Origin of the sequence: Clavibacter nebraskensis NCPPB 2581, assembly GCF_000355695.1 — a bacterium.
Taxonomy (GTDB): Bacteria; Actinomycetota; Actinomycetes; order Actinomycetales; family Microbacteriaceae; genus Clavibacter; species Clavibacter nebraskensis.
Window position 1 is genome coordinate 1,183,070 of sequence record NC_020891.1, and the last position, 57,671, is coordinate 1,240,740.

Below are 57,671 nucleotides of genomic sequence, written 5' to 3' on the forward strand. Positions count from 1 at the left end.
CGGCCGGGCAGCCGACGATCGTCAGCGCGATGTCCACGTGCGCCACGCCGCCGTCCGCGATGCGGACGTCGGAGACCATGTCGAGCTCGGTAATGGGTCGGCGGATCTCGGGATCCACCACGCGGGCGAGCGCCCGCCGCACGTCATCCGCGGTCAACGGCCCCGGGCCCGCGGCCTCAGCGGGCATGCGTCCTGCGGCGGCCCTCGCCCTCGGCGTCGTCCCCCTCGGGGTCGTCGCGGCGGTCGAGCTCCTCGAGGAGCTGGCGGAGCTCAGCGCGGATGAAGTCCTTCGAGGCGACGTCCTTCATCTGCAGCCGGAGCGACACGACCTCGCGGGCGAGGTACTCGACGTCGGCCACGTTGCGCTCGGCGCGCTGGCGGTCCTGCTCGATCTGCACGCGGTCGCGGTCGTCCTGCCGGTTCTGCGCCAGCAGGATGAGCGGCGCGGCGTAGGAGGCCTGCAGCGACAGGATCAGCGTGAGCGCGGTGAAGCCGAGCGCCGCGGAGTCGAAGCGCGCGTTGTCCGGCCCGTAGGTGTTGTAGCCGATCCATGCGACGCAGAACGCGGTGAGACCCACGAGGAACCACGGCGTGCCCATGCCGCGGGCGATGGACTCGGTGAAGCGGCCGAACCGGTCGCGGCTCGCGCGGTTGCGCATCGGGAGGACGGTCGTACGGAGGCCCTTGGGCGCGTCCAGCCGGACGTCGCGGTTACTCTGCCGTGCCACGGGGGATCCTCCGTCCTCGTAAGGGTCCTGCGGTGGGGATGGCGGCCGTTGCCGTGCCGTGGAAGCGGGCGGTCGCCCGCTTGCGGGTCTCGCGTTCCGCGTCGGCGCTGCGCCAGTCGTCTGGCAGGAGATGGTCGAGCACGTCGTCGATGGTGACCACGCCGACCAGGCGGTGGTTCTCGTCCACCACAGGCACGGATACGAGGTTGTAGCTCGCCATGATGCGCGACACCTCGGCCGCGCTCGTGTCCGCGCGCACCGGTTCCAGGCCCTGGTCGAGCAGGGTGCCGAGGCGCTCGTGCGGCGGGTAGCGCAGCATCCGCTGGAAGTGCACCATGCCGAGGAAGCGGCCCGTGGGCGGCTCGTACGGCGGCAGCGTCACGCACACGGCGGCCCCCAGCGTGGGCGCGAGCTCGTGGCGGCGGATGAGCGCGAGGCCCTCGGCGACCGTCGCGTCTCCCGAGACGATGACGGGATCCGTGGTCATGAGGCCGCCCGCGGTGTCGGGCGCGTAGCTGAGGAGCATGCGGACGTCGTCCGCCTCCTCCGGCTGCATCAGCTCGAGGAGGGTCTCGCCGCGCTCGTCCGACAGCTGCGCGATGAGGTCGGCCGCGTCGTCGGGCTGCATCTGGTCGAGCACGTCGGCCGCGCGGTCGTCGTCGAGCGTGGCCATGATCTCGACCTGCTCGGCCTCGGGCATCTCCTCGAGCACGTCGGCGAGGCGCGCGTCCGGCAGCTCCTCGGCGACCTCCAGGCGACGCGCCTGGGGCAGGTCGAGGAGGGTGTTGGCGAGGTCGGCGGGCAGCAGGTCGGAGTAGGCGGCGAGGAACTGCGAGGCGGACTGGGCGACGCCGTCGTCCTGCAGCTCGGCGACCTCCTCCCACGTGGCGAAGATGGTGGCGCCCTTGGCGAAGGGGGAGGGGCTCGTGCGCGGGCGGCGGCAGAAGAGCTGCGACACCTCCCACTCGGCCTGGCCGGACTCCTCGATGGCGACGTCCTCGATGACGGCGGTGCCGGATCCGTCGCGCATGCTCACGCGACGACCGAGGATCTCGGCGATGACGCGCACCTCGCCGCCGCGCTGCTCGAAGCGGCGCAGGTTGATGAGGCCGGTGGTGATGATCTGCCCCGAGCCGATGCTCGTGACGCGTCCGATGGAGAGGAACACGCGGCGCTTGCCGGGGATCTCGACGATGAGGCCCACGACGCGCGGCGGATCGTCCTTGCGGTAGACGACGAGCACGTCGCGCACGCGTCCGACGCGGTCTCCTGCGGGGTCGAACACGCTGCACCCGGCGAGCCGGGCGACGAAGACTCGGGAGGCGCTCACAGAGTCAATCTAGTCGCTCGCCCAGCGCCCGCCCGGCACCCCGTGGAAGACTGACGACGTGACCAACCCCCTCCTCGGACGCTCCTCCCGTGCCCGCATGCCGAAGCTGCCGAAGGGGGAGCCCGTCGCCACCTACGACACGTACGACGAGGCGCAGAAGGCCGTCGTCACGCTGGCCGAGGCGGACTTCCCGGTCACGCAGGTGAGCATCGTGGGCAACGAGCTCACGAGCGTCGAGCGGGTCACCGGCAAGCTCACCTCCGCCCGGGCCGCGGTCGCGGGAGCGGCGAGCGGCGCGTGGCTCGGACTCTTCCTCGGGCTCGTGACCTTCCTCTTCTCGACCGTGCCGAACTTCTCGTTCGTCGTCGGCGCGGTCATCATCGGCGTCGGCTTCGGCGCCATCTACGGGATCGTCAGCTACAGCATCACGCGCCGCCGCCGGGACTTCACGTCGGTGATGCAGGTCACCGCCACGAGCTACTCCGTGGTCGTCGAGCCGGACTCGAGGCACCGCGCGCGGAACGTGCTCGGCATCGGCGGGGTCGGCACGTCGGTCTACGGCGAGCCCGTGGTCACCACGCCGCCGCCGGCCGCGTCGCCCGTCTCGCGGCCCGTCGGCCCGTACGGGGAGCGCGTACCCGAGCCGGGTGCGTCCGACGCCCCCGAGCCCACCGCGCCTCCGACGTCGGCCGACCGGCCCGTGGGCGAGCAGGGCGCGTCCGGGGCCTGAGCCCCGCGCGCCCCGCCCGCGTCGGCGGTCAGGCCCGCCCGGCCATCCAGGCCTCGACCTCGTCGGCCGTGCGTGGGATCCCCGCGGACAGGTTCTCGGCGCCGTCGCGCGTCACGAGGATGTCGTCCTCGATGCGGACGCCGATGCCGCGGAAGCGCTCCGGCACGGTGAGGTCGTCGGGCTGGAAGTACAGGCCCGGCTCGATCGTGAAGACCATGCCGGCCTCCACGATCCCGTCGATGTACATGTCGCGGCGCGCCTGCGCGCAGTCGTGCACGTCGAGGCCGAGGTGGTGGCTCGTGCCGTGGACCATGTAGCGGCGGTGGTGCTGGTTGTCGGCCTCGAGCGCCTCCTCGGCGGTGACCGGGAGCATGCCCCAGTCGGCGGCCTTCCGCGCGATGACCTGCATCGCGGCGGCGTGCACCTCGCGGAAGCGGATCCCGGGGCGCACGATCGCGAGTGCGGCGTCGGCGGCCTCGCGCACGGCCTCGTAGACCTCGCGCTGCACGTCGGTGAACGTGCCCGAGACGGGGAGCGTGCGGGTGATGTCGGCCGTGTAGAGGCTGTCGAGCTCGACGCCGGCGTCGATGAGGATCAGGTCGCCCGGCACCACGCGGCCGTCGTTGCGGGTCCAGTGCAGGATGCAGGCGTGCGGGCCGGACGCCGCGATGGTGTCGTAGCCGACCGCGTTGCCGTCGGCCCGGGCGCGCGCGTTGAAGACGCCCTCGACGACGCGCTCGCCGCGGGCGTGCGCGAGGACGGCGGGCATGTCGGCGATCACGTCGGAGAAGCCGCGGCCGGTGGTGTCGACCGCCTCGCGCATCTGGGCGATCTCGTAGTCGTCCTTGACGAGGCGCAGCTCGGAGGCGTCGCGGGCGAGGAGAGCGTCGCCGTCGGCGGTGTCCTGGTCGGACTCGTCGGCCACGGTGTCGGCGGCGCGGGCCTCGTCCACGCGTGCGGCGATCGCGGGGTCGGCCTCGCGGATCACGCGCGCGGGCCCTCCTGCGGCGATGGCGGCGTCGACGTCGGCCAGGGGCGCGGTGGCGATCCCGAGGTCGGCCGCCACCTGGCGGAGCGAGGGGCGCGGGCCGATCCAGAACTCGCCGATCTCGGCGTTGGCGTAGAACTCGTCGCTGTCGCGGCCGGCGCGCTCGCGGAAGTACAGGGTGGCGTCGTGCGCGGAGCCGTCGGCGGCGGATCCCGCGGCCACGGGCTCCAGCACGAGCACGGCGCCGGGCTCGCTGTCGGCGCCCCAGCCGGTGAGGTGCGCGAAGGCCGAGTGGGCGCGGAACGCGTAGTCGGTGTCGTTGCTGCGCTGCTTGAGGCGGCCCGCGGGGATCACGAGGCGCGTGCCGACGTGGAGCGCGGAGAGGCGGCGGCGACGGTCGGCGGCGTAGGGCGCCTGCGCGCGGGCCGCCGGGTCGATCTCCTCGCGGTCCGCCCAGTTCGTGGAGACGAAGTCGCTGAACGCGGTGCTCGCGGGCGTGGTGCTGCGGTTGGACGTGGCGCGGGGGACGGGGGCGTCGCCGGATCCGGGAGCGGAGGTCACGGGGGCCGCGGTCTCGGTCGTCGCCAGGGGCGCTGCCGGGTCGGCGGCGATCTCGGCGGGGGTGGTCTCGGACGCGGTGTCGGTGTTCTCGGCCATCCGACGATCATCCCACCTGCATGAAGCGCGGCGCCCGGGCGGGCGCGTCAGCGGAGGGGCGTGAGCTGCGCGATGATCGGCCGGTGGTCGCTCCCGGCGCCGTCGCGGTCCTCGACGACGCGGAAGCCCGTGACGGCCCAGCCGGGCGTCGCCATGATGTGGTCGATCGGGGTGCCGAGCAGCGCGGGAAGGCCCGTGGGCCACGTGCCGACCGCGCCGTTGCCCGAGGCGCGCGCCGCGTCGACGCACTGCCCGAGGTCGGTGACCTGGTCGCGCTCGGTGGGCGTGCCGCCGTACCGGCTCATGTGGTCGAGCGTCGCGTTGAAGTCGCCCGCGATGATCACGTTGCCCTCGTCGCAGCGCTTGCCGAGCCACGCGAGGTCGGCGCGCCAGTTGTCCATCTGCTCGGGGATGGGGGAGACGGGGTGCACGGCCATGATGACGGGGCCGTTCCCGTCGACCGGCTCCATGACGACCGTGGGCAGCACGCTCGTGGTGCCGCGCGACTCGTCCATCCGGTAGTCGCCGTACGCCGCGCTGATGAGGATCGTGGTGGAGCGGGCCGCGGCCACGTCGTCGAACGCGGCGGTGCGGACCCACATCGGCCGGCCCGCGTCGCGCATCAGGACGGCGATCTCCGCGCCGGTCTCCTCGCGCGTCTCGGGGAGCGTGATGACGTCGGCCCCGGACTCGATGGCGAGGTCGGCCACCGCGCGGGCGCCCGTCGCGCCGCCGAGCGTGTTCCACGACAGCACGGTGACGTCGTCGTCCTGCGCCTCCTGGAAGGCGGTGTCGCCGAGGCCGCGCGTCGCGAGCACGGCGGAGTTGGCGCCGATGAAGACCACGAGCAGCACGGCGATGCTGCCGAGCAGGCGGCGGCCGGGGCGGATCGCGAGGCAGAGGACGAGGGTCAGCACGAGCACGGCGGCCGCGGCGGCGACGAGGCCCCCGCGGATGGCGACGGCGTGGGCGACGAGGTACGTCTGCTCCAGGCCGAGCAGCTGCGGCCAGGTGACGACGAGGAGTCCTGCGGCCGTGATGAGGATGACTGCTGCTCCGACGACCCGACCCATGACGCCCATCACACTATGGCGGCTCTCTGGGAGAGCGCCGCCGCGGGTCCCGGCCGGCCGGGGCACCAGGGGCCGCCGCATAGGATGGCGGGATGCCGGAGGAGCAGCCAGGTCCCATCGACCTGCACACGCACAGCTCCGTCTCGGACGGCACGGAGACACCCGTCGAGCTCGTCGCGCAGGCCGCGTCGCAGGGCCTCTCGGCCGTGGCGCTCACCGACCACGACTCGACCGCCGGCTGGTCCGACGCCTCGGAAGCCGCGCTCGCGCACGGCATCACGCTCGTCCCCGGCATGGAGATGAGCACGCAGCTCGAGTACGCGAGCGTGCACGTGCTCGCCTACCTCTTCGATCCCGACGACGCGGACCTCGCGGCCATGACCGCGCGCGTCCGCTCGGAGCGCATGACCCGCGCCGAGGCGATGGTCGGCCGCATCTCCCGCGACTACGACCTCACGTGGGCGGACGTGCTCGCGCAGACCACGCCCGGCAGCACCATCGGCCGGCCGCACATCGCCGACGCGCTCGTCGCCCGCGGGCACGTGCCCACGCGCACGGCGGCGTTCGAGAGCATCCTGCACTGGCAGGGCGGCTACTACCGTCCGCACTACGCGCCGGATCCCATCCTCGGCGTCGAGCTCATCACCGCGGCGGGCGGCCTGGCCGTGCTCGCGCACCCGGGAGCCCGCGGGCCGGAGCGCGTGCTGTCGGACTCGCGCATGAGCGCGCTCGTCGCCGCCGGGCTCTTCGGCGTCGAGGTGCGGCACCGCGACAACCCGCCCGCGTCGCGCGCGCGCCTCACGGAGCTGGCGGAGCGGTTCGGGCTCGAGGTGACGGGATCCAGCGACTACCACGGCGCCGGCAAGCCGAACCGGCTCGCCGAGAACACCACCGAGCCCGCGGTGCTCGCGCGCATCGTCGAGCGCGCCACCGGCTGGGCACCCGTCGTGCCGGTGCCCGCGGCCTGATCCGCGACGCGGTCGACGCGCCACCCGACGCACGAGAGGGGCCGCATCCGATGGATGCGGCCCCTCTGTCGTGCACGATGCGCGGGGTGCTAGGACGTCGCCGTCGGGCGGTCGCCGCCGGAGCGACGGCGGCGGTTGCGCGAGCGCGGACGCGTCTGGCCGTCGGCGTGGGGCGCGTCGTGGCCGCCCGCCGTGTTCGGCTGCTCGCTGCCGATGGTCGTTGTCGCGTCCGCGGATGCGGTGGCCGACGCGGTCGACGTGCTGCGGCTGCGCGAGCGGTCGCGGTCACCGCCGGAGCGCTCGCCGCCGCCGGAGCGGCCGCCGTCCCGGCTGCCGCCGCGGCCGCCGTCACGCCCGCCGCGTCCGCCGTCGCGACCCGAGTCGGTGCCGCGGCTTCCCGGACGCTCCCGGGGGGTGCCGTCGGGGTTGACCGTCGGGGTCGCGCGGAGGCGGCCCTTGGAGCCGGCCGGGATGTCGAGGTCGGTGTAGAGGTGCGGCGAGGACGAGTACGTCTCCGTCGGCTCCGGCTGGCCGAACTCGAGGGCGCGGTTGATGAGCGCCCACTTGTGCAGGTCGTCCCAGTCGACGAACGTGACCGCTATGCCGGTCTTGCCCGCGCGGCCCGTGCGGCCGACGCGGTGCAGGTACGCCTTGTCGTCCTCGGGGATGGTGTGGTTGATCACGTGGGTGACGTCGAGCACGTCGATGCCGCGCGCCGCCACGTCGGTGGCGATGAGGATGTCCTTCTTGCCGGCCTTGAACGCGGCCATGGCGCGCTCGCGCTGCTCCTGGTTGAGGTCGCCGTGCACGGCGGCGGCGTTGAAGCCGCGGTCGTTGAGCTCCTCGACGAGGCGGGCGGCGGCGCGCTTGGTGCGCGTGAAGATCACGGTCTTGCCGCGGCCCTCGGCCTGGAGGATGCGGCCGATGACCTCGTCCTTGTCCATGTTGTGCGCCCGGTAGACGAGGTGGCGGATGTTCGCCTGCATGAGGCCCTCGTCGGGGTCCGTCGCGCGGATGTGGATCGGCTTCGTCATGAAGCGGCGGGCGAGCGCGACGATCGGGCCCGGCATGGTGGCCGAGAACAGCATGGTGTGGCGCACGGCCGGGGTCTGCGCGAACAGCTTCTCGATGTCCGAGAGGAAACCGAGGTCGAGCATCTTGTCGGCCTCGTCGAGCACCATCTCACGCACGCCCTGGAGCGAGAGCAGGCGCTGGCCCACGAGGTCGAGGAGGCGGCCCGGCGTGCCGACGACGATCTGCGCGCCGGCCTTGAGCTGCTCGATCTGGCCCTCGTACGCCTTGCCGCCGTAGATGGAGACGACGGTGGTGGCGCGGTGCGCGGTGGCGATCTGGAGGTCCTCGGTGACCTGGACGGCGAGCTCGCGCGTCGGCACGACCACGAGGGCCTGCACGCCGGGCTCGGGGGTGAGGCCGAGCCGCTGGATGAGCGGGAGGCCGAAGCCGAAGGTCTTGCCGGTGCCCGTCTTGGCCTGGCCGATGATGTCCTGGCCGGAGAGGGCCAGGGGGATGGTCTGCTCCTGGATGGGGAAGGGTTCGAGGATCCCGTGGTCGGCCAGCGCCTGCACCATGTCCTCGTCGATGTTCAGTTCGGTGAAAGTCACGTTGTGCCCTGTCTAGCGGTGCGGTCCACGCCCGGACTGCTTCTCTGCGGGCGCGATGGGGCCCTTCCGTTGAGGGACCACGGGTGAGTTTAGTGGGCCGGGGCCCGGGGACCGGCTCCGCCGCCCTTTACACTGGCCACGTGCTCAAGATGTTCGGACGCCGGTCGACGACGATCGAGGCGCCCCGGGTCCGGTCCCGCGGCGACGCGAAGCGGCGATCCGCGGCGACGACTGTGAGCGTGGACGACTTCTCGCCCGACACCCTCCGCTTCCTCGGCGCCGTCGCGTACCTGCAGCTGACGGCCTTCGAGACCCTTTCCCGCGCGGTCGCGGAGGCCCCCGACCTCGCCGGCAAGGAGGCCGTGTCGACGGCCGCCGGCATCGCGCTCGGCAAGCACCAGGCGCTCGCCGCGGAGATCAAGCGGCTGGACGGCGACCCGAGCGTCGTCATGGAGCCGCACCGCGCCGCGTTCGACCGGTTCACCGCCACCGTCGCCGGCGCCGACTGGTACGAGTGCCTGCTCTCCGCGCACATCACCACCGGGCTGCTCGACGACTTCTTTGTGCGCCTCGCCTCGGGGCTCCCGTCGGACCAGCGCCAGCGCGTCGTGGTCCTGCTCTCCTCGGGCGTCGGGCAGCAGGGCATCGTCGACGCGGTGCGCGCGGGGATCCGGCGTGACCCGCTGCTCGCCTCGCGCCTCGCCATGTGGGGTCGCCGTCTCGTCGGCGACACGCTGCTCGTCGCGGGCACGGCGATGCGCGCGTCCCTGGCGGACCCGGACGACGCCCGCGTGCACCTCGAGCCCGTGTTCGCCGGGATCATCACGGCGCACACCCGGCGGATGGACGCGCTGGGGCTCACGGCCTGAGGCGCGTCGCCGGCCCGTACCCGGCACACGACATGACGCCCGGCCCCCTGCGGGGACCGGGCGTCATGTCGTGCGGGTGCGGTCAGCCTCCGATGGCCGCGAGGTCGCGGGCGTCCGCGGAGGATCGCCAACGGCCGAGGAGCAGGTCGGTGCCCGCCGCGACGAGCGCCGATACGGCGAGCGTCGCGATCCAGATGACGCCCTGATCCCAGCGGAGGCCCGCCCAGGTGAGCGCGACCCACGCGACCATGGCGGCGATCGTGCCGACCGCCGGGATGAGCAGCGCGCCGTGCGTCGCGCGGTGGGGGAGCGCGTAGCGTGCGACGAGGCCGATGAGGGCGCCGAAGAGCGCGACGAACAGGAGCTCCACGGGCGTCGGGCTAGCGGACGAAGCCGATGCGCGGGGCGTCGGCGCTGCCGAGCTCCACGTAGGCGAGGTGGGCGGTGACGGCGAGGTGCGTGGCGCCCTTGTCGTCGGTGAAGGAGATGAAGGGCGAGGAGTCGCGGACGGCGTCCGTGACGGTCCGCTGGACCTCCTCGGGCGTCTGCTTGGTGCTGAAGGAGAGCTCGCGGGCGGTGTTGACGAGGCCGATACGGATTTCCACGGGAGGTGCCTTTCGATGCGTCGGATGCGACGGTGCCCCCTCAGGCTAGGGCACCCGCATGCGCGGCCCGGCGGCGTTCACTGAGGGCGGACGGGAGGGCGGACGGCGGCGGCCCTTCCGCGGATCCGCCGGCGTCGGGGGCCGCGGGTAGCGTGGCCGCGTGAACATCAGGGGATTCCGCCAGCCGCCCGCCTCCGTCGCCGACGCCGCGGCCCCCGCGGTGGAGCTGGACCCCGCGCAGCGCGCCGTCGTCGAGCTGCCGGTGGGCGTGAGCGCGGCCGTCCTCGGCGCGCCGGGCTCCGGGCGCACCACCACGCTGCGCGAGCTCGTGGCCGAGCGGATCCTCGTGCAGGGGCTCGACCCCGCCGAGGTGCTCGTGCTCGCGCCCTCGCGCGCGGCCGCCACGCGCCTGCGCGACGAGCTCGCGCTGCGGGTCGGGGTGGCCACGCTCGGGCCGCTCGCGCGCACCTCCACGTCCGTCGCGTTCGAGGTGCTCGCCCGGCGCGCCGCCGAGACGGGCACCGAGCCGCCCCGCCTGCTCACGGGCGCCGAGCAGGACCAGATCATCGCCGATCTCCTCGCCGGACACGAGGAGCTGGGCACCGGGCCCGCGTGGCCGGATCCGCTGGGCGTCGAGGTGCGGCGGCTGCGCGCCTTCCGCACGGAGCTCCGCGAGCTGCTCATGCGCGCCACCGAGGAGGGCGTGCGGCCGGACGCGCTCGCCGAGGCCGGCCGGGCGCACGACGTGACCGAGTGGATCGCCGCGGCGGAGTTTGCCCGCGAGTACGAGGACGTCGTCGACTCCTTCCGCGGCGACCACCTCGACAGCGCGGAGCTGCTCGCCGAGGCCGTGCTGCTCGTGTCGCGGGGGGAGGCGCTCACGGGGATCCGCCTGGTCGTCGCCGACGACCTGCACGAGGCGACCGTCGCGACGCTCTCCCTCCTCCGGGCGCTCGCGGCGCGCGGCGCGGACGTGGTCGCGTTCGGCGACCCGGACGTCGCGGCGGCCACCTTCCGCGGGGCCGAGGCATCCGCGCTCGGCCGCCTCTCCACCGTGCTCGGGCTGCCCGGGCTCCGCACGCTCGTGCTCGACCGGGTGCACCGGCAGCCGCCCGCGCTCCGGGCGCTCACGTCGGCCGTCACGGCCCGCATCGGCGCGGCCGGCGCGGGGCGGCAGCGGCAGGCGGGATCCGCGCCGGGGCTCGCCGACGACGCCGACCCGATCCAGGTCATCGAGGCGCCCACGCGCGCCCTCGAGCTCGCCCGCCTCGCGCGTCGGCTCCGCGAGGAGCACCTGCTGGGCGGCGTGCCCTGGGCGCGCATGGTCGTGCTCGTGCGCTCCGGGTCCCTCGTGGCCCAGGTCGCCCGCAGCCTCGCGACCGCGGAGGTCCCCACGCGCACGGCCGTGGCCGGGCGCGCGCTGCGCGACGACCTGGCCGCGCTCGCGCTCATCCGCGCGGTCGATGTCGTGCTCGGCCGCGTGCCGCTCACGCCGGACATCGCGGCGGAGCTCGCCACGGGTCCGCTCGGCGGCCTCGACGGGGTCCAGCTCCGCCGCCTCCGCCTCGCCATGCGCCAGGAGGAGCTCGCGGGCGACGGCCACCGGTCGAGCGACGAGCTGCTCGTAGAGGCCCTCGCCGCGACCGGCCGGCTCGAGACGCTCGACCTCGCGCCTGCGCGCCGCCTCGGCCGGCTCGCCCGCACGCTGCAGGGCGCCCGCGAGCTGGCCGCGTCCGACGGCACCATCGAGGAGCTGCTCTGGCGCCTGTGGGAGGGCTCGGGGCTGGCGACGCCGTGGTTCGAGCAGGCGCTGCAGAAGGGCATCGTCGCCGACCAGGCGAACCGCGACCTCGACGGCGTCGTCGCGCTCTTCACGGCCGCGCGCCGGTTCGTCGAGCGGAACCCGGGCCGCCCCGCGTCCGACTTCGTGGAGGAGCTGCTCGGCGCCGAGGTGCCCGAGGACACGCTCTCGCCGCAGCCGCTCGCCGACACCGTGCTCGTCGCCACGCCGTCCGCGGTCGTGGGCGCGGGGTACGAGGTCGTCGCGATCGCCGCGCTGCAGGAGGGCGTGTGGCCGAACCTGCGGCTGCGCGGATCCCTGCTGCACCCGCAGCGCCTCTCCGCCGTCGCGCGCGGGCTCGACCGGGCCGACGTCGACGAGCGCGCCGAGGTGCTCGGCGACGAGCTGCGGATGCTCGCGCTCGCCGTCTCGCGGGCGTCGCGTGTCGTGGTCCTCAGCGCCACCGCGAACGACGAGGAGGCGCCGTCGCCGTTCCTGCGCCTGGTCCCGCCCGCGCCGGGCCTCGCCGAGGAGGAGGCCGGCGCCGAGGCGGGGCGGGTGGCGAAGGACGCGCCGGCCGCGCTGCGGATCCGCCCGGATCACCCGCTCTCGCTCCGCGGGCTCGTCGGCGCGCTCCGGCGCGAGCTCGCGGTCGTGCACCGCGACGCCGCGCTCCTCGACGACGGCCGCGTCGTCTCGGGCGACCGCACCGCGCGCCGCCCCGCCGACGCCACCCGCGAGCGGGGCCTCGCCGCCGCGTCCGCGCTCGCGCGCCTCGCCGCGGAGGGCGTCACGGGCGCGGATCCGGCCGAGTGGTACGGCCTGCGCGAGCCCTCCACCACCGAGCCCGTCGTCGACCTCACCGATCCCGAGGCGCGCGTCCCCGTCTCGCCCTCGCGCCTGGAGGCCTTCGAGCGCTCGCCGCTCAACTGGTTCATCGACCAGGCGTCCGGCGGGTCCACCAGCACGGCCATGGGCATCGGCACCATCGTGCACGCGGTCATGGAGGAGGCGAGCCTCGATCCCGACGCCGACCTCCGCCCGCCCGCCCTCGAGGCGCGCCTCGACGCGCGCTGGGGCGAGCTGCCCTTCGAGTCCCCCTGGGTGGGCGAGCGCGAGCGGCGCCAGGCGGGCGAGCTCATCGCCGGCGTCAGCGGGTACCTCCGCGACTTCGCCGCGGACGGCGGCCGCATGCTCGCGGCCGAGGGCGGCTTCGAGCTGGAGGTGGGCGTCGCGCGCCTCCGCGGGAAGATCGACCGCATCGAGCTGACGAAGGAGGGCCGCGTGGTCATCGTCGACCTCAAGACCGGGCGCCACTTCCCGACCCGCGCCGAGATCCCCGCGCACGCGCAGCTCGGCTCCTACCAGCTGGCGTTCGTGGAGGGCTCGCTGGAGGACGTGCCCGCTGATGCGCCGTCCGGCGGCGCGAAGCTGCTCTACGTCTCGGGCGGCACGCGCGGTCTGCCCTACCGCGAGCTGCCGCAGGAGCCGCTGACGCGCGAGGAGCTCGACGGGTTCCGCGCGCGCATCGCCGAGGCCGCCGAGGGCATGGCGGGCGCGACCTTCGAGGGCACGCCCGACCCGGGGGAGCGGGATCCGGGGTCGGCGAGGCGGTACCGCATCCACCTCGTGCGGGCGGTGTCGGCATGAGCGGCGTGGGCAGGGCCGGCGACGGCACGGTCGGCGTCGAGGCGTCCGGCCCGGGCGAGGGCGGCATGATCAGCGCCCAGCGCATCGCCGAGACGCTCGGCCTGCCGAGCCCCACCGAGCAGCAGCGGCGCGTGATCGAGTCGCCGCTCGAGCCCGGCCTCGTCGTCGCGGGCGCCGGCAGCGGCAAGACCGAGACCATGGCGAGCCGCGTCGTCTGGCTGCTCGCCAACGGGCACGTGGGCGTCGAGGAGATCCTCGGCCTCACCTTCACGCGCAAGGCCGCGGGCGAGCTCGGGGTGCGGATCCGCGCCCGCATCGAGCAGCTTCAGCAGGCCGGGCTCGCCGCCGTCCCCGCGGACGCGTTCGCGACGCCCACCGTTCAGACCTACAACGCGTTCGCGAACGGCATCTTCCGCGACAGCGCCACGCTCATCGGCCGCGAGGCGGAGTCGGTCGTGCTCACGGAGGCGTCCGCGTGGCAGCTCGCGCGCCGGCTCGTCGTCGAGAGCACCGATCCGCGCCTGCTCGAGCTCGGGCGCGGGGTGGATCCCATCACGCAGGCCGTCATCTCCCTCAGCCGCGCGATGAGCGAGAACGTCGCCGATCCGGCCGAGGTCGTGCGCCTCGCCGGGTCGTTCACGGGCCTCGCGGAGCTGCCGTTCGGTTCCGCGCGCATCAGGAAGGCCCCCGCGGCCGACGCGGTCGCCGCCGTCGGCGCGCTGCCGCCGCTCGTCGACCTCGCCGTGCGGTTCCAGGAGGAGAAGACCCGGCGCGGGCTCGTGGAGTACAGCGACCAGGTCGCCTTCGCGCTCGCCATCTGCGAGCGCGTGCCGCAGGTCGTCGCCGAGCACCGGAAGCGCTTCCGCGTGGTGCTGCTCGACGAGTACCAGGACACCTCGGTCGTGCAGACCCGGCTCCTCTCGACGCTCTTCGGCGGCACGCCCGTCATGGCCGTGGGGGACCCGCACCAGTCCATCTACGGCTGGCGCGGCGCGAGCGCGGCGAACCTCGCGCGCTTCGGCGCCGACTTCGCGCCGGCCGGCGCCGCCGCCGTGCCCGTCTACGCGCTCTCCACCAGCTGGCGGAACCCGGGCGTGGTGCGCGGCGCCGCGAACCGCATCGTCGAGCCGCTCACCGCCGCGTCGCGGATCCCCGTGGCGCGACTCGAGCCCCGGGCCGACGCGGGCGACGGCCGCCTCGACGTCGCCTACGAGGAGACCATCGCGGACGAGGCCGCGAGCGTCGCCACGTGGTTCGCCGACCGGCTGCGGCAGACCGGATCCGACGGCCGCCCCCGCTCGGCCGCGATGCTGTGCCGCTCGCTCAAGACCATCGAGCCGTTCACGACGGCGCTCGCCGACCGGGGCGTGCCGTTCCGCGTGCTCGGCCTCGGCGGCCTCCTCGACCAGCCCGCCGTCGTCGACCTCGTGTGCGTCCTCCGCGTGCTGCACGACCCCACCGCGGGCAGCGAGCTCGTGCGCCTCCTCACGGGCGCGCGCTGGCGCGTCGGCACGAAGGACGTGCACGCGCTGTCCCGCGTCGCGTCGTGGCTGATGTCCCGCGACCACGCGCAGAAGCCGCTCGCCGACGAGGTGCGCGACGGCCTCCGGGCCTCCGTCGTTCCCGACGAGGTGGGGTCGGTCGTCGACGCGCTCGACTTCGTCGTCGGCGCCCGCGACGGCCACACCGCGCTCGCCGGCTTCAGCGTGGAGGGCCTCGTGCGCCTCCGTGCCGCCGGCCGTCAGCTGCAGGTGCTGCGCTCCCGCGTCGGGCTCGACCTGGTCGACCTCGTCACGGTCGTCCAGCAGGAGCTGCTGCTCGACATCGAGGTCGCCGCGAACGAGACGGATCCGCTCGGCCGCGCGAGCCTGGAGGCCTTCACCGAGCAGGTGGCCGGCTACCTCCAGGGCGACTCCGCCGGCACGCTCGGCCCGTTCCTCGCCTGGCTCGCCGAGGCCGAGCGGCGCGACAACCTCGCGCCGCGCACCGAGGAGCCGGAGCCCGGCACCGTGCAGATCCTCACGATCCACGGCTCGAAGGGCCTCGAGTGGGACGTCGTCGCGGTGCCGCGCATGGTCGAGGGCGAGCTGCCCGGCACGCTCCGGGAGAAGAGGGGCTGGGTCGCGTTCGGCGCCCTGCCGTTCGAGTTCCGCGGCGACTCCGCCGAGCTGCCGTCGCTCGCGTGGCGCGGCGTGGAGACGCAGAAGGAGTTCGCCGAAGCCATGGAGGCGTTCGGTGACGAGCTCGAGGAGCGCAACGCCGCCGAGCAGCGGCGCCTCGCGTACGTCGCCATCACGCGCACGCGGTCCGACCTGCTGCTCACCGGCTCGTTCTGGTCCACGCAGCAGAAGCCGCGGGGGCCCGGGGCGTTCCTCCGGGAGATCCAGCAGGTGGGCCTCATCGCGGCGGGCGCGCTCCCCGAGGCGCCCGAGCTGGAGGAGAACCCGCTCGAACCGGGATCCGCCCGCGTCGCCTGGCCGCTCCCGCCGCTCGGCCCGCGGGAGGCGCGCGTGCGTGCGGCCGCCGAGGCCGTCGCGGTCGCGGATCCCGACGCGGAGACCGTGTGGACCCGCGACATCGACCTGCTCCTCGCCGAGCGCGACGCCCGCGCGCGGGACGCCGAGCTCGTCGACCTGCCCACGCGCATCCCCGCGTCGCGCTTCAAGGACTTCGTGAGCGACCCCGCGGGCGTCGCCGCGCGCCTGCGCCGCCCGATGCCCGAGCGCCCCTACCGGCAGACGCGGCTCGGCACGCTCTTCCACGGCTGGGTCGAGGCGCGGTACGGCCCCGCGGGCACGGCCGACGTCATCGACGCGTCCGGCGTGGAGCTCGACGCGGATCCGACCGAGCCGCCCGTGGAGACGGAGGACCTCGATCGTCTCCGCGCGATCTTCGAGGCGAGCGAATGGGCGGCCAGGAAGCCGGAGGAGGTCGAGGTCGAGATCCACATGGAGCTCGCCGGCCAGGTCGTCATCTGCAAGATCGACGCGGTGTTCCTCATCGACGGCCGCTACCGCGTCGTGGACTGGAAGACCGGCCGCACCCCGAAGGACGCGGCCGACCTCGAGCTCAAGCAGCTCCAGCTCGCCCTGTACCGCCTCGCGTTTGCGAAGTGGCGGGGCATCGACCCCGACCTCATCGACGCCGAGTTCTACTTCGTCGCCGAGGACCGGTCGCTGAAGCCCGAGCGGCTCTACTCCGAGGAGGACCTCGTGGCGCTCTGGTCGGGCGCGCGCACGCCGGACGCGTCGCGCGCACCGTCGGGGGAGACCGTGGGCTGAGGCCGGGAGTCGAGCATCTCCTCGACCTGGTCGACGTCCATCACGGGCAGCGTCTCGTGCGCGATGCGCTGGCCCTCGTCGGCGCGCACCGTGTCGACGAGCGCGCTGAGCATGTTGACGGCGTCGTCGATGATGCCCTGGTTGCGCGTGTCGGTGCCGTGCAGCAGCCAGCGGGCGATCTCGAGCTCGGCGTAGAGGAGCGCCCGCTGCTTGAGCTGGCGGTCGACCGTCACGTGGTGCGCCTGGTTGTAGGCGCGGAAGACGCTCTCGGCGACGTGCTCGGCGCGCGCGCCCAGCACCCAGTGCAGGTCGTGCGCGGGATCGGCCACGCGGAGCTCCGACCAGCCGATCATCCCGGTCACGTCGTCGCCGTCGACGAGGAACGAGGAGGCCTGTACGGCGCCGTTGACGACCGCGGGCTGGAACTGCCAGAGCGACGCGTCGTCGAGCGCCTCCTCCCAGCGGCTGAGCAGCAGGCTCGGCACGAGCGCGGTGGCCGCGGCACGGTCGATGAGCGCGGCGGTCTGGCTGTGGATCTCCGCGGCCGAGAGCACGGGCAGGCCCGCATCCGCCACGAAGCCGGTCGGCAGGCTGTGCACGGCGGAGACGGCGGCGCCGATCGAGCGCGCGAGGCCGTCGCCCGCGGGGATCTCGTCGAGCGAGATGACCCGCCCGGGCACGTGCACGTAGACGAACCCGCGGGTCGGCTTGATGGGAGCCTGCCCCAGGAACTCGGGCACCTGGAACGGCAGGCGGGAGCGGATCCCGGTGCTCAGCGCCCGCAGCGCCACGAGGTCCGCGGACTGCTCGGACTCGGCGGCCTGCGTGGTCGGGACGCGCACGAGGAGTTCGCGGCCGTCCCGCGTGGAGAGGAGCGCGGAGTCGAAGTCGCCCGCGCCGCCGGCCGTGAAGGGGGTGCTGCGAACCACGTCGAGCCCCGAGACGGCCGAGGTCGCCAACGCGGCTAGAGTGAGGTGGGATCTGGCCATGCCTTACAGGTTAGGTCGCTGGGAGCCCTCCGTCTCACCGCGCCACGCGCTTCCGGCCCCACACGCGCACCGTGGGCGGACCATCGGCACCGCCGTCTCCGCCCCTCGGCCCGTCCGCCCCCGAAGTCGATTGGTCACCCGTGCTCGACAGCTTCCTCTCCCGTCTGCCCCTGTCCCGCGAGGGCGTCGACCGCGACGGCCTGAACCGCGACTCGCCCGCCCTCTTCGACGAGCTGTGGGCGGATCCGGCCACGCGCGTCCTCGCGCTCCACGGCCACCGCGCGCTGGGGTCCGCCTCCGACGGCCGCGCCGCGCTCGAGCTGCTGCCGGTCGATCGCGTGACCAGCGCCACCGTGCGCATCTACCTCGGCCGCACGACCATCGCGCACGAGGGAGAGCCGGTCGGCACGCCCGTCGTCGCCGCGGTCCTCACCGACGCCGCCACGGCCGAGCTCGAGCCCGCGGAGGAGCGGTGGCTGGAGCTGCGCACCACCGCCACGCAGCTCGACGACCGCGACGCCGCGCTCTTCACGGGCGCGCTCGCCACCGCCAACTGGCACGCCTCCCACCCCTTCTCGCCGAAGACGGGCGAGCCGACGGTCGTCGAGCAGGGCGGATGGGTGCGGCGCGCGCCCTCCGACGGCTCGCAGGTCTTCCCGCGCACCGACGCGGCCGTGATCATGGGCGTCGTCGATGCGGACGACCGCCTGCTCCTCGGCGCCAACGCCATGTGGGGCGGCGACCGCTACTCGCTGCTCGCGGGCTTCGTCGAGCCGGGGGAGTCGTTCGAGGCGGCCGTGAAGCGCGAGGTGCTGGAGGAGTCCGGCGTCACCGTCGAGGATCCGCGCTACCTCGGCAGCCAGCCGTGGCCGTTCCCCGCGTCCGTCATGGTGGGCTTCCTCGCGCGCGTCTCCGCGTCGAGCGGACCCGCGACGCCGGACGGCGTCGAGATCGTCGACCTGCGCTGGTTCAGCCGGGAGGAGCTGCGGGCGTCGCTCGGCGAGATCGCGCTCCCCGGCCCGTCGTCCATCGCGCGCGCCATCATCGAGGAGTGGTACGGCGGACCCCTCGAGGACGGAGAGCGGGAGTGGTGATCCGCCGATCGTGACCGACCAGCTCGTCCCCGGCACCCCCGGGCGCGACCCCTACGGGTCCACCGCGCCCGGCGCCCTCCCCGCACCCGTGTCCCTCGGCCCTGCTGCCGCGTCCGCGGAGGAGCCCGTCGAGGAGGCCCGCACCGCGGAGTCCCTGCTCGAGGCGCTCGACGACCAGCAGCGGCTCGCCGCCGAGGCGCTCCTCGGCCCCGTGGTCGTGCTCGCGGGCGCCGGCACGGGCAAGACGCGCGCCATCACGCACCGCATCGCCTACGGGATCCAGGCCGGCGTCTACCCGCCCAACCGCGTCATGGCGCTCACCTTCACCTCGCGCGCCGCGGCCGAGCTCCGCGGGCGCCTGCGCGAGCTCGGCGCCGGACCCGTGGCCGCGCGCACCTTCCACGCGGCGGCCCTCAAGCAGCTCAACTTCTTCTGGCCGCAGGTCGTCGGCGGCACCATGCCGCGCCTCATCGAGAGCAAGGGCCGGATGCTCGGGCATGCGGCCGAGTCCCTCCGCCTCCGCCTCGACACGGCCGCGCTCCGCGACATGGCCGCCGAGGTCGAGTGGCGCAAGGTCTCGATGATCTCCATCGAGCAGTACGGCCTCGCCGCGCGCACCACCCGCACGCTCCCGCCGCAGCTCGACGCCGACCAGGCCGTCGCGCTCCTCCAGGCGTACGAGGACATCAAGGACCAGCGCCGCCAGCTCGACTTCGAGGACGTGCTGCTCGCGACCGCGGGGATGATCGAGGCCGAGCCCTGGGTGGCGCAGCAGGTGCGCGAGCAGTACCGCTTCTTCGTGGTCGACGAGTACCAGGACGTCTCGCCGCTGCAGCAGACGATCCTCGACCTCTGGATGGGCGACCGCCGCGACCTCTGCGTTGTCGGCGACGCCAGCCAGACCATCTACTCGTTCGCGGGCGCGAAGAGCGCGTACCTCCTCGACTTCGCGTCGCGTTTCCCCGAGGCGACGGTGGTCCGGCTGGAGCGCAACTACCGGTCGACCTCCGGCATCACCGAGGCGGCGAACCGGCTCATGCGCGGCCGGCCGGGCGCGCTCACGCTCGTGTCGGCGGACGCGGATCCCGACGGCGACGGCACCGGCACGGCCTCCGCCCGCGCCGCGAAGGGCCGCGGATCCGCCGCCGTCCCCGGCCGCGGCGAGGGCTTCCGCGCGCCCCAGGTGAGCGCGTTCCCCTCCGACGGCGCCGAGGCGCGCGCGATCGCCGGCGCCATCGCCCAGCAGATCGCCTCCGGCATCGCGCCCGAGGACATCGCCGTGCTCTACCGCATGAACGGCCAGTCCGCGGTGCTCGAGCAGGCCCTCGGCGACGCGGGCGTCAGCTACCAGGTGCGCGGATCCCAGCGCTTCTTCGACCGCCCCGAGATCAAGCAGGCGCTCCTCGCCCTCCGCGGCGCGTCCGTCTCCATCTCCGGCGAGCCGCTGTTCAAGTCGGTGAGCGACGTGCTGCGCGGCCTCGGCTGGAGCCAGCAGCCGCCCGAGCAGCCGGGCGCCGTGCGCGACCGCTGGGAGTCCCTCGACGCGATTATGGGCCTCGCCGAGCGCATGCCCGCGGGCAGCACCTTCCGCGCCTTCACCGACGAGCTCCTCGAGCGCCAGGCCGGGCAGCACGAGCCGACCGTCTCCGCCGTCACGCTCGCGACGCTGCACTCCGCCAAGGGCCTCGAGTGGGAGCACGTCTACCTGATGGGGCTGAGCGAGGGGCTCGTGCCCATCAGCTACGCGCAGACGCTCGAGGCGGTCGACGAGGAGCGGCGCCTCCTCTACGTCGGGATCACGCGCGCGCGGTCCGGGCTGCGGCTCTCCTGGAGCCGGAGCGGACCGCAGCGATCCGGTCAGCGGGAGCCGTCGCGGTTCCTGGCAGAGCTCGACACGCGCATCGCGGGTGGGGGCGCGAAGCGCGGCGCGTGACCCGGCCCGTCCGCACGTCGAGGATCGCCTGGTGCGTCGCGAGCGCGTTCTCGCCCGTCGTCAGCAGCCGGTCGGCGGGCCGCGCGGCGAGGGCCGCGAGCTCGGCGGGCACGAGCCCCGCCTCGGATCCGCTATCGCGCCCGAGCAGCTGCGTCGCGATGGCGGGCCACGCCGGATCCGCGTCCCGCCGCCCGAGGTCGAGGCAGTAGCAGCAGGCCGTCCACCCGGGCTCGACGAGCGGGCCGACGACCGCGTGCCGGTCGCCGAGCACGACGGGCAGGTGCGGCACGTCCTCCCGCGACCAGCGCCCGTAGACGGCCGGGGCGATGGCGAAGTGGGCCACGATCACGGCGAGGGCGGTACCCGGATCCGCATCGTCGGACATCCGCCGCGGCGCCACGTCGTGCCCGGCGCGGGCCAGGGCGTCGGCGACGCGGTCGGCCGTCGGTCCGCCGCCGACGACCGCGACCGTCCCGGTCCGCGTGCGTCGGGGGACGTCCGCGTCGCGCGGCGGCAAGAGCGCGGGCCGCACCAGGTCGAGCAGCTGCGTCACGTGCGCGGGGCCGGCGCCCTCGGACGCCGCGATCATGTCCAGTCCGCCGCGGCTGATGCCGTGCACGAGGGCGTCGAGCAGCCGTTCATCGAGACGCGACACGGAGCCGAGCACCACGGGCGGGCGGTCGACGCCGAGCTGGAGGGAGTCCGGCGTGCGCCAGACGAGCGGGAGGCGGGGATCGAGTCGGATGGCCATGGGCGCGGAGAGTGCCCGACGCGTCGGGCGCCCGCGGGCCGCGTCCACAGGCCGCCGGGCCGGCGCCGCGAGTGCGGTGCCGGCCCGGCCGGATGGAGCGGGCAGCACGTCAAACGGGACGCGGATCCGTCCCGGGTGCGTCGTCGGGTCCGTCGTCCGGCGTCTCGCCCGGCTCGGTCGCGTGTCCCTGGCCGTCCTCCACGGGGCGTCCGGCGTCGGATCCGCGGAGCAGGTCCTCGAGCGCCTGATCGACCTCGTCGGGCTCGGGCTCGCCCTGCGTGAGACGCGCGACGAGCGCGTGCGGCGCGTCGATGTCCTCGGAGGTGGGCAGCACGTCGGGGTGCGACCACAGAGCGTCGCGCTGCTCCGCCCCGACGCCGTCGGTGACGGCCTGCCACATGGCCGCGGCCTCGCGCAGGCGGCGCGGCCGGAGCTCGAGGCCCACGAGCGTCGCGAAGGCGGACTCGGCGGGACCGCCCGTCGCGCGGCGGCGGCGCACGGTCTCCGCAATCGCCGACGCGCGGGGGAGGCGCACGGTGGCCGCGGCCGTGACCACGTCCACCCAGCCCTCGATGAGCGCGAGCATCGTCTCGAGGCGCGCGAGGGCGGCGAGCTGCGCCTCCGTCTTCGGCGGGATGAGGGATCCGTCGACCATGGCCTGGCGGAGCTCCTCGGGGTTCGACGGGTCGAAGCCCTCCGCGAGCGACTCGAGCCGGTCGGTGTCGATGTGCACGCCCTTCGCGAACTCCGTGATGGAGGAGATGAGCTGCAGCCGCAGCCAGCGCGCGTGGCGGAACAGGCGCGCGTGGGCGAGCTCGCGCACGGCGAGGTAGATCTGCACCTGGTCGTCGGAGACGTCGATCCCCTCGCCGAACGCCTGGACGTTCTGCGGCAGGAGCGCGGCCTGCTGGTCGTCGAGGAGCGGGATGCCGACGTCGCCGCCCGAGACGACCTCGGTGGACAGCTGCCCGACCACCTGGCCGAGCTGCATGGCGAAGAGGGTGCCGCCGAGGTTGCGCATCATGCGGCCGGCGCCGGCGACCATGCCCTGCATCTCCTCGGGCGCGTTCTGCTGGAGCACCTCGGTGAGCGAGTCGGCGATGCTGAGCGCGACGGGCTCCGCGAGCTGCGTCCACACGGGCATGGTGAGCTCGGTCCACTGCGCGCGGGTGATGAGGCGCGGCGCCACCGTGAGCTGGCTCACGTACGTGACCTCGTCGAGCCAGAGCGCGGCGACCTGGAACGCCTGGTCGAGGGGCGCGGACGCGGCGGCGGTGACCTGCGTCTGCTCCGCGGCGGCGAGCTGCCGGGCGCCCTCGCGGGCCACCTTCCAGTCCACGCCGTCGCCCGTGTTGGCGAGCGCACCCTGGAGCTGCGCGAGGAGCTGGCGCACCATCTCCGGGTCCTGCGGGAGGCCGGCGGCGCCCGCGAGCTTGTTCGGGTCGATCTGCCCGTCGGCGCCGAGGAACCGCTCCAGCATGCGCCGGAACTCGTCCTCGGGATTCGGGGTGGGCTCGTCGGCCATGGAGGGTCTCCCGGGGGTCGAGGGGGTCCGGATCGCGGTGCCGCGGCCGGTGGATCCACGCTAGCCCGCGCCCACGGGAAACCCATCCGCATTCGCCTAGGCTGAGCCACCGCGGCTTCCGCCCGCCGCGAACAGCGGCCACGAGGGCCGCCCCGACGCCCGTCGCCCGGCCGCCTCCCGGCCCGACGCGCCCCGACACCGAGGACATCCGGATGAGCCTGTTCGCCCAGCACGCCCCCCGCGCACCCCGGCCCCCGCGCCGCCGCCGTGTCGGCCGCGTGCTCGCCGGCACCGGCGCCGTGCTCGCCCTCGCGCTCGGCCTCATGCCGTCGCCGTACGTCATCGAGCAGCCGGGTCCCGTGTTCGACACCCTCGGCACGAGCGACCACGAGGGCACCGAGCGTCCCCTCATCTCCATCCCCGACCGCACGACGTACCCCACCGACGGCAGCCTCGACATGCTCACCGTCAGCGTCGTCGGCAACCCCGCGCAGCGTCCCGACTGGTTCGCGGTCGTCTCCGCCTGGCTCGACCCGACCCGCAGCGTCGTGCCGATGGAGGCCGTCTTCCCGGCGGGTCAGACGGCCGAGGATCGCGACGCCCAGAACCAGGTCCAGATGACCGACTCGCAGCAGGACGCGGTGGCCGCTGCCCTCACCGAGCTCGGCATCCAGGTCCCGCGCACCCTCCAGGTGCAGAGCGTCCTCGACGGCTCCCCGGCCGACGGGGCCCTCCGCGCCGGCGACGCGATCCGCACGGTCGACGGCGCCGACGTGATCGACCTCGCCGACCTCCAGGCGCGCGTCGCCGCCGCGGGCACGACCACGCCGCTGTCCTTCGGGATCACGCGCGACGGCCAGGACAGCACGGTCGAGGTCACGCCCGCCGCGCGCGACGGCCGCCCCGTCATCGGCGTCGTCACCTCCACCTCCTACGAGTTCCCGTTCGAGGTCGACATCCAGCTCGACGACGTCGGCGGGCCGAGCGCCGGGATGATGTTCGCGCTCGGGATCATGGACAAGCTCGAGGAGGGCTCGCTCACCGGCGGCAAGGCCATCGCGGGCACGGGCACGATCGACGCGGGGGGCGACGTCGGCCCCATCGGCGGCATCCGCCAGAAGCTCTACGGCGCCGAGCGCGCGGGGGCCCGGTACTTCCTGGCGCCGACCGACAACTGCGACGAGGTGCGCGGGCACGTGCCCGACGGCCTCCGCGTGTTCGCCGTGTCGACCCTCGACGACTCGCTCGCGGCGCTCGCCGCCATCTCCACGGACGGCGACCTGGACGCGCTCCCGACCTGCTGACGCCCTGCCGAGGACAGCATTCGCCGCGGTCGTCGAGAGGGCGCCCTTACCAGACGCGCACCGTCGCTCGCTCGCAGGTCCCTGGCAACCGCCCCGCCTAGGATGAGGACTCCGCTGTCCCCGACTCTGAGGCACACACGTGACAAGCACATCCGCCCGGCCCGCCAGACGGAGCCGAGCCCCCCTCGCCATCACCGCGGCCATCATCGCCGCCCTCGTGATCGCGTTCTTCATCTTCGCCGGGTTCTACGCCGACGTCCTCTGGTACGACCAGCTGGGCTACCTCGGGGTGCTGCTCACGCAGTGGGGCGCGGGCATCGCGCTGTTCCTCGTCGGGTTCCTCGCCATGGCGATCCCGGTGTTCGTGAGCATCCAGGTCGCGTACCGCTCGCGACCCGTCTACGCGAAGCTCAACTCGCAGCTCGACCGCTACCAGCAGGTCATCGAGCCGCTGCGCCGCCTCGCCATGTTCGCGATCCCCGCGGTGTTCGGGCTGTTCGCCGGCGTCTCCGCGTCGAGCGGCTGGCAGCGCACGCTCCTCTGGCTCAACCGCACGCCCTCCGGCACGACCGACCCGCAGTTCGGGCTCGACACGTCGTTCTACCTGTTCGAGCTGCCCTTCTACCACGCGGTCGTCGGCTTCGCCTCGGCCGTCGTCATCATCTCCATGCTCGGCGTGCTCGCCACGAGCTACCTCTACGGCGCCGTGCGGTTCTCGGGCCGCGAGGTGCGCATCTCGAAGAGCTCGCGCATCCAGATCGCGATCACCGCGGGCGTCTACTTCCTGCTGCAGGGCGTGAGCATCTGGCTCGACCAGTACTCCTCCGTGGTCAACACGGCCAACGGCGGGCTGTTCACCGGTGCCGCGTACTCCGACGTCAACGCCGTGATCCCCGGCCGCACGATCCTCGCCGGCATCGCCGTCGTCGTCGCGGTGCTGTTCCTCATCACCGCGGCCATCGGCCGGTGGCGCCTGCCCATCATCGGCACCGCGGGGCTCATCGTGGCCAGCATCCTCATCGGCACGGCCTACCCGGCCATCGTGCAGCGCTTCCAGGTGGAGCCCAACGAGCGCTCGCTCGAGTCGCCGTTCTACGAGCGCAACATCGAGGCGACCCGGCAGGCCTACGGTCTCGCGGACATCGAGGAGATCCCCTACGACGCGACGACGGACACCACGCCGGGCGCGCTCCGCAAGGATGCCGCGACCACCGCGAACATCCGCATCCTCGACCCCGCGGTCGTCGGCGACGCGTTCAGCCAGCTGCAGCAGTTCCGGCAGTACTACCAGTTCGGCGACAACCTCGACGTCGACCGGTACCAGATCGACGGCCGCGTGCAGGACACGGTGGTCGCGGTCCGCGAGCTGAGCCCCACCAACACCGGCACCTCGTGGGTCAACCAGCACCTCGTCTACACGCACGGCTACTCGCTCGTGGCGGCGTACGGCACGCAGCGCACCTCCGACGGCCAGCCCGTGTTCCTCGAGTCCGGCATCCCGGCCTCGGGCGACCTGGGCGACTTCGAGCCGCGCGTCTACTTCGGCGAGAACTCGCCCGACTACTCCATCGTCGGCGGCCCCGAGTCGGGCGACAAGGTGGAGCTGGACTACCCGTCCGGCGTCGACGGCGCGGACGAGACCTACACGACGTTCCAGGGCGACGGCGGGCCGAAGGTCGACAACGTCTTCAAGCGGCTCATCTACGCGCTCAAGTTCCAGTCGGAGCAGATCTTCCTGGCCAACCAGATCAACGACCAGTCGCAGATCCTCTACGACCGCGACCCCGCGGAGCGCGTCGGCAAGGTCGCGCCGTACCTCACGGTCGACAAGGACCCGTACCCCAGCGTGGTCGACGGCCGCGTGGTCTGGATCGTCGACGGATACACGACGAGCGACCAGTACCCCTACTCGCAGCACAACGACATGAGCCGCCTCATCGCCGACTCGCAGCAGACCCAGCCGCTCGTGCCGACGGACCGGATCAACTACATCCGCAACTCGGTCAAGGCCACGGTCGACGCGTACGACGGCAAGGTCACGCTCTACGCGTGGGACGCCGACGACCCGATCCTCAAGACCTGGCAGAAGGTCTTCCCGTCGACCCTCAAACCGATCGCGGACATCTCGGGCGAGCTCATGAGCCACCTGCGCTTCCCGGCCGACATGTTCAAGGTCCAGCGCGCGGTGCTCGGCAAGTACCACGTCACGGACCCCGGCTCGATCTACTCGAACCAGGACCTCTGGACCACGCCGAACGACCCGACGGCCACCACCGAGGCGGGCACGCCGGCGAGCCTCCAGCCGCCGTACTACCTCACCATGCAGATGCCGGGTCAGGACGCCCCGCGGTTCTCGCTGTACTCGACGTTCATCCCGCCGGCCACGCAGGACACCTCCCGGAGCGTGCTCACGGGCTACCTCGGGGTGGACTCGGACGCCGGGAACGTGGCGGGGGAGAAAGCGGCGGACTACGGGAAGCTGCGCCTGCTGACGCTGCCGAACGACGACACCATCCCGGCGCCGACGCAGATCCAGAACAACTTCAACTCGGACACGAACGTGGCGAACCAGCTCAACCTGCTGGAGCGCGGCGGCCGCACGAGCGTGGTGCGCGGCAACCTGCTGACCCTCCCGGTCGGCGGCGGCCTGCTCTACGTGCAGCCCGTGTACGTCCGGTCGACGGGCGACACGAGCTACCCGCTGCTCCGCAAGGTGCTGGTGGCGTTCGGCGACAAGATCGCGTTCGAGGACACGCTGGACGCGGCCCTCGACAGCATCTTCGAGGGCGACTCGGGGGCGACGGCGGGCGACGAGAACGTGCCCACGACGCCCGCGGACGGCGCCACGGGCGACGGGTCCACCGACGGCGGGACGGATGCGGGCACGGGATCCACGCCCACGCCAGCGCCGACCTCCTCGCCCTCGGCGCCCGCGCAGGATGTGCAGGCGGCGCTCGACGCGGCCAACACGGCGCTGCAGGAGCGTCAGGCCGCGTATGCCTCCGGAGACCTCGTGGCCGCGGCGCAGGCGGACCAGCGGTTCACCGAGGCCGTGCAGCGCGCGTACGAGCTGAGCCAGCAGCAGTAGCGCCCGGCTCCTGACCAGGACGGCCCCGGCGGCCCCGCGATGCGGGTGCCGTCGGGGCCGTCCTTGTGCGGGGCAGTGGATCCGGCGGGCGGTGTCGTGCTGCAGCCGCCCGGTGGTCACGAGCACCCCCGGAGGTCTGGTAACGTATTCCTCGTAGCGCGGGGTGGAGCAGTTCGGTAGCTCGCTGGGCTCATAACCCAGAGGTCGTAGGTTCAAATCCTGCCCCCGCAACAAGATGAAGGCCCGGTCTCCTCGAGACCGGGCCTTCTGCTGTGCCGCGAAGCGCTTTCGCGGCGGCTAGCGGGCGATCACCGCGTCGACCGCGGTGAGGATCTCCGGCACCTCGGTGCGCGTCGTGTAGTCGACGTGCACGTCGGCGAAGGCCACGCGGCGGTCGGCGTCCACGACGATCACGGTCGGGAACGGGATGTCACCCGTGCCGTCGGCGTTGCTGTCCGCCACGTCGAAGCCGAGCTGGGTGTGGGCCGCGCGGGCCTCGGGGGTCGGTTCGGTCACGAGGCCGAGCGCGCGCACGAACGCGTTGGACGGATCCGACAGCACCGGGAAGTCCAGCCCGCCGCCCGCGACCGCCTGCGCGCTCCCCTCCGGCGTCTGCGGGCTCACGGCCACGAGCGTCGCGCCGCGCTCCCGCAGGGCGGGCAGCAGCCCGGCCTGGTACTGGCGGAAGGTCAGGTTGCAGTACGGGCACCATGCGCCGCGGTACAGCACGACCACCGCGGGGCCGGACCCGAGGGCGGCGTGCAGGTCGACCTCCGCGCCGTCGGGGTCCACGAGCGTCGCAGCGGGCAGCTGGTCCCCAGGGGCGACCGCGCCGTCGGGCACGCCGCCGTCGCGGAGCGCCTGCTGCTCCGCAGCGAACACTGCCGAGAGGTCCGGCCCGATCTGCTCCGCGAAGCCGCGGTCGAACTCGGCGATCTTCGCCTGGATGGTGGTGTCGGTCATGATGTCTCCTCGTTCCGTCGGGTCGGTGCGCTCACCGTAGGCGGGCGATCCGGGAGGGTCGCAGGAGGGGCGTCACGCGGCGTCACGACCGACACCGAGCGGACAGGGGGGGCGGCCATGCAATGTGCTTCTGTTCGGACACATCCGGCTACGGACGTGTGGAGTCGAGCCCGTAGCCCGTAGCCCGTAGCCCGTAGCCCGTAGCCCGTAGCCCGTAGCCCGTAGCCCGTAGCCCGTAGGCCAGATTGGGCGGAAATATAGACACTACGTTCTGCCTCTGTCTCCTTCGCGTGTAGGGCGTTCGAAGATCAGGGCGTGGGTCTTGTGCCAAGCGCCTAAAGTACACACGTGAGCACACTATCGAGGACCATCGCTAGGGCCGGTTTGGCCTATAGCGAGTCGGCCTACGGGCTGAATTTATTTGTCCGGGAGTCACTTAAGGGTGTTGTGGCAGCAGCTGAGCAATCGGCGGAGATTTGGAGAAAAATTGAGATCACCCCTCCGGATGACGGTAATGTCGAATTTCCGGTCTATGATCCGAATCTAGGTATTCAAATTGATACACTGTCATTCACAAAAGACGAGTACAACACTCTGCTTTTGAATATGGAGATAGCTCACTCCGCCCGATCCACGCATCCTGAAGTGCTGCTACAAATGAGCCTCACTCACGCATGTGCTCTTTGGGATGCCTTGTTCTCCGATGTTATCCGTGCAACTATTTTGAGTATGCCGCAGCATCTGAAGTCAAAAGAAACCATGACTTGGGATGAAATCATTGAACATCAGCTGCGAGGATCTCTAGTTGAGGTGCTAGTCGAGCGGCGCGTAAGAAAGATTGCTTACTCAGGAGTGAGAGAGCAACTGACGTATGTCAGGGATCGTCTTGGTGTAGACCTGATCTCGAGTTCAAAAGTAGATGTTGGCGCCTTAGAGATTATTCGACTCAAGCGAAATGCTGTTGCGCACAATGGGGCGCGTGTTACGAATGAGTACGCAGTCAGGGTCGATTTACTCGTTGGACAACCAATTGTATTCACTGAAGAGTCGGCGGCGGCAGAGCGAGAGCATCTCCACGCATCAGGTATGGCGCTCGTTGAGGGTCTACTCGCGAAGTACTGCCCCGAGGAGTGGAATGCCTAAATGATGAGTGTTTAACCAGGTTGGGTTGTCGCGCCTATCCCACGGGGCCTCCGTGGCGATTCAATCAATTAATGACGAGTGAAAGTGCAAATGTAAGCAGGCGTGGCGCACTGTTCAGGCGCCTGACCCGATTTTTTTGCGTACCTGCTCTGTCAAAGCCTCGGGGGACGCGGCTGTCAGCGGCCGCGGTGACCCGGGAGGAGGGCCTGCGCGAGCGGGATCACCGAGACGACCAGCAGCACGGTGCCGAGCACCTCGTCGTCCGGGCGGAGGAGCACGCCGCCGGCGAGGAGGCCGCCGAAGACGAGGGCGGAGACCGCCCGTCGGAGGGTGCGCTCGAGGGCGCCGACGCGGCGCTCGAGGGTGGGGTCGCTGATGGGCAGGGCGCCGTCGTCGATGCGCGTGAGCAGCGCGTCGAGGCGGCCCGGGAGACGGGCCAGCGTGCCGGTGGTGTCCGAGATGCGGGTGCCGAGGTCGCGCACGACGTTGCCGCGCTCCTCGCGGATGAGGCGCTGCGCGTACGGCTCGACGGAGTCCCAGAGGTTGAACGCGGGATCCAGCGCGCTGCACACGCCCGAGGTCAGCGACATGGCGCGGATGATGAGCAGGAAGTCGTCCGGAAGCTGGAACGGGAGGGTGCGCACCACCTCCTGGAACTCGTCCGCGAACGCGCGGAACTCCCGAGGATCCACCTCGCGCAGCTCGGCGAAGCCCAGGCCGCCGAAGCGGGCGAAGAGGCGCGTCATGGCGCGCTCGAGCTGCGTCGTGTCCGCGGAGGGGAGCAGGACGCCGATGTCGCGGGCGGCGTCGACGAGACCCTTGCCGTCGCGCGAGGCGGCGGCGATGAGCATCTTGCGGAGGCCCCTGCGGGTGCTCGGCGGCACCTCGCCCATCATCCCGAAGTCGATGAAGGTGAGGGTCCAGCCCTGCTCGACGGATCCGTCCGTGACGGGCGTGACGAAGACGTTGCCGGGGTGCGGATCCGCGTGGAAGAAGCCGTCGGCGAAGAGCTGGTCGAACATCACGGCGGCGAACACGGGCGCGACGTCGACCGGGTCGATGCCGGCGGCGAGCAGCCCCGCGTGGTCGGTGATCTTGATGGCGGTGACGTCCTCGAGCGTGAGCACGCGCCCGGTGCTGCGCTCCCAGACGATCTCGGGCACGGCCACGCGCTCGTCGGCGGCGAACATCTCCTGGAAGCGGGCCGAGCTGCGGGCCTCGTGCAGGTAGTCGATCTCCTCGAGGCTCGTCTCGGCGAACTCCTCCACGAGCGCGGGCGCGTCCACGCGGTCGGACACGAGCCGGACGTGCGTGAGCCAGCCGCCGATGCGGCGGAGGGCGGCGAGGTCGATGCGCACGATGTCGTCGATGCCGGGCCGCTGCACCTTGATGACGGCGCCCGTGAGGCCCGTGTCGGCGGAATCGAGGGGGCCGAGGATCGCCCGGTGGGCCTGGCCGAGCGACGCGGCGGCGACGGGCGTCTCGTCGACCCAGGCGAACGCGTCGGCGAGCCGCATGCCCAGCTCGCGCTCGGCGAGCGCGCGGATCTCGGGGAACGGGACGGCGGGCACCTCATCCTGCAGGTCCTCGAGCTCGGCCGTGATCTCGGGCGGCAGCACGTCGAGGCGCGACGACATGAACTGGCCGACCTTGATCATGAGGCCGCCGAGCTCGACCGCCAGCACGCGGAACCGGCGGGCGAACAGCTTCATGCGCCGGGTGCGCGTGCGGTCGGCGATGCGTCGGAGGCCGACGCGGGGGAGGAAGAGCTCGTACCACCAGGTGACCGCCAGGTTCCAGGCGGCGAAGCGGAGGATGCGGCGGTAGCGGGCGCGCGTCTCCGGGGCGGCGGCCTCGGCATCCCGCCCGGGAGCGGCGCCGGCCGTGGCCGCGGTCACTCCCGGGCGAGGATCGCGTAGAGGCGGCGGCGGACCGCGTCGAGCTCGGTGGCGGCCTCGGCGACCTGCGCCGCGGTGCCCGAGCGCTGGACCTGCGCCGCGGCCTGGGCGAGCGCGAGGCCGGCCTTCGGGAGGGCGGAGCGGTCGTGACGGTCGTGGGCGTCGCGCCCGTGCGCGTCGGCGTCGGCCCACGGCGCGGTGACGCCGTCACGGGCGACCGCCGACCGGCCCGCCTCCGTGAGCGCCCAGACCTTGCGCCCGTCGGTGGTCTCGGCGGCGATGAGGCCCTCGTCGGCGAGGAGCTGGAGCGTCGGGTAGACGGCTCCGGCGTTCGGGGTCCAGGCGCCCGCGGTGCGTTCCTCGATCTCGTGGATGATGCGGTAGCCGTGCATGGGCTCCTCGGCGAGCAGCGCGAGGACGGCGTGGCGCACGTCGCGCGGGCCGGCGCCGTGGCCGGCGTTGCCGGCCGGGCTGCCGTCGCGCTTCTCGAAGCGCGCGCGGAGGGACTCCATCGCCTGCCACACGCCGTCGGCGGCGTCGCCGAACGGGGATCCTGAGCTGGGGGACGATGCGGCCATGGCGAGCTCCTTGCTGTGGGACGTGCGCGGTGCCTCGACGATAGGCCGCGGACCTGGCCGCGGACCCGGGAGCGGCCCGTTGGTCAGCGCCCCAACAGGTCCGGCGGATGGGGGAGGGACGGCCGCGGTCAGCCGACGGCCTGCGCGAACCCGCGCTTCGGGTCGGCCAGGTGCTCCAGACCGGCGGGCAGCGGTCGCCCCTTCGCGGCCATCGACTGCGCCCACAGGCGGCCCGCGCGGTACGACGAGCGCACGAGCGGGCCGGCGAGCACGCCGAGGAACCCGATCGCCTCCGCCTCCGCCTTGATCTCCACGAACTCCTCCGGCCGCACCCAGCGCGCGACGGGCAGGTGCCGCGGCGTCGGCCGGAGGTACTGCGTGACCGTGATGATGTCGCAGCCCGCGTCGTGCAGGTCGACGAGCGCCTCCGCGACCTCCTCACGCGTCTCGCCCATGCCGAGGATGAGGTTCGACTTGGTGATGAGGCCCGCGTCCCGCCCCTGCGTGATCACGTCGAGCGAGCGCTCGTACCGGAACGCCGGGCGGACCCGCTTGAAGATGCGCGGCACCGTCTCCACGTTGTGCGCGAAGACCTCGGGTCGGGAGGAGAAGACCTCGGCGAGGAGGTCGGGGTTCCCGGAGAAGTCGGTCGCGAGGATCTCGACGCCCGTGCCGGGGGCGTCGGCGTGGATCCGCCGCACGGTCTCCGCGTGCAGCCACGCGCCCTCGTCGGGCAGGTCGTCGCGCGCCACGCCCGTGACGGTCGCGTAGCGGAGGCCCATCCGGCGGACGGAGTCGGCGACGCGGCGCGGCTCGTCGGTGTCGTAGTCGGCGGGCTTGCCGGTGTCGATCTGGCAGAAGTCGCAGCGGCGGGTGCACTGGGATCCGCCGATGAGGAACGTGGCCTCGCGGTCCTCCCAGCACTCGTAGATGTTCGGGCAGGCCGCCTCCTGGCAGACGGTGTGCAGGTCCTCCGTCTTCACGAGCTGCTGGAGCGCCTGGTACTCGGGCCCCATGCGGGCCTTCGTCTTGATCCACTCCGGCTTGCGCTCGATGGGGGTCTCGGCGTTGCGCACCTCGAGGCGGAGCATGCGGCGGCCGTCGGGCGCGGCGCTCATGCGCGGGCCCTGGAGGTGACGGAGGAGTGGGGAGCGGTGGAGGGCATGGCGGATCCGTTCGGGGAGAGGGCGCGCACGAGGTGCGGGCGGAGGAGGGGGACGACGTCGGCCGGGGTGACCGTGCGACCGATGACGCGGCTGATGGAGGTGACGCCCGCGTCGCGGATCCCGCACGGGACGATGCGGTCGTAGGCGTCGAACGCGTTGCTGCAGTTGAGCGCGAAGCCGTGCATGGTGACGCGCTCGGCGACGCGGACGCCGATGGCGGCGATCTTCTCGTCGCGGGGCGATCCGTCGGGCGAGGCGCCCCGGATCCAGACGCCCGAGCGGCCGTCGACGCGGCAGGACGCGATGCCGAGGTCGGCGAGCAGGCCGATGAGGGCGTCCTCGAGGCGGCGCACGTGGGCCACGACGTCGAGGGGCTCCGGCAGCCGCACGATGGGGTAGCCGACCAACTGCCCCGGCCCGTGCCAGGTGATGCGGCCGCCGCGGTCGACGTCGATGACGGGGGTGCCGTCGCGCGGCCGGTCGTCCGGCTCCGTGCGCCTCCCCGCCGTGTACACCGAAGGGTGCTCGAGGAGGATGACGGTGTCCTGCGCCCGGCCCGCGACGACGTCGGCATGCAGGGCACGCTGACGCTCGAGGGCCTCGATGTACGGCACGGAGTTGGCGCTTAGCCCCGTGACGACGATGTCGACCACGCGGCCAGCATAGGCGCGCGGCCACCGGCGGGCGAGGGCGCGCGCGGGCCCGTCGCGTTGCGGGGGAGGCGCGCGGGGCGGAGGATCGTCCTCGATGACCGCCTCCTCCGCACCCGCCGTCCCCGACCGTCCCGTCCGCGCCGCGCGGTCCCAGCACGTGCTGGAGGTGGTCCGCACCGAGCGCCTCAGCCCGCACCTCGTCCGCGTGCACCTCGGCGGCGAGGGGACCCGGGCGCTGCTGGAGCAGGCCGTCCCCGAGCGGCTCGCCGCGACCGACGCTTACGTGAAGCTGATGCTGCCGCAGCGCGGATCCGGCCTCGTCCCGCCGTTCGACCTGCCCGCCCTCCGCGAGACGCTGCCGCCCGAGGCGCTGCCTGCGGTGCGGACGTACACGCTCCGGCACGCGGATCCGGTCGCGGGCACCTGCGCGATCGACTTCGTCGTGCACGGCGACGAGGGGCTCGCGGGGCCATGGGCGGCGTCGGCGCAGCCCGGCGACCTGCTCGCGGCGAGCGGCCCCGGCGGCCTGTTCAGGCCGAGCGGGGACCCCGCGGTCGTGCGGCTGCTGATCGGCGACGACTCGGCCGTGCCCGCGATCGCCGCTTCGCTCGCCGCGATGACCGCCGACGCGACCGGGGTCGCGCTCGTCGAGGTGGACGGCCCCGCCGACGAGCTCCCCCTCGCGCACCCCGCCGGCGTCGAGCTGCGCTGGATCCACCGCTCGCGCGTCCCCGGCGCCGTGCCCGGCGCGCCCCTCGTCGACGCGGTCCGCGCGCTCGCGCGGCCGGGCGGCGTGGTCGAGGTCTTCGCGCACGGCGAGCGCGGCGCGATGAAGGAGATCCGCGCGCTCCTCCAGGACGGCTGGGGCATCGACCGCCGCGCCCTGTCGCTCTCCGCCTACTGGGCGCTCGGCCGCGCGGAGGACCGCTTCCAGGCGGAGAAGCGCGAGCCGGTGGGGGCGATCTTCGCGGAGTGACGGTGCCCCCGCAACGGGGGCGCGTCCGTCGATGTGGCGCCAACGCGAGAGCCTGTGGAAAGCCAGCCGATTCTTGTCGATCTCTGACCCTATTCTCAGCTCCGCTACCGCTCAGTGGTCGCGGATGCGGGTGCCTGATCCGTCTGCTCGAAAGGGAGCACTCGGATGCGTCTTGCACGCCGTCTCACTCCACCGCCGTCATCGTCGCCCTGGCCCTGGCCCTGGCCCTGGTCGCGGAGATCTTCGTCGCCCTGCCCGCCGAGGCCGCGACCACGCCGACCCGGCCCGTCGCCTCCGTGCCGGCGCTCACGTCCGACGACGTCGACGTCGCCACGCCGACGATCCCCAGCGGCTCGGTCGACGCCCCCGCTCCCGCCTACGCCCAGGCTCCCGCCGACCCGAGCGCGCCGGCCGCCGACGCCTCGGCCGTCTCGCCCTCCTCGCTGTCGGCCTCCGCCGTCGCGCGCCCCCGGCGGGCGGCATCGGCGAGCCAGCTGCAGGACTCGGCCCAGCTCGTGTCCCAGTCGAAGTTCCAGGACACCTACGCCAACGACGACGGCACCGAGTCGGCGGTGCTCTCGCAGACGCCCCTCAACGTGCAGGACACGAAGGGGGACTGGGTGCCGGTCAACACGGACGTGACCGTCCGGTCGTCCGGGGCGGGTGTCGTCCCCGACCACCCCCTCGCCCCGCGCTTCGCCGACTCCGCGTCCGACGCGGGCGTCCTCACGCTGCACCACGACGGGCACGTGCTGAGGTACACGCTCGACGGCGCCGCGGACAGCCCGCTCGAGCGGCCCAGCGCCGACGAGGTGCAGTACCGGGACGTGTTCCCGCGCACCGACCTGCACTACGCGGTGACGGCCGGGCAGGTCAAGGAGGAGCTCATCCTCGCGGCGCCGCCGGTGCCGGCCGCGCCCTCGTACACCTGGCACGTGAGCGCAGCCGGTCTGCACGCGGCGCAGGACGCCGACGGCTCCATCCTCTTCACGGACGAGACCGGATCCGTCGTGTTCGGCATCCCCGCCCCGCGCATGTACGACTCGAGCGGGATCCCGGACGTGCAGGAGCCCGCCGACGCCCCCGTCGCCACGACGCTGACCGCTGACGGACGCGGCTGGACCATCCGGATGACGCCCGATCCGGCGTGGCTCGCGAGCCCCGAACGCGCCTACCCGGTGCACGTGGACCCGTCGTCCGTCGCGTCCTGGTCGAACGACCAGCACGCGTACAAGTCCGACGGCACCCGGCTCACCGACGGCACCGTCCGCATCGGCAACGCGCGGGACCACGGCGACAAGTACTGGCGCACGGTCGAGCACTTCGACTACGAGCAGCTGTTCGGCAAGCAGGTCCTCAGCGCCCGCATCGACGGCTCGTACTACAACGGCGGGACCAGAGCGCTCTTCGGGGGATCCATCAGCGCCGCCACGTCGTTCTCCTACAACGGGGTCGGGGATCGCCTCAGCCAGTTCGCCATGTCCGACAACGGCTCCGCGCAGGACGACCGGCTCACCGACGAGATCGCGAAGTACGTGCGCGACGGCTCGCGCGGGGCGTACCTCATCATCGGCGGCGACGAGCGGCCCGGCGTCTACACGTACAAGTCGATCGCGGTCGCGCTCGTCGTGACCTACAAGGACATGCCCACCGCGGGCCCGGCCATCGCGCCCTCTCCCGCCGACGGAGCACGCGGTCCCGTGATGCCCACGCTCGCGATCTCGGGCACGGACCCGGAGGGCACCGGGCTGCAGTACTTCTACCGCATCAGCGCCGGGGACGATCCCGAGGTGGCCCCGGTGTGGGAGTCGGGCTGGGGCGCCCAGCAGGTGAAGGTGCCGTTCGGCGCGTTGAAGCCCGGTACGAGGTACCACTGGAAGGGCTACGTCAAGGACGGGTACGACGGCGTGCACGGCACCTCCACGCTCGGCATCTCCTCCACGTGGAGCTTCACCACGAACACGCCGGCCATGACGGCGCAGGCCGGTTCCGCGCCCGTCGACGGGTCCGTCATCACCACGACGAGCCCGACCCTCACGGCGCCGACCATCTCCGATCCCGACGGCGACCCCGTCAAGTACCGGTTCCAGATCGCCTCCGGGGCCGACGGCACCACGGGCGCCGTCGCCACGTCCGGCTGGCAGGCGGGCACGACGTGGACGATGCCGACGAACTCGCTGCAGGACGGCGGCCGCTACACGTGGTCGGTGCGCGCGTCCGACGGGTACGACGAGCCGCCGGTGACGTGGACGGACAAGATCCGGGTCGACCTCCGCGTCGGCGACGCCGGACCCGCCCCGACGGACACCGCGGGTCCCGTCAGCGTGAACCTCGCGAACGGCAACATCGGGCTGCGCTTCGCGTCGCCGACGGTGCAGACCGTGGGCGGCAGCATGGGCCTGGGCTTCAGCTACAACTCGATGCAGGCCGGCTCCGGCGGGCTCCTCGGCCGCTACTACGACGGCGCGGCTCCCCTCGGGGACGGCGACGCGTGCCACGCGGACGCCGGCACGCTCGCGACCACCCGCACCGATCCGTCGATCTCCTTCGACTGGGGAGACGGCTCGCCCGCCCCCGGAGTCGACGCGGACGACTTCTCCGCCAAGTGGACTGGGTTCCTGCACGTGCCGACCACCGGCACCTACACGTTCGGCATGACCCGGGACGACGGCGGCTGCGTGCGCGTCGGGGGATCCACCGTGTACTCCGGGTGGCGCGACGACCACGTGGCGCAGGACACCACGGGGTCCACGCCGACCGCCCTCACGCAGGGCACGCCCGTGCCGCTCGAGGTCGACTACTTCGAGCACGCCGGCGAGGCCGGGGTCTCGTTGTGGGTCACGGACCCGACGGGCGCGCAGTACGTGGTGCCCGCCGACTGGTTCACCCGCACCGTGGACACGCTCCCCGCCGGCTGGTCGTCGACCACCGCGCTCGAGGGCGACGCCGGCGACTGGTCGCGCGCCCAGGTCACGGACTCCGCGGTGATCCTCACCGACTCCTCCGGGACCGCGCACACCTACACGCGCACCGCCGGCGACGGATCCGGCACCGGTTACACGGCGCCGACGGGGGAGCACGACCGCGTCTCGCTCGACCAGTCGCGGCAGGTCGTCGTGACGGGCGACGACGGGACGATCACCACGTTCGACCCGTCGGGTCGCGTGCAGGGGGTCACCGGGCCCGGGGACGCCCTCAAGCGGGCGACGCCCCTGTCGACGCGTCGACCCGGGACGGGCCTCGTCGACCGCGTGTCCGACCCGCTCTCCGCGCTCGGCACCCCGCCGGAGACGTACGGACGCGAGGTGCGCTTCGCGTACGCCGGCGACACCGCCGCGTCCGTGGGCCTCGACGCGAAGGACACGGACTCCACGGGATCGGCCTGCCCGGTCGCGGCCGGGTTCGCCGCGCCGCCCGCCGACATGCTCTGCCGCATCGTCTACCCGGGTCACGTCGCGGGAGCGACGGACACCACGCGCCTCTCCTACGACGCGCACGGCAACCTCGTGCGCATCACGGACCCGGGGGACGAGGTCACCGACCTCGCCTACGACGGCGGGCGTCTCACCGCGGTGCGCGACGCGCTCGCGGACGACTGGCTCGCGGCGGACGCGCGACGCACCGCCGACGCGAACGTCGCCACGACCATCGCCTACGACGCCTCCGGCCGCGCGACCACCGTCACGCTCCCGGCGCCCGACGGCGTCACGGCCGCGAAGCGCCCCACGAAGACATACGTGTACGGATCCGGCACGACCTCCATCGACGTGCCGGCGCTCGGCCTGCCCGCCGGGACGCACGCCTCGACCGTGACGTACGACGACGCGTGGCGGCAGACGAGCATCACCGGTCCGTCGGGGCTCACCGCCTCCTCCGAGTGGAACCAGAAGGACCTGCCGCTGGCGTCCGTCGACGCGCAGGGTCGGAAGTCGACCACGATCTACGACGCGCAGGACCGCCCGACGGACTCCTACGGTCCGGCGCCCGCGTCGTGCTTCGGCTCCGACCGCGTTCCCACGGCGGCCTGCGCCGCGACCACGGCGCACTCGTCGACCGGCTACGACGGCGGCCTGCATGGGCTCGACGCGGTCTGGTACGACAACGGCCGGCTCGCGGGAGCACCTCGGGCCTACGGGTTGGGCGTCGGCAACGCCGACGGCAGCGTCGACCAGGACTGGGGGAGCGGCAGCCCGGCGGCAGCCGGCGACGGCTTCCCGTCGGACGGCTTCTCGCTGCGGCTGACAGGACTCGTCACGGCTCCGCAGGACGGCGACTACACCTTCGCCACCAAGGCCGACGACGGCACGCAGCTCTTCCTCGACGACATCCCGCTGATCGACGCCTGGGGTGCCAACCCCGGCACCGAGGTCCGGGCGAACCACGCCGTGCACCTCGCAGCGGGGCAGACGGCCCGCATCCGGCTGCAGTACAACGAGGGCCAGGGCAACGCGGCGCTCAAGCTCGAGTGGCAGATCGGCAATGCCGCCACCGTCGTGGTGCCAGGCAGCGCGCTCACGCCCGACTACGGGCTGCAGACGAGCGTGACGGCGGCCGACCAGGCGCCGACGGGCGTGGCGGGCATCAGCGCCTCGCAGATCTCCTCGGCCACGTCGGTCACGCAGTACGACGAGCCGTGGCTCGGCATCGCGACCGCGTCGGTGGTGGATCCGAAGGGCCTGGCGCTCACGCACTCCACCACGCACGAGGCGCGCGGCTCCGGATACCTCCGGCGCCTCACCCGCACGCTGCCCGCGCAGGCGAACGTGGCCACGACGACCGCGTACTACGGACCGACGGAGACCATCGCCTCCGCGTGGGGCGCCAGCGGCAAGGTCTGCGGCGTCGACTCCTCCACTCCGCAGTACGGGGGGACGAAGACCAGCACCGGAGCGAAGCCCGCGTCGGGCGACGCCATCGTCACCTCCTTCGTCTACGACGTGATGGGGCGTGCGGTCGGATCGAAGCGCTCCGGCGACGCCGACTGGTCGTGCACCTCCTACGACGCCCGGGGGCGGGCCACCTCGAGCACCACGGCCGCCTTCGGGTCGGTCGCGGCGCGCACGGAGAAGACGGACTACGCGGTCGGGGGTGATCCGCTCACCGGAGCGGTCTCCGACGGCGCGGTCACCGGATCCACGAGCGGCGGCACCGTCACCACGACGGCGAACCTCCTCGGCCAGGCGTTGAAGTACACCGACGTCTGGGGGACGGTCACGACCATGTCGTACGACTCGGCGGGCCGGGTCACCTCGACGGTCGCGACGCCGCCCTCCGGCGCGGCGCACACCACCTCCTACGAGTACGACATCGACTCCCGGGTCGACGTGATGCGCGTGGACGGCAAGGTCGTCGCCGATCCCTCATACGCGAAGGGCGAGCTCACGGGGATCACCTATCCGTCCGGCACGACCGGCGCGGGCAACGGCTCGTCGCTCTCCGAGATCACGCGGAACGGCGCAGGCGCGGTGACCGGCGTCGGCTGGTCGTTCCCGGGCAAGCAGACCGCCGTCACCGATCGGGTCGTCCGCTCGCAGGCGGGCGATGTCCTGCAGGACACCACGAGTGACGGGAGCACGAGCAACGACTCGACGTACTCGTACGACGCAGCCGGACGCCTCGTCACCGCGGTGATCCCGCACCACCGCCTGACCTACGGGTTCGACGCGCTTGCCGGATCCGCCGCCTGCACCCAGGCCGGCGCGGTCGCGGCGGCCGGGCGGAACGGCAACCGCACCTCCTCATCGGACGTGCTCGACGGCGGGACCCCGACGACCGTGGCGTCCTGCTACGACGGAGCGGACCGGCTCATCGGCACCACGGTGGCGAACGCCCCCGCGGACGCCTCCCCGGTGAACCGCTCGCTGACCGCGACCCAGCTCGCCTACGACGCGCACGGCAACACCGTGCAGCTCGCGGACGAGACCCTGTCGTACGACGGCGGGGACCGGCACACGGCCACGAAGCTGGCCGACGGCTCGTCGGTGACGTACCTGCGCGACGCGACGGATCGCATCGTGCAGCGGACGGAGACGACCGCGGCCGGCGTGAAGACGGTCACCCGGTACGGCTTCACGGGAAGCGGCGATGCGCCGGACTTCGTGCTAAACGTGTCGAGCGCGGCGACCGAGTGGGATCTGCCGCTGCCGGGTGGCGTGACGGCGGAGTTCCGCACCGGGTCGGCCGTGTGGTCGTACCCGAGCATCCACGGCGACATCCTCGTCACGGCGGACCAGGCCGGGGCGCGTGCGCCGGGGCTCGCGGTCTACGACCCGTTCGGTCAGGTCGAGGATCCGAAGACGGGTGTGCTGGGCACGGTGACGGCGAACCAGTCGGGTCCGGACACCCAGCAGGGCAACGCGGACTACGGGTGGCTCGGTCAGCACCAGAAGCTGTCGGAGCACCTGGGCGGCATCGCGACGGTGGAGATGGGGGCGCGGCAGTACGTCGCGGCGCTGGGGCGGTTCCTGCAGGTGGATCCGGTCGAGGGCGGGACGGATGACGACTACGCGTATCCGAACGACCCGGTTAACGCGGTGGATCTGACAGGTCAGTGGCGCGGCGGGATCTTCGCGTCCATCATCAGCTGGTTCCACCTCATGAAGCCGCCGGAATACGGGCCTGGCGGCGCGGGTGGCGGAAGTCGTGGCGGGTTCCCCTCGTCGGGGGAAGGCGAAGGGGGAGGGGGCGCACGCGAGCGCGGTCCCCGAGAGAATGAGCTGCGCGGGGCTTCTGCTGGCAAAGCGAGGTCTCAGAATTTCTCGAACGCGAATGCGGCGGCCGTGGCGAAGAAGCTCGGCTTCGTCAAGACGAATTACCGTTCAGACGGCAGAGCGGTCTTCACCGACGGCAGGAGGTTCATCACTCGCGATCAGGGCTCGCGGAATGAACAAGGCGTTCACAAGGGGGGGGTACTGGAAGATGGCTGATTCCGTCAAGGGACTCGGAAGCAAGAGCACCCGCATGGGCACCTACAATAGGAGACTGAAGAGGGTAGGAGATTGAGCATGACGAAGACGCCGATGTTAGAGGAATGGAACCTCCACATAAACCCTGATTCCGGACGGCTCGGTCCGATGACCAAAGTGCTCCTTTGGCTTGCGAACCGCTCATATCAGCTGTGCGCGGACCCCTGGTCGTATGTGGTCATCTCGTTGGATCGGCAGCGCGTCGAGCTGCTGGTCGCCCTCATCGAGCATTCCGACGGCGGATCCGCTTCCTCGGCCGAGAGTGATCTGAGGCAGCGCGTCATTCGTGTCCTTGGCGACCGTTTGGCGCAGTCCAAAGACTTTTACACCACTCGTTCTGGGCAAGACGTTGAGCGCGATGAGATCTTTCCGGAATACGTCGTGTCGTTTTTGTTCTCACGTCGCGCGGCAGTGGCGTTAGCCAGTGCGCTCCGTTTGTTCACGAGGGCCACGCAGATAGACCTGTTCGATGCGAGAAAACGCCTAGTCTTCTTCTTGGATCGTCGCTCCGCGCTGATGCTGAGGGATCTCCTAACTGCCCACGACCCTCGAATGCGGGATGAAGACTTCCGTGACGAGCTCATTGATACTACGCATGAATGGCTTCAATTGCATCGTGAGTGACCCGTTCTCGTCCCGGAAGCAGATCGTCTGCGGGTGAGACCTCAACTCGGAGTGCTGTTTCGGCTAGCGGCAAAGGGCGGGTTCGTAGCCGCTCTATGCGGCAGGGTGGTACGTGGTAGCGCTTGGGTGGATGAGCTCACTGAGGAAAAAAAGTGGACCGTGTGTCGCGAGGCGAAATGCGTGGCATCCGAAACGAGACTTCACAATGAGGACCCGACCGAGAAGGTGCGACCTTGATGCAATCACCTGACGATGTCGTGTATCTACATTCGATGCAGTTCCGAGGCGATTTCCAGCGCTTTCCGCGTTTCGTTCGTCTGGCGGTCGCATCCCGCACGAGAGGCGCGTCTTGGAGCGTGGATCCTCAGAGCGACATCGTCATCTTCGTCGATGGTCGTGTCGCTCCTGTTCTCCATGGCATTCTGGACGGGCGACGCGGCTCCGGCGAGGAAGAAGGGTTCCGAAATCGGCTATTGCAGCGGATCGATCGCCTCCTCGATTCTGATGGCGTGCTGCACGCGCCGGTCGGGCCACCGACCGGCGCGGATGACGTGCATTTCCCGATATGGGCGGTACTCAACCTCCTCTCCCATCGAGCCGCCGCCGACATCGCGCGGATCGCTCTGCTCTCGATCCTCATCGGAGAGGTGTCCATCATGGATCCGGAAGCGTCCATGCCGGTGATCCTCGATAGATCTCTCGCTGTGCTGGTGAAGCATTACTTGACCGAGGAAGACCCTTCCTTCGAGTCTCGTGAGGCGATGGCGCACCTGCGTGATCATCTCGAATACTTCATGTCCTATGCCGCGGTGCGTGAGGGGTCGAGTGCGGTCACTTTCCGACCCGGTCCCGTCGTCCGGGCTGTCCGTCGCCTTCAGAGGAACCTGAATGTGGGTCGCTGACGACGGGGTGTTCCACGTCGAGTACATGTGGGGCGCCCGCGACCTGCTCTCGGACGAGGCGTCGCGCGCCCTGCACCGGGCGCCGGGCTCCGCCTACCGCGCCCTCATGCGGGACGTGATGGAGACGCTCTCGGACGTCTCCGATCATCTGCACGAGTTGACGGGGTGGGGCGATCAGGCGTCCTTCGTCGAGGAGCCCATCCCGGTGGAGCTCCTCGCACCGCTTTCCGCCGCGAGGACATTCGGCGAGGCGAGGCACGAGCTGATCCACCTGCCGTACGACATCGATCCGCAGTGGCGGCTCGACGCGGCGGGGGTCTGCTGGGACATCGTCAGCACCGTGGGCCGGGAGCGGCGCCGCGTCGGTTCTCGGGTGCGTCGGCTCGGTGGCCGCGTCACCTCACGTGAGCACAACCTGCTGCGCGGGCGTGGGCGGCCATCGTGATCCGCCTCTGGCCCCGCCGCCCTCGCGTCATGTCGGAGCAGGAACCCCGCCTCTGCCACCTCCGCAACCCCGCCGTCCCGCCGTCCGACGAGTGGCTGCCGTCCGGCATCGCCGGCCGCATCCGTTTGCCCGGGTACTCGCACCCGTGGGTGATGGCGCGGCGCAACACGAACGACTTCTGCCTCCGCGACGACGCCTACCGCCTGATGCTCCCGGAGGACGAGTTCCAATACGGAGACGGCGAGGACGAGTGGATGGTCGGGACTGCCGAGTCGGCGTTCGAGCCGTGGCCGCAGGAATCGCTCATCGACGTCGTCGCGACCGCGCTCGACGTGGAGTGGGACACGTCCCCCGAAGCGTGGGAAGAGGCCCGCGCCTGGTTCGTGGAGGCTTCGAAGCGCCCGTGGGAGAGCTTCACCACGGAGGAGCGCCGGTCGATGGAAAGGCTCCTCGGCCGGCGCGAGGAGAAGACCACCTGCGGGTACTTCGACGACGGTCCCTTCGGCGGTCCCCTCTGCGTAGGGGCGCGGGTGGCATGACGCAGGGCCGCGCCCAGTCCTCCACCACCCCGCGCATCCGCCATGCTGTTCCCTGAGCGTGAGGCGGCACGACCGCCCGCGCGGATCCCGTCCCCCCACCCCGGAGACCGCCATGACCGCTTCCGCGTCCGAGCCCCTGCCCACGCCGATCGCCCCCTCTCCCGACGAGCCGACCACCGCGGGGATCCCGCACTCCGTCATCGAGGACGTGCTGGGGATCCTCACCGGCACATTCGTCGCCTCGTTCGGGCTGTTCCTGCTGCGGGACGCCGGCGCCGTCACGGGTGGCACCGCGGGTCTCGCGCTGCTGCTGAGCTACACGGGCGTGCTGCCGTTCGGCGTGCTGTTCTTCGTGGTCAACGCGCCGTTCTTCGCGCTCGCGCTGTGGAAGAAGGGGTGGCGGTTCACGCTCCGCACGGTCATCTCGGTCGCGCTCGTGTCGGCGTTCTCGACCATCCACCCCCTGATGGTCACCGGGCTTGAGCTGCAGCCCGTCTACGGCGTGCTCGCGGGGAACCTGCTCGTGGGGATCGGGCTGCTCGTGGTCTTCCGGCACGGATCCAGCCTGGGCGGGTTCAACATCGTGGCGCTCATCGCGCAGGAGCGGTTCGGCTTCCCGGCCGGGTACGCGCAGATGATCCTCGACGTGATCGTGATCCTGCTCGGCCTCACGGTCGTGCCGGTGGAGGGCGTCGTGCTGTCCGCGCTCGGTGCCGTGCTGCTCAACCTGGTGCTCGCGCTCAACCACCGGCCGGGGCGCTACACCGGGATCTGACCCGCGGCGGTCAGGCGCGGGAGGTGGCGCTGCCCGGCGCGGCTCCTGCGTGCGGTCGTCCGCCGACCGCGTCGGCCGGGTGCCGCAGGTACCCGCGGCGACGTAGTCCGACCTCGAGCGGCAGGGTCGCGAGCGGCGGGATGGCGGCGACGCCCGCGAGGAGCGCGGGCTTCCAGCCCCAGCGGAGGCGGATCGCGGCGACGGCCGTGACGATCACGTAGAGCACGAACGCGGCGCCGTGGAGCCGGCCGAAGACGTAGACGCCGAGCTCGGTCGTCTCGGTCACGTACTTGAGGAACATGCCGACCAGGAGGCCGGTCCACGTGATCGCCTCGACGACCGCGACCACGGCGAAGAGCCGGCCGAGGCGCGACGGGCGGTCGGAGCGGTCACGGGTGCCGCGGACGAGCGCCGCGAATCCGGTGGCCGACGCGGCGGGGGAGCCAGACGATCCCGCGGGGCGGGCCCCGGGCTCGGCGTGCGGGGCGGCGTCGGGGTGCGGGGCGTTCGTCATGGGGCCTTCCGGGGCAGGGGGATCGACGGGGATCCGACGGGCGGGGCAGGTCGCCGCCCACGGTACGGGGCGGCATCGGGTGGGACCTGTGGGCGGGAGTCGGCGTCCCCGTCCGAGGCGTCGCCGTGCACGTGGCATGTGCATCGCCTGTGAGCCCGGCGTGAGCGGGGTCCTCACCGGACACGTGTCACACATCACCGGCGGGGTGTGCAAGCATTTCCACAAGAGGTGAAATGCGCCTCGACGATCTGGGGGGATCAATTGGGGGAGCACCACTCTGCTGTCCGCCGTGCCTCGACACGGCGGATGCGCACCGCATCCGCGCGCGCACGTCTCATCGCCGCCATCACGGGGCTCAGCCTCGGGGTGACGCTGCTCGTCGCCGTGGAGCCGGGCGCCGCGCCGGCCGAGGCGGCGACGACGGGCAGCGCGGCGTCGACCGCGCGCGTCATCGCGCCCGGCACGAGCGCCGTGTCGCCGGCCGCGACCGAGGGTGCGCCGACCACGGCGTCGATGATGCGAATCCTGCAGGCCACCGCGGCCGCGGCGCCGTTCACCGCCACTCCTGCGCCGGTCATCACCGGCAAGGCCGTCATCGGCCAGCGCCTCCTCGCCACCACCGCGCGCTGGACCCCGGCCGCGACGACGAGCACGTACGCGTGGCTCGTCGACGGCGTGCCCGTGAGCGGGCAGACCAGCACGGCGTACACCGTGCGCGCCGCCGACGCGGGATCCGTCATCACGGTCGCCGTCACGGGCAGCCGCTCCGGCTACGACGCCACCACGCAGACGAGCGAGCCGACCGCGACCGTCCCGACGCCCGTCGTCGCGCCGTTCACGGCCGCCCCGACGCCCACCATCGCCGGATCCCCGCAGGTGGGCTTCACGCTCACCGCCCGGGCCGGCACCTGGACCCCGTGGCCCACCTTCTCCTACGCCTGGACCCGCGACGGCGTGCTCATCGGCGGGCAGACCGGCGTCACCTACCGCGTCACCGAGCAGGACCGCGGCGCGGCCCTCGCCGTGACGGTCATCGGCACGAAGACCGGGTACGCCACGACGTCCCGGACGAGCGACGCGATGACCGTGCCGGGCTCTACCCCGACCCCGACCCCGACCCCGACGCCGACGCCGACGCCGACGGCTGCGCCGACGCAGGCCCCGACCCCGACGTTCGCCCCCACGGAGACGCCGGCCCCGACGCCCGCGCCGACGACGCCGGCCGCTGCGCCGTTCACCGCCGCCGCGACGCCCACCATCGCCGGCACCGCGCGCGTCGGCTTCACGCTGTCCGCGCGGGCCGGGGTGTGGACCCCGTGGCCCACGTTCTCCTACGCGTGGCTCCGTGACGGGGTCGTGATCGCCGGGCAGACCGGCGCGACCTACCGCGTGCAGGCCGGGGACGCCGGATCCCGCATCAGCGTCACCGTGACCGGCACGAAGACCGGCTACGCGACGCAGTCGCTGACGAGCGCGGAGCTCCCGGTCCCGGCCGCGAGCACGCCGAAGCCCACCCCGACGCCGACGACACCCGCGCCGACCCCGATGCCGACCACGACGCCGGGCACCCCGACGCCCACGCCGACCGCGGCGCCCCCCGTCCCGACCCCGGAGCCCACCGCTCCTCCCGCGGACGCGCCGTTCTCGGCCGCCGCCACCCCGACCATCGCCGGCACCGCCCGCGTCGGCTTCACGCTGTCCGCGCGCGCCGGGGTCTGGACCCCCTGGCCGACCTTCTCCTACCAGTGGACGCGCGACGGCGTCGCGATCGACGGCCAGACCGCGGTCACCTACCGCGTCCAGGAGGGCGACCAGGGCGCCACGATCGCCGTGGTCGTCACGGGCACGAAGACCGGGTACGTCACGCAGTCCCTCGCGAGCGACGGCCTCCTCGTGCCGCTGCCCCAGCCGACGCCGGAGCCGACCGTGCCCACGCCGGACCCGACGCCCGCCCCCGACGTCGCGTTCGAGGCCGTCGGCACCCCGTCCATCACCGGCCTCGGCCGCGTGGACTACACGCTCAACGCCAAGTCCGGCACGTGGTCGCCGTGGCCCTCCTTCTCCTACGCGTGGATGCGCGACGGCGTGGTCATCCCCGACCAGACCGGCGCGAGCTACCGGGTCGTCGCGGGCGACGTCGGCACGAGCATCTCGGTCGCGGTCACCGGCACCAGGACCGGGTACGTCACGCAGACCGCGACGAGCCCCGGCATCGCCGTCGTCGCGACGCCCGTGACCCCGCCGCCGCCCGCGCCGGCCGTGCCGTTCGAGGCGACGACGACGCCCGTGATCCAGGGATCGCCCGTCGCCGGCAGCCCGCTGCGGGTGGAAACGCCCGCGTGGACGCCGGAGGCCGCCGCCTACTCCTACGCCTGGGCCCGCGACGGCGTCACCGTGCTCGGCGCGACCGACGCGACGTACACCGTGCGCCGCGCGGACGCCGGGTCGCGGATCACCGTGACCGTCACCGGCACGCGCTCCGGTTACAAGGCGACGAGCGTGACGAGCGAGCCGACCGCGGTCGCGGTCGACGCCCTCGACGTGCCGCCGTCCGAGCCCGCGCCGTCGCCCGACGACCAGCCGTTCACGGACGCGCCGACCCCGACGATCACGGGGGACGCGACCGTCGGATCCACCCTCACGGCCGAGACGCCCACGTGGACCCCCGAGGCCACCGCGCTCTCCTACGTGTGGCAGCGCAACGGCGTCGTCGTCCCCGGACGCACCGCGTCGACCTACGTGCCCGCGCCGCGCGACGCCGGATCGCAGATCACCGTGACCGTCACCGGGCGGGCCGACGGCTACGCGCCCACGTCCCGCACCTCCGTGCCGCGGCAGATCGCCTCGACCGGGGAGGGCTACGACGTCGTCGTGATCCTCGGCCAGTCGAACGCGCAGGGCGTCGGCACCGGGTGGGATCCGGCCGTCGACGTGAGCGTGCCCGGCCTCGACCAGCTCGCCGGCAGCGGCGCCAAGGCCGGGCAGATCGTGCCCGCCAAGGACTCGCTCAGCCACGTGACCACCTGGACGACGTCCGGCGGCGTGCAGGCCGTCGGCCCCGGGATGGAGCTCGGCCGGCACATGCTCGCCGACGCCCGCCCGGGCCGGAAGGTGCTGCTCGTCCCCGCGGCCATGGCGTCCACCTCGATGACGGGCGACGGGACCTACGCCTGGAACCCGGCGGACACCCGGTCGCGCATCAACCTGTTCACCCGCGCGCTCGGGCAGATCGACGCCGCGCTCGCCCAGGATCCCGACAACCGCCTCGTCGCGGTCGTCTGGGCGCAGGGCGAGTCCGATGCGACCCGCACCGCCGCCGCCGACTACCAGTCGATGCTGCTCGACCTCGTCGACCGGCTGAACACCCGCTACGGCGCGGTGCCGTTCCTCATCGGCGGCATGGTGCCCGAGTGGCTGAACGTGTCGTCGCTGCGCCAGGCCATCGACACCGCGCAGCAGGGCATGCCCGCGCTGCGGGCGAACGTGTCCTACATCCCGGGAGCCGCGGGGTACAGCAGGGCCGAGGACTCGATCCACTACACGGCGGCCGGCGCGCGGGCCATGGGCGACAGGTACTTCGCCGCCTACCAGCGGGCGACGGGGGCGGTCCAGCTGTCGAGGTAGGGGAGGTGCGGCCGGGGGCGTTGCCCCGCCGTGCTCCCCTCGGCGTCAGCAGCGGTCGTCGTGGTCGTCGACCGTCCGCTCGCCCGTGAGCGCGCCGACGGGCACGGTGCACGCGTCGCCGCGCCACGCCTCGACGCCCTCGCGGACGGCGAACGCGGCGATGGCGAGCCCGGCGACCGGATCCGCCCACCACCAGCCGAGCCCGGCGTCGAGCAGCAGCCCGACGAGGAGTGCGGCGGAGAGCCACGCGCACACGAGGGTCTGCCGGGAGTCGGCGACCGCGCTCGCGGAGCCGAGCTGCATGCCGGTGCGGCGCTCGAGCAGGCTGAGGGCCGGCATCACGGCGAGGCTCAGGGCCGCGAGGACGATGCCCGTCGTGCTCGGGCGCGCCACGGATCCGCCCGCCAGCGCGAGCACGGCCTCGACGCTCACGTAGGCCGCGAGCCCGAGGAACGAGACCGCGATGAGCCGGAGGGCCGTCCGCTCGCGCGCCTCCGGATCCGGCGCGGAGAACTGCCACGCGACGGCGGAGGCGGCGAGCACCTCCACGATCGAGTCGAGCCCGAAGGCGACGAGCGCGGTCGACGACGCGACGGCGCCCGCCGTGAGGGCGACCACGGCCTCGACCGCGTTCCAGGCGATGGTGCCCGCGACGATCCAGCGGATGCGGCGGCGCAGCACGTCGCGGCGGGCGATCGTGAGCGTCGGCGCGGAGGCGAGGCCGCTCACGCTCCCGCCTCGCAGCAGCCGGGATCGCAGAGCGCCGGATCCGCGCAGGCCCGGTCGTCATCCACCGCGAGCACGACCTCCACGAGCGCGCCGAGGCCGCGGGCGATGCGCGGATCCTGGATCTCGTACCGCGTGCTGCGCCCCTCCGGCACCGTGCGGACGATGCCGCAGCCGCGCAGGCACGTCAGGTGGTTGGAGACGTTCTGCCGCGTGAGGCCGAGCGTCTCGGCGAGGAGCGCGGGGTAGGCGGGGCCGTCGAGCAGCTCCATCAGGATGCGGGCGCGGGTCGGATCCGAGAGCGCCCGGCCGAGCCGGGTCATGACGTCGAGGCGGGGAGCGAGGGTGGGCACGCGACAACGGTACAGCGCTCGCTGTATCCATGTCGAGGTCTCCCGCCGCGCCGGTCTGCCAGGATCGACGGGACGCCCGACCCGCGGGCGACGTCCCGACCGGAGGATCCATGGCCGAGCGCATCCCGCACGTCGTCTTCGTCTGCGCCCGCAACGGCGGCAAGTCCCAGCTCGCGGCGGCCCTCATGCGGCACGCGGCGGGCGACGCCGTCGCCGTCACGTCCGCGGGGACGGATCCCGGCACCTCGCTCAACGCGCTCGCGGTGGAGTCGCTCGCCGAGCTCGGCGTCGACGTGGCGGGCGAGCGCCCGAAGCCGCTCACCGACGACATGGTGCGCGAGGCCGATCTCGTGGTCGTGCTCGGCGCGGAGGCGCACGTGGACGGCGACCAGGACGTCGCGGTCGAGACGTGGATCACGGACGAGCCCAGCGAGCGCGGCATCGACGGCATGGAGCGGATGCGGCTCGTGCGCGACGACATCCGCGCACGGGTCGAGGAGCTGCGCGGGCGGCTCGGCGTCGTCGCGGGCGCCCCGGACGCGCGCTAGGCGTCGACGGACGCGCGCCGGTCGACGCGGCGCGCGACGAGCGCGTCCACGTGCAGCTCGAGCACGCCCAGCGCGCGGGCGCTGCGGGCCGGATCCGGCTCCTCCACGAGCAGCTGCAGCGCGAGGCCCGCGACGAGCGCCTGCAGGTGGTCGGCCTCGGCCTCGGGATCTGCGTCGGGCCGCAGTAGGCCCGCTGCGCGCAGCTGCGCGAGCTGCTCCAGGCACGTCTCGCGGGCGGCCGCGTGGGCGGCGGCCCGCACCTCGCGCAGGCGCGGGTGCGAGGCGGCGTCGGCGAGGAGCGCCGCCGTGACCTCGGCCTCGGCTCGGCGCGCGTCGTCGAGGGGCAGGTGCTCGGCGAGGATCCGCACGGCCCGCCGGCGCGCGTCGGGGTCGGCCCGCCGCGCCCGGATGCGGCCGTCGACGCGGCGGGCGACGAGCGCGGTGGCGTGGGCGACGAGGTCGATGCGGCTCGGGAAGCTGTGGCGGAGGGACCCGGTGGAGAGGCCCGCCTCGGCGGCGACCGTGCGCACGGAGACGGCGCTCGCGCCCTCGCGCCGGATGACCCGCCACACCGCCTCGGCCACCTCGTCCTCGCGGCGGGCGTGGTCGATCAGGCGGGGCATGGCGTCACGGTAGCACCGGGATCCGTCGCGCTCGCGGGCCTCCCGGCGAACGCCTCCCGAACGGTAGCGTTGATCGGATGACCGCCTTCTCGCCGCCCTGCGGCCCCGTCGTCGGCTGGGCGGACGGCGACGTCGTCCGCGCGACCGGCATCCCCTACGCGACCGCCGCCCGCTTCGCGCCGCCCATCCCGCACCCCGACTGGACGGAGCCGCGCGACGCGACCGCCTGGGCCCCCGCGTGCCCGCAGCCGCCCATGGAGGAGCTCGACGCCGTGCTCGGGAGCTTCGCGGACGTCGCCGTCGACGAGGACTGCCTGCGCGTCTCCGTCACCATGCCGGGCGACGTGCGGCCGGACGACGCGCTGCCGGTGATGGTGTGGATCCACGGCGGCTCCTACGTCTCGGGCGCGGGCGACGTGCCGATCATGGATCCCGCCGCCCTCGTCGCCGAGCAGCGCGTGGTGGTCGTCACGGTCACCTACCGGCTCGGGCTCCTCGGCTACCTCGGCGACGGCCGCGACCGGCCCGCGAACCTCGGCCTCCTCGACCAGCTGGAGGCGCTCCGCTGGGTCGCGCGCAACATCCGCGCGTTCGGCGGGGACCCAGACCGCGTCACCGCGTTCGGGCAGTCGGCGGGCGGCGACGCGGTCGCGCACCTCATGGCGGTGCCGGAGGCGGCCGGGCTGTTCCGGCGGGCGATCGTGCAGAGCGCGCCGCTCGGCATCTCGCGGGGCCGGCGCCGGATGGCGGCCGCGATGGCGCGCGCCTCCCGCAGGCTCACGGTCGACATGCCCGTGGAGGAGGTGCTCGCGCGGCAGGCCGTGATCGAGCGCGCCGCCGCGCCGTTCGGGCTCCTCGGGGCGATGCCGTTCGGCACGCAGTACGGGCATGTGCCGCTGCCGCCCGAGTCCCGGATCGACGCCGCGTGGGACGCCGCCGCGCCCGGCGTGGACGTCCTCATCGGCAACACGGCCGAGGAGGCGCGACTGTGCCTGCCCGGGATCCCGTGGCTCGCGCGCCTCACGCGCCTCCCGGTGGTCGGGCCGCTGGTCCGACGCGCGACCCTCGCGGCGGTCACCGGGATCGTCTACGGCGTCCCCGGTCGCCGCTTCGCCCGGCGGCACGCGCGCGCCGGCGGCACCGCGCACCGCTACGTGATCCGCTGGTCGGCGCCCGGCAGCCCGTACGGCGCCGCGCACACCGTGGACCTGCCGCTGCTCTTCGGCGACGAGGAGGCCTGGCGTGGCGCCGGGCTCCTCGCGGGGGCCGACTGGGAGGGGATCCAGCGCGACGCCCGCCGGGTGCGGCAGGTCTGGGGCGACTTCGCGCGCGGGCGGATCCCGACACGGCAGCTGATCCCGGGCGTGCTGGAGTTGCGGCGCGTGGGGGGCTGACCCGGCCCGGCGCGCGGGTCACCCGCTCGGGGGCCGCGGCGCGTCGGGCCGGCGGGCCGCGCGTCCGGCAGGGCGGAGGTGCACGCGCGCCGGTCGCCCGCCGACGCGTCCGCCCGTCGACGCGTCCCCCCAGGAGTCCCATGACCGCGCCCTCGTCCCGCCCGTCCCGCGCCGCCCGGGACCGCCGCGGCACGATGGTCGTGATGGGCGTCTTCCTCGCCGTGGTGCTCGGCTTCTCGGTCTCCGTGGCGCTGCGCGACGGCACCGTGCCCGCGTGGGCGTGGCTGGGGCTCACGGTCGGCGGCATCGTCACGGCGCTGACCCTGTACCGCGCGCGGTCGCGGATCGTCACGTGGCTGCTCGTCGCGGTGGTCGTCGTCGGCGTCGCGGTCGCGCTCCGGCTCTCCGGGCTGGCGACGGCGATGGTGCACTGGCTCCTCGCCGTGCTCGCCGGGGCGTTCCTGTCGCGACCGGAGTGGCCGTGGATGCGCTCCCCGGAGGAGCGGCAGCGCGAGCGGCACCCGCGGCCGCTCGCGAGCATCCGGCCGTGGTCCGGATCCGGCCTCACGGCGTCGCTCGCCGAGGTGCCGATCGGGCGGCGCGGCGACGTCGAGACGGGCGTGCGCCTCAAGGCGGGCGACGTGGTCGCCCGCGTCCGCGTCGACGAGCTGCACCGGCTCGTGACCGGCCGGGCGGGCATCGCCGAGTCGGTGGACTCCGACGCCGCGGGCCGGACCGTCTACTTCACGCGCGTCGACTCGTCGTCGTCGGACTCGATCGTGGGGGAGGTCCTCGTCGGCCTCCCGGGGGACGCGCTCGCGTTCCTGCCCATCGCGGATCCGATGCCGGCGGGGTCGGCGGCCCTGCTCACCGGATCCGACCTGGCGTCGTTCCGGGAATGGGCGCTGACCATCCCGGAGCCCTGACCCGCCCGGGCGACCGGGCGCGATCCGGCGCCGGTCAGGCGAGCACGGGCCACGGCTGGGGCGCCCGGTCGTCGCTCACGAGGAGGCCGGCGAGCCAGTCGTCCTCGCGGCCGTCGCGGCCCGGGGCGCCGAGGCGCGCGATCCCCTCGAAGCGGAAGCCGAGCGCGCGGGCGACGGCGGCGGACGCGGCGTTCCCCGCGTACGCGCGCCAGCCGATGCGGGCGAGGCCGAGCCCCGCGGACGCGTCGAACCCGTGGTCGACGACCGCGGCCGCCGCCTCGCGCATGATCCCGCGACCGCGCGCGCCGGGCGCGAGCCAATACCCGATCTCGGCCGCGCCGTCCGCGATGGCGTGCAGCCCGACCGTGCCGACGAGCGCGTCGCCCTCGACGACCGCCCACGTCAGGCGCTCGCCGCTCGCCCAGCCGTCGGGGCAGAAGTCGGAGACATAGGAGACGGCGTCCTCGCGCGCGTACGGCACGGGCACCGGCACGTAGCGCTGGATCCCCGGGTCCTGGCATGCGGCCGTGATCGCGTCAACGTCGTCGAGCGCGGGCGGGCGGAGGGCGAGGCGCGCGGTGCGGAGGGTGACGGGATCCATCGCGCCACGCTATCGGCCGGGCACCCGCCGTCCGCGGCCGGACGCGACGACGGCCCGCCGCCTCCGGAGAGGGGACGGGCCGTCGGGACGGTCAGCGGATCAGTCGCGCGGCTTCCGCCCGCGACGCTCCGGGGCCGCGCCGCGCTCGGCGGCACGGGGGCCGCCGCGGTCGGGGCGGATGTCGATCGGGCGGCCGTTGATGACCGTGCTCGCGAGACGGTCGAGCTTGTCCTGCGGGAGCCCGGCCGGCAGCTCGACGAGCGAGAAGTCCGGGCGGATGTCGATGTGGCCGAAGTCCTCGCGGCTGAAGCCGCCCTCGTTGGCGAGCGCGCCCACGATCTGGCGCGGCTCCACGCGGTGGCGGCGGCCGACGTCGATGCGGTAGGTCGCCATGTTGCCGCTGCCGCGCGCGGGACGGGCGCGACGCTCGCCGCGGTCGTCGCCGTCGCGGCCCGGGCGGTCGTCCCGGCGCTCGCGCTCGACGCGCGGCGGCCGGAGGTCGTCGGCCGAGAGGAGGAGCGGGGTGTCGCCCTGCGCCACGATCGCGAGCGCGGCGGCCACGTCGGACTCGACGACGTCGTGGTGGTTGACGTAGTGGCCCACGATGTCGCGGAACGCGTCGAGGCGCTCGCGGTCCTGCAGCGCGGCCGTGATGGCGTCGTCGAAGCGCGTGAGGCGCGTGACGTTCACGTCCTCCGCGCTCGGCATGCGCATCTCGGTGAGCGGCTGGCGCGTGGCCCGCTCGATGGCGGTGAGGAGGCGGCGCTCGCGGGGCGTGACGAAGCTGATCGCCGCGCCGCTGCGTCCCGCGCGTCCGGTGCGGCCGATGCGGTGCACGTACGACTCGGTGTCGATGGGGATGTCGTAGTTGACGACGTGGCTGATCCGGTCGACGTCGAGCCCGCGGGCCGCGACGTCGGTGGCGACGAGGATGTCGAGCTTGCCCGACTTCAGCTGCTCGACCGTGCGCTCGCGCTGCGCCTGGGCGACGTCGCCCGAGATGGCGGCCGCCGCGTACCCGCGGGCCCGCAGCTTCTCGGCGAGCGTCTCCGTCTCGTTCTTCGTGCGGACGAACACGATCATGCCCTCGAAGTTCTCGACCTCGAGGATCCGCGTGAGGGCGTCGACCTTCTGCGGGTACGAGACCATGAGGTACCGCTGCGTGGTGTTCGCCGAGGTCGTGGTCTTGTTCTTGACGGTGATCTCCTCGGGGTCCTGCAGGTACTTGCCCGAGATGCGGCGGATCTGCGCGGGCATCGTCGCCGAGAACAGCGCGATCTGCTTCGACTTCGGCGTGTCCGCGAGGATCGTCTCCACGTCCTCCGCGAAGCCCATCTTGAGCATCTCGTCGGCCTCGTCGAGCACGAGGAACTTCAGCTGCGAGAGGTCGAGGGTGCCCTTGTCGAGGTGGTCCATGATCCGGCCCGGGGTGCCGACGACCACGTGCACGCCGCGGCGCAGCGCCGAGAGCTGCACGCCGTAGCCCTGGCCGCCGTAGACGGGCAGCACGTGCACGCCGCGCATGCCGGACGCGTAGCGCTCGAACGCCTCGCACACCTGGAGCGCGAGCTCGCGGGTGGGCGCGAGCACGAGGGCCTGCGGGGTCTTCTGGGAGACGTCGAGGTTGGAGAGGATCGGCAGCGCGAACGCGGCCGTCTTGCCGGTGCCGGTCTGGGCGACGCCGAGGACGTCGCGGCCGGACAGGAGGGAGGGGATCGTGGCGGCCTGGATCGCGGAGGGCGTCTCGTAGCCCACGTCCTTGAGTGCCTTGAGCACCTGGTCGGAGAGACCGAGGTCGCTGAAGGTCGTGCGGGGGGCGGCGTCCGCGTCGGGGGTGGATGCGGTGTCGTCAGTGCTCATGCCTCAACGGTAGGGGGTCGGGGGTGCTGCGCGCCCCACCTCGCGCGGATCGGGCGGTCAGCGCGGTCGGCGCCCGACGTACGCGGTGCGGGTCCCGCGGAGGGCGACGCCCGGGATCCGCGCCAGGGCGTGCGGTCCGTCGTCGTCGAGGAGGGCGTCGAGGGCCGCGCGGTCGCCCGCGTCCAGGCGGTCGGCGGCGCGGTCGCGGACGCGGACCAGCCACGCACGGGCGTAGGGCAGGGTCGCGGCGGCGGCGATGGGATCCGCCGGGTCGGGGTCGATGCGGAAGACGCGCGTCGCGACGTCGACGATGCCGGCGTCGCGCAGCCACGGCGCCCAGTCCGGGTGCGCGGGGCCGCCGGCGCCGCCGTGCGTGACCGCGTCGTCGAGGCGGTCGGCGAGGCCCGGGCGGGCGAGGTCCGGATCGAGGTCGTCCGGCAGGAAGCGGGGCGGGCCGTCCATCTCGACGACCGCGAGCATGCCGCCCGGCGCGAGCCCGTCGTGGATGCCGGCGAGGAGGCGCGCGGGGTCGGCGACCTCGTGCAGCATGAGCGACGCCCAGACCAGGTCGGCGGGCGGCAGCGCGGGCCAGCCCGCGTCGAGGTCGGCGTGCGCGGTGCGGATGCGGTCGGCCAGTCCGTCGACGACCGCGCGCTCGGCGACCCGGTCGAGCATGGCGGCGCTCGCGTCGACGGCGTGCACCACGGCCCGGTCGAAGCGACGCGCGAGCGCGACCGTGCCGGTGCCGGTCCCCGCGCCCAGGTCGACGACCACGCGGCCGGCGGTGTCGCGCGCGAGGCGGCGGACCCAGGCGGTCAGCTCGCGCTGGTGCGCGTGCAGGATGCGGGCGTCGAGGTCGAGCATGCGGGCGAGCGACGGGTCGGCGGGGCCGTGGCCGGAGGTGTGGTGCGGGTGCGGGTGCGGGTGCGTCATGGATCCAGGGTGGCGGACCTCTGCGGCAGACGCATACGATCTTGCCCATGACGCAAGAGCCCGATGTCGACGCCCTCGTCCGCCAGCGCATCCGGAGCCTGCGGGAGGCCCGCGGCTGGTCGCTCGACGCGCTCGCGGCCCGGTGCTTCCTCAGCCCGTCGACGCTCAGCCGCATCGAGACGGGTCACCGGCGCATCGCGCTCGACCAGCTCGTGCCCATCGCGCAGGCCCTCGAGACGTCGCTCGACGCGCTCATCGAGTCGGGCGACGACGCCGACGTCGTGATCCGCCCCCAGGCGGACTCGGAGGCGGGGCGCACGATGTGGATCCTCTCGCGCGGCGGAGCCAGCGGATCGGGCCCCTTCGTCGCGAAGATGCGCGTGACGCCGACGCGGCCCCTGCCGGTGGACCAGCTCGGCGTGCACCCCGGGCGCGACTGGTTCACGGTGCTCTCGGGAACGGCGCGGCTCCAGCTGGGGGAGCGGACGATCCTCGTGGAGGCGGGCGACGCGGCCGAGTTCTCGACCATGGTCCCGCACGCCATCGGCGCGCACCGCGGGGTCGTCGAGATCCTCACGATCCTCGACCGCGACGGGCAGCGGGCGCACCTGCGGACGACGGGGACGGGTCCCGGCGCCCGCGCGGGGGACGACGCGACGGAGCGCTAGCCGTCGGACGGCGGGGTCTCGGGCATCGGCTCGACCGGCGTCTCGGGCTCCGGTGGCGTCGTCGGCTCGGGGGGTTCGACGGGGGGCACCGTCGGCTCGACCGGCGGATCCACGGGTGGTTCTACCGGGGTGGGTGACGTCGGATCCGGCGTCGGCACGGTAGGGGTGTCCGTCGCGGGCGGGTTCGTGGGCTCGGCAGGCTGAGTCGGGTCGGGCTGCGACGGGGTGTCGCCGCCGCTCCCGGGGTTCGACGGGGTCCCGGGGTTCGAGCCGCCGCCACCGGTCCCGCCGCCGTTGCCCGGGTTGAAG

At 73.3% G+C, this 57,671-nt stretch carries 46 protein-coding genes and 1 tRNA gene (2 of these 47 running past the window's edge); 24 read left to right on the forward strand and 23 right to left on the reverse strand.

What is annotated here, in order from left to right; all coding sequences use genetic code 11:
* The 3 genes in view from CMN_RS05640 to CMN_RS05650 are tightly spaced (each overlapping or abutting the next) and all read right to left on the reverse strand, a layout consistent with a single transcriptional unit that may run on beyond the window.
* On the reverse strand, nt 1-187 hold the 5' end (the start) of the coding sequence (locus tag CMN_RS05640; protein WP_015489883.1) for an Mrp/NBP35 family ATP-binding protein. It extends 989 nt beyond the left edge of the window; the window shows 187 of its 1,176 coding nt (coding positions 1-187); the start codon lies at nt 185-187; the stop codon falls past the left edge of the window.
* Nucleotides 177-728 (reverse strand): DUF1003 domain-containing protein, encoded by a 552-nt coding sequence (locus CMN_RS05645; RefSeq protein ID WP_015489884.1) that lies wholly within the window; start codon nt 726-728, stop codon nt 177-179. Before CMN_RS05645 ends, CMN_RS05640 begins: the two co-directional genes overlap by 11 nt.
* On the reverse strand, nt 712-2,058 hold the full coding sequence (locus tag CMN_RS05650; RefSeq protein WP_015489885.1) for a magnesium transporter MgtE N-terminal domain-containing protein: 1,347 nt from the start codon (nt 2,056-2,058) through the stop codon (nt 712-714). The genes CMN_RS05645 and CMN_RS05650 overlap by 17 nt, the downstream gene beginning before the upstream one ends.
* 58 nt (nt 2,059-2,116) lie before the next feature.
* Here CMN_RS05650 and CMN_RS05655 point away from each other — a divergent pair, with 58 nt between their 5' ends.
* Nucleotides 2,117-2,788, forward strand: a complete 672-nt coding sequence (locus CMN_RS05655; RefSeq protein WP_015489886.1) for a YflT domain-containing protein — start codon at nt 2,117-2,119, stop codon at nt 2,786-2,788.
* 28 nt (nt 2,789-2,816) lie between these two features.
* Here the strand turns inward: CMN_RS05655 and CMN_RS05660 are convergent, their stop codons facing one another.
* Nucleotides 2,817-4,433: an aminopeptidase P family protein gene (locus CMN_RS05660; protein WP_015489887.1), complete on the reverse strand. Its 1,617-nt coding sequence runs from the start codon at nt 4,431-4,433 to the stop codon at nt 2,817-2,819.
* A 47-nt stretch (nt 4,434-4,480) separates the two neighbouring features.
* A complete protein-coding gene (locus tag CMN_RS05665) occupies nt 4,481-5,506 on the reverse strand; it encodes an endonuclease/exonuclease/phosphatase family protein (RefSeq protein WP_015489888.1) in 1,026 nt (341 codons plus the stop codon).
* 92 nt (nt 5,507-5,598) lie between these two features.
* Here CMN_RS05665 and CMN_RS05670 point away from each other — a divergent pair, with 92 nt between their 5' ends.
* Nucleotides 5,599-6,474 (forward strand): PHP domain-containing protein, encoded by an 876-nt coding sequence (locus CMN_RS05670; RefSeq protein WP_015489889.1) that lies wholly within the window; start codon nt 5,599-5,601, stop codon nt 6,472-6,474.
* A gap of 89 nt (nt 6,475-6,563) precedes the next feature.
* Here CMN_RS05670 and CMN_RS05675 read toward each other — a convergent pair whose 3' ends face one another.
* Nucleotides 6,564-8,096, reverse strand: coding sequence for a DEAD/DEAH box helicase (locus CMN_RS05675; RefSeq protein ID WP_015489890.1), 1,533 nt, complete (start codon nt 8,094-8,096; stop codon nt 6,564-6,566).
* A 149-nt stretch (nt 8,097-8,245) separates the two neighbouring features.
* On the opposite strand from CMN_RS05675, the gene CMN_RS05680 reads away from it, so the two are divergent.
* The gene (locus CMN_RS05680) at nt 8,246-8,965 is read left to right on the forward strand and encodes a ferritin-like fold-containing protein (RefSeq protein ID WP_227077778.1); all 720 of its coding nucleotides are present in this window, start codon (nt 8,246-8,248) and stop codon (nt 8,963-8,965) included.
* Nucleotides 8,966-9,047: 82 nt separating this feature from the next.
* Here the strand turns inward: CMN_RS05680 and CMN_RS05685 are convergent, their stop codons facing one another.
* Nucleotides 9,048-9,335, reverse strand: coding sequence for a hypothetical protein (locus CMN_RS05685; RefSeq protein WP_015489892.1), 288 nt, complete (start codon nt 9,333-9,335; stop codon nt 9,048-9,050).
* Between the two features lie 10 nt (nt 9,336-9,345).
* Nucleotides 9,346-9,570, reverse strand: coding sequence for a DUF3107 domain-containing protein (locus CMN_RS05690; protein ID WP_012299232.1), 225 nt, complete (start codon nt 9,568-9,570; stop codon nt 9,346-9,348).
* Nucleotides 9,571-9,730: 160 nt separating this feature from the next.
* On the opposite strand from CMN_RS05690, the gene CMN_RS05695 reads away from it, so the two are divergent.
* On the forward strand, nt 9,731-13,000 hold the full coding sequence (locus CMN_RS05695) for an ATP-dependent helicase (protein WP_015489893.1): 3,270 nt from the start codon (nt 9,731-9,733) through the stop codon (nt 12,998-13,000).
* Entirely contained in the window at nt 12,997-16,281 is a 3,285-nt protein-coding gene (locus tag CMN_RS05700; RefSeq protein WP_015489894.1) for an ATP-dependent helicase, read from the forward strand. Before CMN_RS05695 ends, CMN_RS05700 begins: the two co-directional genes overlap by 4 nt.
* On the opposite strand, the gene CMN_RS05705 is transcribed toward CMN_RS05700, so the two are convergent.
* Nucleotides 16,194-17,270: a phosphotransferase gene (locus CMN_RS05705; protein WP_015489895.1), complete on the reverse strand. Its 1,077-nt coding sequence runs from the start codon at nt 17,268-17,270 to the stop codon at nt 16,194-16,196. The two genes, CMN_RS05700 and CMN_RS05705, sit on opposite strands and share 88 nt — an antisense overlap.
* Before the next feature lie 140 nt (nt 17,271-17,410).
* Between CMN_RS05705 and nudC the strand changes: the two genes are divergently transcribed.
* Nucleotides 17,411-18,364, forward strand: coding sequence for an NAD(+) diphosphatase (nudC, locus tag CMN_RS05710; protein WP_015489896.1), 954 nt, complete (start codon nt 17,411-17,413; stop codon nt 18,362-18,364).
* 10 nt (nt 18,365-18,374) lie between these two features.
* Nucleotides 18,375-20,297, forward strand: a complete 1,923-nt coding sequence (locus CMN_RS05715) for an ATP-dependent helicase (protein ID WP_015489897.1) — start codon at nt 18,375-18,377, stop codon at nt 20,295-20,297.
* Between the two features lie 860 nt (nt 20,298-21,157).
* Here CMN_RS05715 and CMN_RS05725 read toward each other — a convergent pair.
* Nucleotides 21,158-22,573, reverse strand: a complete 1,416-nt coding sequence (locus CMN_RS05725; protein ID WP_015489899.1) for a zinc-dependent metalloprotease — start codon at nt 22,571-22,573, stop codon at nt 21,158-21,160.
* Nucleotides 22,574-22,785: 212 nt separating this feature from the next.
* Here CMN_RS05725 and CMN_RS05730 point away from each other — a divergent pair, with 212 nt between their 5' ends.
* The 3 genes from CMN_RS05730 (at nt 22,786) to CMN_RS05740 (ending at nt 27,196) form a co-directional block, all read left to right on the forward strand.
* On the forward strand, nt 22,786-23,877 hold the full coding sequence (locus CMN_RS05730; protein WP_015489900.1) for a YlbL family protein: 1,092 nt from the start codon (nt 22,786-22,788) through the stop codon (nt 23,875-23,877).
* A 139-nt stretch (nt 23,878-24,016) separates the two neighbouring features.
* Nucleotides 24,017-26,965 (forward strand): UPF0182 family membrane protein, encoded by a 2,949-nt coding sequence (locus tag CMN_RS05735; RefSeq protein WP_015489901.1) that lies wholly within the window; start codon nt 24,017-24,019, stop codon nt 26,963-26,965.
* Nucleotides 26,966-27,122: 157 nt separating this feature from the next.
* Nucleotides 27,123-27,196: transfer RNA gene (locus CMN_RS05740), tRNA-Met, on the forward strand.
* A gap of 66 nt (nt 27,197-27,262) precedes the next feature.
* On the opposite strand, the gene CMN_RS05745 is transcribed toward CMN_RS05740, so the two are convergent.
* The gene (locus CMN_RS05745) at nt 27,263-27,928 is read right to left on the reverse strand and encodes a peroxiredoxin-like family protein (protein WP_015489902.1); all 666 of its coding nucleotides are present in this window, start codon (nt 27,926-27,928) and stop codon (nt 27,263-27,265) included.
* 348 nt (nt 27,929-28,276) lie between these two features.
* Between CMN_RS05745 and CMN_RS14950 the strand changes: the two genes are divergently transcribed.
* Entirely contained in the window at nt 28,277-29,071 is a 795-nt protein-coding gene (locus tag CMN_RS14950) for a hypothetical protein (RefSeq protein ID WP_015489903.1), read from the forward strand.
* A 176-nt stretch (nt 29,072-29,247) separates the two neighbouring features.
* Here the strand turns inward: CMN_RS14950 and CMN_RS05750 are convergent, their stop codons facing one another.
* From CMN_RS05750 to lipB, 4 genes are all read right to left on the reverse strand, one after another.
* Nucleotides 29,248-30,969, reverse strand: a complete 1,722-nt coding sequence (locus CMN_RS05750) for an ABC1 kinase family protein (protein WP_015489904.1) — start codon at nt 30,967-30,969, stop codon at nt 29,248-29,250.
* Complete coding sequence (locus tag CMN_RS05755) at nt 30,966-31,547, reverse strand: PadR family transcriptional regulator (protein WP_015489905.1); 582 nt, start codon at nt 31,545-31,547, stop codon at nt 30,966-30,968. The genes CMN_RS05750 and CMN_RS05755 overlap by 4 nt, the downstream gene beginning before the upstream one ends.
* 128 nt (nt 31,548-31,675) lie before the next feature.
* Nucleotides 31,676-32,665, reverse strand: coding sequence for a lipoyl synthase (lipA, locus tag CMN_RS05760; RefSeq protein WP_015489906.1), 990 nt, complete (start codon nt 32,663-32,665; stop codon nt 31,676-31,678).
* Nucleotides 32,662-33,366, reverse strand: coding sequence for a lipoyl(octanoyl) transferase LipB (gene lipB / locus CMN_RS05765; protein ID WP_015489907.1), 705 nt, complete (start codon nt 33,364-33,366; stop codon nt 32,662-32,664). Before lipB ends, lipA begins: the two co-directional genes overlap by 4 nt.
* A 94-nt stretch (nt 33,367-33,460) precedes the next feature.
* On the opposite strand from lipB, the gene CMN_RS05770 reads away from it, so the two are divergent.
* The 8 genes from CMN_RS05770 (at nt 33,461) to CMN_RS05800 (ending at nt 44,592) form a co-directional block, all read left to right on the forward strand.
* Nucleotides 33,461-34,342 carry a siderophore-interacting protein gene (locus CMN_RS05770; protein WP_015489908.1) on the forward strand — a complete coding sequence of 294 codons (882 nt, stop codon included), beginning with the start codon at nt 33,461-33,463 and terminating at the stop codon, nt 34,340-34,342.
* A gap of 296 nt (nt 34,343-34,638) precedes the next feature.
* Nucleotides 34,639-41,268: a PA14 domain-containing protein gene (locus CMN_RS05775; protein ID WP_041465246.1), complete on the forward strand. Its 6,630-nt coding sequence runs from the start codon at nt 34,639-34,641 to the stop codon at nt 41,266-41,268.
* A complete protein-coding gene (locus CMN_RS15565; protein ID WP_227077779.1) occupies nt 41,261-41,344 on the forward strand; it encodes a toxin C-terminal domain-containing protein in 84 nt (27 codons plus the stop codon). Before CMN_RS05775 ends, CMN_RS15565 begins: the two co-directional genes overlap by 8 nt.
* 2 nt (nt 41,345-41,346) lie before the next feature.
* Nucleotides 41,347-41,931 (forward strand): hypothetical protein, encoded by a 585-nt coding sequence (locus tag CMN_RS05780; protein WP_015489910.1) that lies wholly within the window; start codon nt 41,347-41,349, stop codon nt 41,929-41,931.
* A 236-nt stretch (nt 41,932-42,167) separates the two neighbouring features.
* Entirely contained in the window at nt 42,168-42,833 is a 666-nt protein-coding gene (locus tag CMN_RS14960) for a hypothetical protein (RefSeq protein WP_015489911.1), read from the forward strand.
* Nucleotides 42,820-43,278: a hypothetical protein gene (locus CMN_RS05790; protein ID WP_015489912.1), complete on the forward strand. Its 459-nt coding sequence runs from the start codon at nt 42,820-42,822 to the stop codon at nt 43,276-43,278. Before CMN_RS14960 ends, CMN_RS05790 begins: the two co-directional genes overlap by 14 nt.
* A gap of 29 nt (nt 43,279-43,307) precedes the next feature.
* Nucleotides 43,308-43,817, forward strand: a complete 510-nt coding sequence (locus tag CMN_RS05795) for a hypothetical protein (RefSeq protein ID WP_174545009.1) — start codon at nt 43,308-43,310, stop codon at nt 43,815-43,817.
* Between the two features lie 112 nt (nt 43,818-43,929).
* A complete protein-coding gene (locus CMN_RS05800) occupies nt 43,930-44,592 on the forward strand; it encodes a YitT family protein (protein WP_015489914.1) in 663 nt (220 codons plus the stop codon).
* A gap of 10 nt (nt 44,593-44,602) precedes the next feature.
* On the opposite strand, the gene CMN_RS05805 is transcribed toward CMN_RS05800, so the two are convergent.
* Nucleotides 44,603-45,106: a DUF3817 domain-containing protein gene (locus CMN_RS05805; protein ID WP_227077759.1), complete on the reverse strand. Its 504-nt coding sequence runs from the start codon at nt 45,104-45,106 to the stop codon at nt 44,603-44,605.
* A 306-nt stretch (nt 45,107-45,412) separates the two neighbouring features.
* Here CMN_RS05805 and CMN_RS05810 point away from each other — a divergent pair, with 306 nt between their 5' ends.
* Nucleotides 45,413-48,730, forward strand: coding sequence for a sialate O-acetylesterase (locus CMN_RS05810; protein ID WP_227077760.1), 3,318 nt, complete (start codon nt 45,413-45,415; stop codon nt 48,728-48,730).
* A gap of 45 nt (nt 48,731-48,775) precedes the next feature.
* Here CMN_RS05810 and CMN_RS05815 read toward each other — a convergent pair whose 3' ends face one another.
* Together CMN_RS05815 and cmtR are read right to left on the reverse strand one after the other, a co-directional pair.
* Nucleotides 48,776-49,459, reverse strand: a complete 684-nt coding sequence (locus CMN_RS05815) for a cation efflux transmembrane domain-containing protein (RefSeq protein WP_015489917.1) — start codon at nt 49,457-49,459, stop codon at nt 48,776-48,778.
* Nucleotides 49,456-49,809, reverse strand: coding sequence for a Cd(II)/Pb(II)-sensing metalloregulatory transcriptional regulator CmtR (gene cmtR / locus CMN_RS05820; protein WP_015489918.1), 354 nt, complete (start codon nt 49,807-49,809; stop codon nt 49,456-49,458). The genes CMN_RS05815 and cmtR overlap by 4 nt, the downstream gene beginning before the upstream one ends.
* Nucleotides 49,810-49,919: 110 nt before the next feature.
* On the opposite strand from cmtR, the gene CMN_RS05825 reads away from it, so the two are divergent.
* The gene (locus tag CMN_RS05825; RefSeq protein ID WP_015489919.1) at nt 49,920-50,357 is read left to right on the forward strand and encodes an arsenate-mycothiol transferase ArsC; all 438 of its coding nucleotides are present in this window, start codon (nt 49,920-49,922) and stop codon (nt 50,355-50,357) included.
* Here CMN_RS05825 and CMN_RS05830 read toward each other — a convergent pair.
* Nucleotides 50,354-50,980, reverse strand: a complete 627-nt coding sequence (locus tag CMN_RS05830) for a TetR/AcrR family transcriptional regulator (RefSeq protein WP_015489920.1) — start codon at nt 50,978-50,980, stop codon at nt 50,354-50,356. The genes CMN_RS05825 and CMN_RS05830 overlap by 4 nt on opposite strands.
* A gap of 77 nt (nt 50,981-51,057) precedes the next feature.
* On the opposite strand from CMN_RS05830, the gene CMN_RS05835 reads away from it, so the two are divergent.
* Both CMN_RS05835 and CMN_RS05840 read left to right on the forward strand, forming a co-directional pair.
* On the forward strand, nt 51,058-52,374 hold the full coding sequence (locus tag CMN_RS05835) for a carboxylesterase family protein (protein WP_015489921.1): 1,317 nt from the start codon (nt 51,058-51,060) through the stop codon (nt 52,372-52,374).
* A gap of 140 nt (nt 52,375-52,514) precedes the next feature.
* Nucleotides 52,515-53,300 (forward strand): hypothetical protein, encoded by a 786-nt coding sequence (locus tag CMN_RS05840; protein ID WP_015489922.1) that lies wholly within the window; start codon nt 52,515-52,517, stop codon nt 53,298-53,300.
* A 34-nt stretch (nt 53,301-53,334) separates the two neighbouring features.
* On the opposite strand, the gene CMN_RS05845 is transcribed toward CMN_RS05840, so the two are convergent.
* From CMN_RS05845 to CMN_RS05855, 3 genes are all read right to left on the reverse strand, one after another.
* Nucleotides 53,335-53,901: a GNAT family N-acetyltransferase gene (locus tag CMN_RS05845; RefSeq protein ID WP_015489923.1), complete on the reverse strand. Its 567-nt coding sequence runs from the start codon at nt 53,899-53,901 to the stop codon at nt 53,335-53,337.
* A gap of 99 nt (nt 53,902-54,000) precedes the next feature.
* On the reverse strand, nt 54,001-55,761 hold the full coding sequence (locus CMN_RS05850) for a DEAD/DEAH box helicase (RefSeq protein ID WP_015489924.1): 1,761 nt from the start codon (nt 55,759-55,761) through the stop codon (nt 54,001-54,003).
* A gap of 57 nt (nt 55,762-55,818) precedes the next feature.
* Nucleotides 55,819-56,694, reverse strand: a complete 876-nt coding sequence (locus tag CMN_RS05855) for a class I SAM-dependent methyltransferase (RefSeq protein ID WP_015489925.1) — start codon at nt 56,692-56,694, stop codon at nt 55,819-55,821.
* Between the two features lie 47 nt (nt 56,695-56,741).
* Between CMN_RS05855 and CMN_RS05860 the strand changes: the two genes are divergently transcribed.
* Nucleotides 56,742-57,362 carry a helix-turn-helix transcriptional regulator gene (locus CMN_RS05860; protein WP_015489926.1) on the forward strand — a complete coding sequence of 207 codons (621 nt, stop codon included), beginning with the start codon at nt 56,742-56,744 and terminating at the stop codon, nt 57,360-57,362.
* Here the strand turns inward: CMN_RS05860 and CMN_RS05865 are convergent.
* Nucleotides 57,359-57,671 carry the 3' end of a PASTA domain-containing protein gene (locus CMN_RS05865; protein WP_015489927.1) on the reverse strand. The gene runs 1,181 nt beyond the window's last position, so the window shows 313 of its 1,494 coding nt (coding positions 1,182-1,494); the start codon falls outside the window, past its right edge; its stop codon occupies nt 57,359-57,361. The genes CMN_RS05860 and CMN_RS05865 overlap by 4 nt on opposite strands.

Bases quoted from the DNA above. Each gene is read 5' to 3' on its own strand.
- CMN_RS05660 (WP_015489887.1), bottom strand. From the start codon at position 4,433: ATGGCCGAGAACACCGACACCGCGTCCGAGACCACCCCCGCCGAGATC.
- CMN_RS05665 (WP_015489888.1), bottom strand. From the start codon at position 5,506: ATGGGTCGGGTCGTCGGAGCAGCAGTCATCCTCATCACGGCCGCAGGA.
- CMN_RS05670 (WP_015489889.1), top strand. From the start codon at position 5,599: ATGCCGGAGGAGCAGCCAGGTCCCATCGACCTGCACACGCACAGCTCC.
- CMN_RS05680 (WP_227077778.1), top strand. From the start codon at position 8,246: ATGTTCGGACGCCGGTCGACGACGATCGAGGCGCCCCGGGTCCGGTCC.
- CMN_RS05700 (WP_015489894.1), top strand. From the start codon at position 12,997: ATGAGCGGCGTGGGCAGGGCCGGCGACGGCACGGTCGGCGTCGAGGCG.
- CMN_RS05705 (WP_015489895.1), bottom strand. From the start codon at position 17,270: ATGGCCAGATCCCACCTCACTCTAGCCGCGTTGGCGACCTCGGCCGTC.
- CMN_RS05725 (WP_015489899.1), bottom strand. From the start codon at position 22,573: ATGGCCGACGAGCCCACCCCGAATCCCGAGGACGAGTTCCGGCGCATG.
- CMN_RS05730 (WP_015489900.1), top strand. From the start codon at position 22,786: ATGAGCCTGTTCGCCCAGCACGCCCCCCGCGCACCCCGGCCCCCGCGC.
- CMN_RS05745 (WP_015489902.1), bottom strand. From the start codon at position 27,928: ATGACCGACACCACCATCCAGGCGAAGATCGCCGAGTTCGACCGCGGC.
- CMN_RS05755 (WP_015489905.1), bottom strand. From the start codon at position 31,547: ATGGCCGCATCGTCCCCCAGCTCAGGATCCCCGTTCGGCGACGCCGCC.
- lipA (WP_015489906.1), bottom strand. From the start codon at position 32,665: ATGAGCGCCGCGCCCGACGGCCGCCGCATGCTCCGCCTCGAGGTGCGC.
- CMN_RS05770 (WP_015489908.1), top strand. From the start codon at position 33,461: ATGACCGCCTCCTCCGCACCCGCCGTCCCCGACCGTCCCGTCCGCGCC.
- CMN_RS15565 (WP_227077779.1), top strand. From the start codon at position 41,261: ATGGCTGATTCCGTCAAGGGACTCGGAAGCAAGAGCACCCGCATGGGC.
- CMN_RS05780 (WP_015489910.1), top strand. From the start codon at position 41,347: ATGACGAAGACGCCGATGTTAGAGGAATGGAACCTCCACATAAACCCT.
- CMN_RS14960 (WP_015489911.1), top strand. From the start codon at position 42,168: ATGCAATCACCTGACGATGTCGTGTATCTACATTCGATGCAGTTCCGA.
- CMN_RS05790 (WP_015489912.1), top strand. From the start codon at position 42,820: ATGTGGGTCGCTGACGACGGGGTGTTCCACGTCGAGTACATGTGGGGC.
- CMN_RS05795 (WP_174545009.1), top strand. From the start codon at position 43,308: ATGTCGGAGCAGGAACCCCGCCTCTGCCACCTCCGCAACCCCGCCGTC.
- CMN_RS05800 (WP_015489914.1), top strand. From the start codon at position 43,930: ATGACCGCTTCCGCGTCCGAGCCCCTGCCCACGCCGATCGCCCCCTCT.
- CMN_RS05805 (WP_227077759.1), bottom strand. From the start codon at position 45,106: ATGACGAACGCCCCGCACCCCGACGCCGCCCCGCACGCCGAGCCCGGG.
- CMN_RS05810 (WP_227077760.1), top strand. From the start codon at position 45,413: ATGCGCACCGCATCCGCGCGCGCACGTCTCATCGCCGCCATCACGGGG.
- CMN_RS05825 (WP_015489919.1), top strand. From the start codon at position 49,920: ATGGCCGAGCGCATCCCGCACGTCGTCTTCGTCTGCGCCCGCAACGGC.
- CMN_RS05830 (WP_015489920.1), bottom strand. From the start codon at position 50,980: ATGCCCCGCCTGATCGACCACGCCCGCCGCGAGGACGAGGTGGCCGAG.
- CMN_RS05835 (WP_015489921.1), top strand. From the start codon at position 51,058: ATGACCGCCTTCTCGCCGCCCTGCGGCCCCGTCGTCGGCTGGGCGGAC.
- CMN_RS05840 (WP_015489922.1), top strand. From the start codon at position 52,515: ATGACCGCGCCCTCGTCCCGCCCGTCCCGCGCCGCCCGGGACCGCCGC.
- CMN_RS05845 (WP_015489923.1), bottom strand. From the start codon at position 53,901: ATGGATCCCGTCACCCTCCGCACCGCGCGCCTCGCCCTCCGCCCGCCC.
- CMN_RS05850 (WP_015489924.1), bottom strand. From the start codon at position 55,761: ATGAGCACTGACGACACCGCATCCACCCCCGACGCGGACGCCGCCCCC.
- CMN_RS05855 (WP_015489925.1), bottom strand. From the start codon at position 56,694: ATGACGCACCCGCACCCGCACCCGCACCACACCTCCGGCCACGGCCCC.
- CMN_RS05860 (WP_015489926.1), top strand. From the start codon at position 56,742: ATGACGCAAGAGCCCGATGTCGACGCCCTCGTCCGCCAGCGCATCCGG.